The sequence below is a fragment of the Kitasatospora sp. NPDC015120 genome, from assembly GCF_043080305.1.
GTDB lineage: Bacteria > Actinomycetota > Actinomycetes > Streptomycetales > Streptomycetaceae > Kitasatospora.
In genome coordinates this window covers 29,810-85,868 of the sequence record NZ_JBIBVJ010000025.1, presented here as the reverse complement: position 1 = coordinate 85,868, position 56,059 = coordinate 29,810, and the positions used below count along the sequence as shown (strand labels likewise).

48 protein-coding genes and 1 riboswitch (1 of these 49 only partly in view) are annotated in these 56,059 nt (G+C 75.5%); of the genes, 18 read left to right on the top strand and 30 right to left on the bottom strand.

From position 1 onward, the window contains the following. Positions 1-659, bottom strand: partial view of an MFS transporter gene (locus ACF1AK_RS32700; RefSeq protein ID WP_391502449.1) — the 5' portion only. 631 nt of this gene lie to the left of the window's left edge; 659 of the gene's 1,290 nt are visible here — the first part of the coding sequence; it begins with the start codon at positions 657-659; the stop codon falls past the left edge of the window. 98 nt (positions 660-757) lie between these two features. On the opposite strand from ACF1AK_RS32700, the gene ACF1AK_RS32695 reads away from it, so the two are divergent. Then, the gene (locus ACF1AK_RS32695) at positions 758-1,411 is read left to right on the top strand and encodes a TetR/AcrR family transcriptional regulator (protein ID WP_391502448.1); all 654 of its coding nucleotides are present in this window, start codon (positions 758-760) and stop codon (positions 1,409-1,411) included. Positions 1,412-1,596: 185 nt separating this feature from the next. Here ACF1AK_RS32695 and ACF1AK_RS32690 read toward each other — a convergent pair whose 3' ends face one another. The 8 genes from ACF1AK_RS32690 to ACF1AK_RS32655 all read right to left on the bottom strand — a co-directional run bounded on the left by ACF1AK_RS32690 (position 1,597) and on the right by ACF1AK_RS32655 (position 11,937). Beyond that, the gene (locus ACF1AK_RS32690; RefSeq protein WP_391502447.1) at positions 1,597-2,013 is read right to left on the bottom strand and encodes a hypothetical protein; all 417 of its coding nucleotides are present in this window, start codon (positions 2,011-2,013) and stop codon (positions 1,597-1,599) included. A gap of 35 nt (positions 2,014-2,048) precedes the next feature. Beyond that, positions 2,049-4,070, bottom strand: a complete 2,022-nt coding sequence (locus tag ACF1AK_RS32685; protein WP_391502446.1) for a PQQ-binding-like beta-propeller repeat protein — start codon at positions 4,068-4,070, stop codon at positions 2,049-2,051. Continuing rightward, the gene (locus ACF1AK_RS32680) at positions 4,067-5,920 is read right to left on the bottom strand and encodes a dipeptide ABC transporter ATP-binding protein (RefSeq protein ID WP_391502445.1); all 1,854 of its coding nucleotides are present in this window, start codon (positions 5,918-5,920) and stop codon (positions 4,067-4,069) included. The genes ACF1AK_RS32685 and ACF1AK_RS32680 overlap by 4 nt, the downstream gene beginning before the upstream one ends. 2 nt (positions 5,921-5,922) lie before the next feature. Then, positions 5,923-6,765, bottom strand: coding sequence for an ABC transporter permease (locus ACF1AK_RS32675; protein ID WP_380287773.1), 843 nt, complete (start codon positions 6,763-6,765; stop codon positions 5,923-5,925). Beyond that, on the bottom strand, positions 6,762-7,721 hold the full coding sequence (locus ACF1AK_RS32670) for an ABC transporter permease (RefSeq protein WP_391502444.1): 960 nt from the start codon (positions 7,719-7,721) through the stop codon (positions 6,762-6,764). The genes ACF1AK_RS32675 and ACF1AK_RS32670 overlap by 4 nt, the downstream gene beginning before the upstream one ends. 115 nt (positions 7,722-7,836) lie before the next feature. After that, positions 7,837-9,402 (bottom strand): ABC transporter substrate-binding protein, encoded by a 1,566-nt coding sequence (locus ACF1AK_RS32665; protein WP_391502443.1) that lies wholly within the window; start codon positions 9,400-9,402, stop codon positions 7,837-7,839. Positions 9,403-9,441: 39 nt separating this feature from the next. Continuing rightward, positions 9,442-10,263, bottom strand: a complete 822-nt coding sequence (locus ACF1AK_RS32660) for a polysaccharide lyase (protein ID WP_391502442.1) — start codon at positions 10,261-10,263, stop codon at positions 9,442-9,444. A gap of 84 nt (positions 10,264-10,347) precedes the next feature. Further along, positions 10,348-11,937, bottom strand: a complete 1,590-nt coding sequence (locus tag ACF1AK_RS32655) for a DUF3604 domain-containing protein (protein WP_391502441.1) — start codon at positions 11,935-11,937, stop codon at positions 10,348-10,350. A 272-nt stretch (positions 11,938-12,209) separates the two neighbouring features. Between ACF1AK_RS32655 and ACF1AK_RS32650 the strand changes: the two genes are divergently transcribed. Continuing rightward, complete coding sequence (locus tag ACF1AK_RS32650) at positions 12,210-13,217, top strand: hypothetical protein (protein WP_391502440.1); 1,008 nt, start codon at positions 12,210-12,212, stop codon at positions 13,215-13,217. Between the two features lie 73 nt (positions 13,218-13,290). Here ACF1AK_RS32650 and ACF1AK_RS32645 read toward each other — a convergent pair whose 3' ends face one another. Further along, a complete protein-coding gene (locus tag ACF1AK_RS32645) occupies positions 13,291-13,725 on the bottom strand; it encodes a MarR family winged helix-turn-helix transcriptional regulator (protein WP_391502439.1) in 435 nt (144 codons plus the stop codon). 117 nt (positions 13,726-13,842) lie between these two features. On the opposite strand from ACF1AK_RS32645, the gene ACF1AK_RS32640 reads away from it, so the two are divergent. Both ACF1AK_RS32640 and ACF1AK_RS32635 read left to right on the top strand, forming a co-directional pair. After that, complete coding sequence (locus tag ACF1AK_RS32640; protein WP_391502438.1) at positions 13,843-14,763, top strand: alpha/beta fold hydrolase; 921 nt, start codon at positions 13,843-13,845, stop codon at positions 14,761-14,763. Positions 14,764-14,866: 103 nt separating this feature from the next. After that, a complete protein-coding gene (locus ACF1AK_RS32635; protein ID WP_391502437.1) occupies positions 14,867-15,532 on the top strand; it encodes a class I SAM-dependent methyltransferase in 666 nt (221 codons plus the stop codon). Between the two features lie 245 nt (positions 15,533-15,777). Here the strand turns inward: ACF1AK_RS32635 and ACF1AK_RS32630 are convergent, their stop codons facing one another. Further along, positions 15,778-16,596, bottom strand: a complete 819-nt coding sequence (locus ACF1AK_RS32630; protein WP_391502436.1) for a TetR/AcrR family transcriptional regulator — start codon at positions 16,594-16,596, stop codon at positions 15,778-15,780. Between the two features lie 146 nt (positions 16,597-16,742). On the opposite strand from ACF1AK_RS32630, the gene ACF1AK_RS32625 reads away from it, so the two are divergent. Beyond that, entirely contained in the window at positions 16,743-18,236 is a 1,494-nt protein-coding gene (locus ACF1AK_RS32625; protein WP_391502435.1) for an MFS transporter, read from the top strand. On the opposite strand, the gene ACF1AK_RS32620 is transcribed toward ACF1AK_RS32625, so the two are convergent. After that, positions 18,230-18,493: a dsRBD fold-containing protein gene (locus ACF1AK_RS32620; protein ID WP_350547934.1), complete on the bottom strand. Its 264-nt coding sequence runs from the start codon at positions 18,491-18,493 to the stop codon at positions 18,230-18,232. The two genes, ACF1AK_RS32625 and ACF1AK_RS32620, sit on opposite strands and share 7 nt — an antisense overlap. Before the next feature lie 319 nt (positions 18,494-18,812). Between ACF1AK_RS32620 and ACF1AK_RS32615 the strand changes: the two genes are divergently transcribed. Next, positions 18,813-19,790 (top strand): DMT family transporter, encoded by a 978-nt coding sequence (locus ACF1AK_RS32615; protein ID WP_391502434.1) that lies wholly within the window; start codon positions 18,813-18,815, stop codon positions 19,788-19,790. An 18-nt stretch (positions 19,791-19,808) separates the two neighbouring features. Then, positions 19,809-20,522, top strand: coding sequence for a DUF6629 family protein (locus ACF1AK_RS32610; protein WP_391502433.1), 714 nt, complete (start codon positions 19,809-19,811; stop codon positions 20,520-20,522). Here ACF1AK_RS32610 and ACF1AK_RS32605 read toward each other — a convergent pair. Next, on the bottom strand, positions 20,492-21,091 hold the full coding sequence (locus ACF1AK_RS32605) for a TetR/AcrR family transcriptional regulator (RefSeq protein ID WP_391502432.1): 600 nt from the start codon (positions 21,089-21,091) through the stop codon (positions 20,492-20,494). The two genes, ACF1AK_RS32610 and ACF1AK_RS32605, sit on opposite strands and share 31 nt — an antisense overlap. Before the next feature lie 104 nt (positions 21,092-21,195). Between ACF1AK_RS32605 and ACF1AK_RS32600 the strand changes: the two genes are divergently transcribed. Continuing rightward, entirely contained in the window at positions 21,196-22,695 is a 1,500-nt protein-coding gene (locus ACF1AK_RS32600) for a carboxylesterase/lipase family protein (protein WP_391502431.1), read from the top strand. Positions 22,696-22,723: 28 nt separating this feature from the next. Here the strand turns inward: ACF1AK_RS32600 and ACF1AK_RS32595 are convergent, their stop codons facing one another. Together ACF1AK_RS32595 and ACF1AK_RS32590 are read right to left on the bottom strand one after the other, a co-directional pair. After that, positions 22,724-24,118 carry an MFS transporter gene (locus ACF1AK_RS32595; RefSeq protein ID WP_391502430.1) on the bottom strand — a complete coding sequence of 465 codons (1,395 nt, stop codon included), beginning with the start codon at positions 24,116-24,118 and terminating at the stop codon, positions 22,724-22,726. Next, positions 24,115-24,747 carry an ArsR/SmtB family transcription factor gene (locus ACF1AK_RS32590; protein ID WP_391502429.1) on the bottom strand — a complete coding sequence of 211 codons (633 nt, stop codon included), beginning with the start codon at positions 24,745-24,747 and terminating at the stop codon, positions 24,115-24,117. The genes ACF1AK_RS32595 and ACF1AK_RS32590 overlap by 4 nt, the downstream gene beginning before the upstream one ends. Positions 24,748-25,122: 375 nt before the next feature. Here ACF1AK_RS32590 and ACF1AK_RS32585 point away from each other — a divergent pair, with 375 nt between their 5' ends. Then, positions 25,123-25,884, top strand: coding sequence for an ATP-binding protein (locus ACF1AK_RS32585; RefSeq protein WP_391502428.1), 762 nt, complete (start codon positions 25,123-25,125; stop codon positions 25,882-25,884). Between the two features lie 166 nt (positions 25,885-26,050). Next, a complete protein-coding gene (gene polX / locus ACF1AK_RS32580) occupies positions 26,051-27,781 on the top strand; it encodes a DNA polymerase/3'-5' exonuclease PolX (protein WP_391502427.1) in 1,731 nt (576 codons plus the stop codon). 313 nt (positions 27,782-28,094) lie between these two features. Here the strand turns inward: polX and ACF1AK_RS32575 are convergent, their stop codons facing one another. The 3 genes from ACF1AK_RS32575 to ACF1AK_RS32565 all read right to left on the bottom strand — a co-directional run bounded on the left by ACF1AK_RS32575 (position 28,095) and on the right by ACF1AK_RS32565 (position 30,765). Beyond that, positions 28,095-28,778: a response regulator gene (locus tag ACF1AK_RS32575; RefSeq protein ID WP_391502426.1), complete on the bottom strand. Its 684-nt coding sequence runs from the start codon at positions 28,776-28,778 to the stop codon at positions 28,095-28,097. A 38-nt stretch (positions 28,779-28,816) separates the two neighbouring features. Further along, complete coding sequence (locus ACF1AK_RS32570) at positions 28,817-29,344, bottom strand: hypothetical protein (protein ID WP_391502425.1); 528 nt, start codon at positions 29,342-29,344, stop codon at positions 28,817-28,819. A 92-nt stretch (positions 29,345-29,436) separates the two neighbouring features. Continuing rightward, entirely contained in the window at positions 29,437-30,765 is a 1,329-nt protein-coding gene (locus tag ACF1AK_RS32565) for a sensor histidine kinase (protein WP_391502424.1), read from the bottom strand. A gap of 189 nt (positions 30,766-30,954) precedes the next feature. Here ACF1AK_RS32565 and ACF1AK_RS32560 point away from each other — a divergent pair, with 189 nt between their 5' ends. Beyond that, on the top strand, positions 30,955-31,704 hold the full coding sequence (locus tag ACF1AK_RS32560) for a (2Fe-2S)-binding protein (protein ID WP_391502423.1): 750 nt from the start codon (positions 30,955-30,957) through the stop codon (positions 31,702-31,704). A gap of 281 nt (positions 31,705-31,985) precedes the next feature. Here ACF1AK_RS32560 and ACF1AK_RS32555 read toward each other — a convergent pair whose 3' ends face one another. The 6 genes from ACF1AK_RS32555 to ACF1AK_RS32530 form a co-directional block, all read right to left on the bottom strand. Further along, positions 31,986-32,984: a hypothetical protein gene (locus ACF1AK_RS32555; protein WP_391502422.1), complete on the bottom strand. Its 999-nt coding sequence runs from the start codon at positions 32,982-32,984 to the stop codon at positions 31,986-31,988. 318 nt (positions 32,985-33,302) lie between these two features. Then, positions 33,303-34,370: a hypothetical protein gene (locus ACF1AK_RS32550; RefSeq protein ID WP_391502421.1), complete on the bottom strand. Its 1,068-nt coding sequence runs from the start codon at positions 34,368-34,370 to the stop codon at positions 33,303-33,305. A gap of 202 nt (positions 34,371-34,572) precedes the next feature. Then, complete coding sequence (locus ACF1AK_RS32545) at positions 34,573-36,204, bottom strand: alpha-amylase family glycosyl hydrolase (protein ID WP_391502420.1); 1,632 nt, start codon at positions 36,202-36,204, stop codon at positions 34,573-34,575. 252 nt (positions 36,205-36,456) lie between these two features. Then, entirely contained in the window at positions 36,457-37,110 is a 654-nt protein-coding gene (locus tag ACF1AK_RS32540) for a bifunctional 4-hydroxy-2-oxoglutarate aldolase/2-dehydro-3-deoxy-phosphogluconate aldolase (RefSeq protein WP_391502419.1), read from the bottom strand. Between the two features lie 145 nt (positions 37,111-37,255). After that, positions 37,256-38,953, bottom strand: coding sequence for an amidohydrolase family protein (locus ACF1AK_RS32535; protein ID WP_391502418.1), 1,698 nt, complete (start codon positions 38,951-38,953; stop codon positions 37,256-37,258). Beyond that, positions 38,953-40,275, bottom strand: coding sequence for an amino acid deaminase (locus ACF1AK_RS32530; RefSeq protein ID WP_391502417.1), 1,323 nt, complete (start codon positions 40,273-40,275; stop codon positions 38,953-38,955). The genes ACF1AK_RS32535 and ACF1AK_RS32530 overlap by 1 nt, the downstream gene beginning before the upstream one ends. A 179-nt stretch (positions 40,276-40,454) precedes the next feature. Here ACF1AK_RS32530 and ACF1AK_RS32525 point away from each other — a divergent pair, with 179 nt between their 5' ends. The 4 genes from ACF1AK_RS32525 (at position 40,455) to ACF1AK_RS32510 (ending at position 43,777) form a co-directional block, all read left to right on the top strand. Further along, on the top strand, positions 40,455-41,663 hold the full coding sequence (locus ACF1AK_RS32525; RefSeq protein WP_391502416.1) for a sugar kinase: 1,209 nt from the start codon (positions 40,455-40,457) through the stop codon (positions 41,661-41,663). Further along, a complete protein-coding gene (locus tag ACF1AK_RS32520; protein ID WP_391502415.1) occupies positions 41,660-42,412 on the top strand; it encodes an IclR family transcriptional regulator in 753 nt (250 codons plus the stop codon). The genes ACF1AK_RS32525 and ACF1AK_RS32520 overlap by 4 nt, the downstream gene beginning before the upstream one ends. Before the next feature lie 49 nt (positions 42,413-42,461). Beyond that, positions 42,462-42,869 (top strand): RidA family protein, encoded by a 408-nt coding sequence (locus ACF1AK_RS32515; RefSeq protein ID WP_380287737.1) that lies wholly within the window; start codon positions 42,462-42,464, stop codon positions 42,867-42,869. A 179-nt stretch (positions 42,870-43,048) separates the two neighbouring features. After that, positions 43,049-43,777, top strand: a complete 729-nt coding sequence (locus ACF1AK_RS32510; RefSeq protein WP_391502414.1) for a DUF2470 domain-containing protein — start codon at positions 43,049-43,051, stop codon at positions 43,775-43,777. 34 nt (positions 43,778-43,811) lie between these two features. Here the strand turns inward: ACF1AK_RS32510 and ACF1AK_RS32505 are convergent, their stop codons facing one another. Together ACF1AK_RS32505 and ACF1AK_RS32500 are read right to left on the bottom strand one after the other, a co-directional pair. Beyond that, positions 43,812-45,392: an APC family permease gene (locus ACF1AK_RS32505; protein WP_391502413.1), complete on the bottom strand. Its 1,581-nt coding sequence runs from the start codon at positions 45,390-45,392 to the stop codon at positions 43,812-43,814. Between the two features lie 354 nt (positions 45,393-45,746). Further along, the gene (locus tag ACF1AK_RS32500) at positions 45,747-46,745 is read right to left on the bottom strand and encodes a peptidoglycan DD-metalloendopeptidase family protein (protein ID WP_391502412.1); all 999 of its coding nucleotides are present in this window, start codon (positions 46,743-46,745) and stop codon (positions 45,747-45,749) included. Positions 46,746-46,748: 3 nt separating this feature from the next. Further along, positions 46,749-46,908, bottom strand: a riboswitch (cyclic di-AMP (ydaO/yuaA leader). A 313-nt stretch (positions 46,909-47,221) separates the two neighbouring features. Here ACF1AK_RS32500 and ACF1AK_RS32495 point away from each other — a divergent pair. Beyond that, positions 47,222-48,748 (top strand): MFS transporter, encoded by a 1,527-nt coding sequence (locus tag ACF1AK_RS32495; protein WP_391502411.1) that lies wholly within the window; start codon positions 47,222-47,224, stop codon positions 48,746-48,748. A gap of 57 nt (positions 48,749-48,805) precedes the next feature. On the opposite strand, the gene purB is transcribed toward ACF1AK_RS32495, so the two are convergent. Next, entirely contained in the window at positions 48,806-50,236 is a 1,431-nt protein-coding gene (gene purB / locus ACF1AK_RS32490) for an adenylosuccinate lyase (protein WP_391502409.1), read from the bottom strand. 118 nt (positions 50,237-50,354) lie between these two features. Here purB and ACF1AK_RS32485 point away from each other — a divergent pair, with 118 nt between their 5' ends. Continuing rightward, positions 50,355-52,613 carry a HelD family protein gene (locus ACF1AK_RS32485; RefSeq protein WP_391502408.1) on the top strand — a complete coding sequence of 753 codons (2,259 nt, stop codon included), beginning with the start codon at positions 50,355-50,357 and terminating at the stop codon, positions 52,611-52,613. Here the strand turns inward: ACF1AK_RS32485 and ACF1AK_RS32480 are convergent. From ACF1AK_RS32480 to ACF1AK_RS32470, 3 genes are all read right to left on the bottom strand, one after another. After that, positions 52,597-53,040: a MarR family winged helix-turn-helix transcriptional regulator gene (locus ACF1AK_RS32480; protein WP_391502407.1), complete on the bottom strand. Its 444-nt coding sequence runs from the start codon at positions 53,038-53,040 to the stop codon at positions 52,597-52,599. The two genes, ACF1AK_RS32485 and ACF1AK_RS32480, sit on opposite strands and share 17 nt — an antisense overlap. 94 nt (positions 53,041-53,134) lie before the next feature. Beyond that, the gene (locus ACF1AK_RS32475) at positions 53,135-53,590 is read right to left on the bottom strand and encodes a DUF3037 domain-containing protein (protein WP_391502461.1); all 456 of its coding nucleotides are present in this window, start codon (positions 53,588-53,590) and stop codon (positions 53,135-53,137) included. 56 nt (positions 53,591-53,646) lie between these two features. Then, positions 53,647-54,402: a HipA family kinase gene (locus tag ACF1AK_RS32470; protein WP_391502406.1), complete on the bottom strand. Its 756-nt coding sequence runs from the start codon at positions 54,400-54,402 to the stop codon at positions 53,647-53,649. A gap of 205 nt (positions 54,403-54,607) precedes the next feature. Between ACF1AK_RS32470 and ACF1AK_RS32465 the strand changes: the two genes are divergently transcribed. Next, complete coding sequence (locus ACF1AK_RS32465; protein ID WP_391502405.1) at positions 54,608-55,966, top strand: NAD(P)/FAD-dependent oxidoreductase; 1,359 nt, start codon at positions 54,608-54,610, stop codon at positions 55,964-55,966. Positions 55,967-56,059 lie beyond the last annotated feature (93 nt).

Here is a 56,059-nt window from a genome sequence, read left to right as displayed (position 1 = left end):
AGCAGGAGGCTGCGCACGTTCAGCGGCTCGTCCGGCGGAGCCGTGCGGACCCGGTCGGGCAGCCGGGCGGCGAACCAGAAGCCGAGGACGACGGCGATGGCGGCCGGCACGGCGAAGCGCAGGACGTCGTCGGGCAGCACGGAGAGCAGGACCGAGCCGACCATGATGCCGATCGGGGTGACCGCGCCGACGATGCCGGACACGCTGCCGCGCCTGGCCTCGGGCACGTGGTCGGCCACGGTCGCGCCGGCGGCGGCGAAGGCGACGTTGGCGGCGCCCTGGGCGGCACACCAGGCGATCAGCAGGACCGGGACGCTGGGGGCCAGGGCGCAGGCCAGCAGGGCCGCCGCCATCACCGTGACGCCGCCGACCAGGAACGGCCGGCGCATCCCGTAGCGGGAGGTGCAGCGGTCGGAGAGGCGGCCGGCGAGGGGCTGGCCGACCAGGGCGAACAGCGCGCCGGTCCCCGCCACCAACCCGAGCTGGGCGGGGGCGTCGTCCAGGCCGACCAGGCCCTGGATCTTGACCGACAGCCCGCCCATCACGGGGGCGAGGACGGCCAGGTACATGCCGAACTGACCGAGGGCCAGTCTTCGGACGAAGCCGGGGGGCGCCTGCGGAGCGGGGGCCTCCGCGGGCAGCGAGGGGGAGTCGAGCATGGGGGAGCTCCTAGGGGAACCGGCCACGACGGCGTGGTGTGGGCCCAATTGCTACACACGTGTAGCTTTCTGTCAAGCAACCCTGCTACCGTTCCCCCATGACCACCTCAGGAGCCGGGGCGGCGGCGGTGACCGGCGGTTACGCCAAGGGCCGCGCCCGCCGGGCCGCGATCATCCAGACCGCCGCCGAGCACTTCGCCCAGCGCGGGTTCAGAGCCGTCACGATCCTCGACCTCGCCGCCGCGTGCGACATCTCCCGGGCCGGTCTGCTGCGCTACTTCCCCGACAAGGACGCGCTGCTCCAGGCCGTGCTGGAGGACCGCGACCGCCTCGACCGGGAACGCTTCCGGCCGTACACCCGGCTCGGCGGCGGCCTCGGCGTGCTGCGCGGGATGGTGGACCTCGCCGGGCACAACGAGCTGGTTCCCGGGCTCATCGAACTGTTCGTCCGGCTCTCCGGCGAGGCCTCCGACCCGGAGCACCCCGCCCACGCCTACTTCGCCGACCGCTACGAGCGCATCCGGCGCGGCACCGCCCAGGCCCTGCGCGCGGCCCGCGAGGCCGGCCACCTGCGCGGCGACGTGGACCCGGAGGAGGCCGCCGTGCGGCTCACCGCACTCATGGACGGGCTCCAGGCGCAGTGGCTCTTCGACCGGTCCGTGGACATGGCCCGCCATGTGCGGACGGCGGTGCTCGCGCTGCTCGACGAGCCGGGCGCGGCCGCCTTCGACGCGCTCACGCCGGCCGGCTGACGGCGGCCCGGGCTCTCGGGCGCTCTGGCTCTCGGGCTCTCTGGCGCCCGGGCTCTCGGACGCTAGGACGATCGGGTGATCGGGTGATCAGGTGGTCGGGCGCCCGGTCAGAGGCGTCGGAGCGCGGCCCGGGCAGGTGCCCGGTCCACCGCGCCCGCAGCCGGGCCGCCCGGCACCCGGTTCCGTCAGACGTCCTCGCCCGGCACGGGGGCTGGCCCCGCACCGGGGACGGCAGCGGGTGCCGGGGCGGGCGCACCGGCCCCCTCCTCCCGGCGGGCGCGGGCGAGGTCGGCCCGGCTGCGGGTCAGCTCGGCGACGGCACTGATGATCTTGGACGCGCTGACGCCGACCGAGGTCACCAGGCCGGCGACCGCGCTGATCGTCGCCGCCGAGCCGACGTCGAACCCGGCCGACGGCTCCGCGGTCTGCGTCCCCCCGTCCGGGGGCGCACCGCTCGTGCTCGGATCGCTCCGGCCTTCCGGTTCGTGGTGGGCGGCCCACAGAAGGAGCATCACGCAGATGAACGTCGCGACGAACACGCCGATCGCACGACGGACCCAGCGCAGCCGCTTCGCGGCCGACCCACCCCTCGGCTCCCCCATGGGGCCAGCCTAGTGCGTCGCGGTACGCGCCCGCCTCAGCGGTCCCGCACCGCGATCAGCTCGCGGCCGCGCAGGGTGTACAGCACGCCGTCCTCGTCGGCCGCGACCCGGGCGCCGCTGTACCACTCGGCGTCCACCTGGACGAGCACGGTGGCGGCCAGCGTCACCGGATCCAGCCGGAACAGCGTCTTCTCGCTGATCCCGTAGAGCCGGCCGCGGGCCACCAGCAGCCTGGGGTTGGCCGCGGTGACCGCCCGCAGGTCGGCCCTGGCGTCGATGACCGGGGCGCGGCCCGGCCGGGCGGTGCGCAGGTCGGCGGCGAAGGCCTGCCCGTTCACCGTGATCCCGAACAGCCGGCGCCCGTGCACCACCAGGCTGCTGATGCCCGAGCCGAAGTCGGTGGCCGTGCGCCACAGTTCGCGCCCGGCCACCGGGTCCCAGGCCGCCAGGTCGCCGCGCGGGCCGGTGGTCCTGGCGTTGTCGCCGCCGAGGAAGGCCTGACCGTGTCCGGCCGCCACCGCGCGCACCAGCTGCTCCGGTCCGAGCGGGTCCACGTGCACGGTGGGCCGTCCGCTGCCGGGCCGGTAGGTGACGAACGAGCCGCCGCCGGTGGTGTCGGCCTGCACGCCGAGCAGCAGCAGCCGGTGCTCGTCGTCCCAGCGCACCGTCTGCGGCCGGTTCTGCTCCTGCGGCAGCGCCGCCTCCTGGACCGGCGCCTCGTCGGCCCACGGCCGGTACCGCCAGATCCCCTGCGAGGAGTAGACGCCCAGGTAGAGGGTGCCGTCGTCGAGGATCACGGTGTCCTTCGCCTCGCCGGGCACCGGGAGCTTGCGCACCGTCCCGGCGTTGAGGTCGTGCAGCGCGACCGAACCGTTGCCGCCGACGTACACCCGGCCGTACCGGGCCGCCAGCGACATGCCGAGCTGCGCCTCGGCGGGCGCGCCGGCGGCCACCAGGTCGGTGGTGGTCACGGCGGCGGTGGCGGTGGAGAGGGTCCAGGCGGTGCCGCCCTCGGTGACGCCGGCCAGGGTGTCGCCGATCCGGCCCAGGCCCCAGGAGTTGCCGTCCGGGACGGGCACCGCGAAGGCCTCCGGGCCGTCCGTGCCGAGCCGGTGGCGCCAGACCGTGCCGTGCTCGGTGGAGGTGAACCAGACGGTGTCGCCGAGGCGTTGGAAGTTGGTGACGCTCTTGGTGCCGGGCACCGCGAAGGAGCGCAGCACGGTGTGGGTGGCCGGGTCCAGCAGCGCGACGTGCGCGGGCTTGCCCTCGGTGGAGACGGCGAGCAGGTCGTCGCCGAGAACGGTGATCTGCCGCACGATGGTGTCGGCGGCGAGCTCCGGCGGGGTGATGTCGGTGACCCGCCCGGTGGCCCGCTCGACCGCGAACAGCGAGGCGAGCGTGGCCCCGCCGCCGCCCGCGAGGTTGCTGCCGACGCCCAGGTAGGCGTGGGTGGCGGTGGCCTCGACGGCCCGCCCCTGGGTCGCGCCGGGGGCCGGTGAGGCGACCTCGGTGAGCACGCCGCTCGCCGGGTCGTAGGCGTACAGGCCGGGGCCGGCCGCCCGGCCCTTCTGCCGGCCGGTGGCGAAGACCACGCCGTCGGGCGCGACCGCGACGTCCCGGACGTCGGCGCCGGGCACGGCGGCGAGGCCGCGCACGCTGCCGTCGGCCGGGTCGAAGCGGTAGAGGTTGACGGCCTTCGGCGCGTCCGTCACCCCGAGGTACAGCAGGCCGCCGTGGGCGGCCGAGCCCTGCACGAAGTTGCCGGTCGGCAGGGTCGCGGTGCCGGTGACCCGTCCGGTCGGCACGTGGTAGCCGACCACCCTGGCCGGGGCCAGGTTGCGCGAACCGATCCACAGCGTCTCGCCGATCAGGGTCGCGCTCATCAGCGGGAAGTCGGCGTTGCCGGGGCCGAGTCCGGTCACCCCGGGGGTGCCGGAGGGGCGGGGCGGGGCGGCCGCCGCGGGCGTCGCGCCGACCGTGCCGAGCGCGGTCAGGGCGGTCACGGAGCCCGCGCCGAGCAGGAGTTGGCGGCGGGACGGGCGGGCGTTCGGCGTCATGGCGCTCCTCGGAGGGTCTTCGGGGTTCCGTGCTGTCCTGCGGCGGCCAGCAGCTCACGGGTGTACGGGTGCTCGGGTGCGGTGAACAGCCGCTCGGCGGGGCCCTGTTCGACCACCCGGCCGTGGCGCATCACCAGCACCTCGTCACAGAGGTGACGGACCAGCGCGAGGTCGTGCGAGATGAACACCAGGCCGATGCCGGTGCGGTGGCGCAGGTCGAGCAGCAGGTTGAGGATCTGCGCCTGCACCGAGACGTCCAGCGCGGAGGTGGGCTCGTCGGCCACCAGCACCTGCGGGCCGACGGCGAGCGCCCTGGCGATCGCCACCCGCTGGCGCTGCCCGCCCGACAGCCGGTGCGGCAGGGCGTCCAGCAACGCCGCCGGCAGGCCGACGAGTTCGACCAGCTCATCGATCCGGCCGAGCGGCAGCCCGTGGGCGAGCAGCGGTTCGGCGAGGGCGTCGCGGACGGTCATCCGCGGGCTGAGCGAGGCGTACGGGTCCTGGAAGACGAACTGCACCCGGCGGCGCAGTGCGCGCTCCTCGGCCGGGGTGGCCGCGTCCCAGGAACGGCCGCCGACCCGGACGGTGCCGGACTGCGGACGCAGCAGCCCGAGCAGGGCGCGGGCCAGCGTCGACTTCCCGGAGCCGGACTCGCCGATCACGCCGACGGCCCGGCCGGGCGCGGCGGCGAGGCCGACGCCGTCGAGCGCGGGCACGCCCCGGCGTCCGTAGCGGACGGTGAGGTTCTCGGCGACCAGGACCGGCTCGGCGACGTCCGACGGCACGGTGGCCCCCGCCGGCTCGGCGGGTTCCTCGACGGCCGCCCCCGGCCCCGGCTCCTCCCCCGGCCCCGGCCCCTCTCCCGGCGCCACCGGCCGGTGGCAGGCGAAACCGTGCTCCCCCGCCGTCACCCAGCCGGGCGCCTCCTGCCCGCACCGCTCCACCGCGGCGGCGCAGCGCGGCGCGAACGCGCAGCCCGGAAGCTGTTCGCCGGCGGCGGGCGGGCGGCCGCCGATCACGGCGAGCGGCACGCCGCGCGGACCGTCCAATCGGGGCACGGAGGCCAGCAGCCCGGCGGTGTACCGGTGCCTGGGGGCGGCCGACAGCCGTTCGACCGGAGCGCGTTCGGCGATCCGTCCGGCGTACATGACCTGGACGGTGTCGCAGCTGCGGGCGACCACGCCGAGGTCGTGGGTGATCAGCAGGACGGCGGTGCCGGTCTCGTCGCGGAGCCGGACGAGCAGGTCGAGGATGCCCGCCTGGGTGGTGGGGTCGAGGGCGGTGGTGGGTTCGTCGGCGATCAGCAGGTCGGGCCGGTTGGCCATCGCCATGGCGATCAGCACCCGCTGGCGCATGCCGCCGGAGAACTCGTGCGGGCGGTCGCGGTAGCGGCGGCCGGGCTCCGGGATGCCGACCAGGTCGAGGAGTTCGAGCGCGCGGGCCCGGGCGTCGGCCCGGCTCGCACCGTGCACCAGGGCGGCCTCGGCGAGTTGGCGGCCGATCGGCATCCGGGGGTTGAGGTAGGCGAGCGGGTCCTGGAAGACCATGCCGATCCGCCGGCCCCGCACGGCGCGCACGGCATCCTCGGGGAGGGTGAGCAGATCGGTGCCGTCCAGGCGGACGGTGCCGGCGGTGGTGCGGCAGCCGGGCGGGAGCATCCGGTTGGCGGCGAGCGCGGTGAGCGTCTTGCCGGAGCCGGACTCGCCGACCAGGCCGAGGATCTCGCCGGGGCGCAGGGTGAAGTCCACGCCGTGGACCACCTCGTGGGGCCCGGCGGTGACCTTCAGCCCGGTGATCTCCAGCAGCGGCGACACCGTCGCCGGGGCCTCCGGGGTGTTCGTCGTCGTCACGGTCACCGCAGCTTCTCCCGGTTGAACGAGTCGGCGAGCAGGGTCAGACCGAACACCAGCAGACCCAGCAGCAGCACCGGCGCCAGGGCGTAACCCGGGTGCAGGAAGAGGTACTTGCTGCCGGTGTTGATCATCGTGCCGAGCGAGGGGGTGGGCGGCTGGATGCCGAAGCCGAGCACGCTCAGGCCGCCCTCGATCTTGGCGGCGTGCGCCATCGCCACGGCCAGCAGCGCGGTGGCGGCGTCGGTGACGTTGGGCAGCACGTAGCGGCGCAGGGTGCGGGCGCGCGGCACGCCGAGCACCCGGGCGGCCACCACGTGGTCGCGGGCGAGCTGGGCGAGCAGCGCGGCGCGGGCCTGGCGGCCGAAGGCGGGCAGCGCGCTGAGCACGACGGTGACCACGACGCTGCCGAGCCCGGGGCGGACGATCAGTGCGATGGCGAGGCCCAGCAGCAGCCCGTGGAAGCCGAGCAGCAGGTCGAAGAGCCGTTGGACGGCCTCGCCGAGCAACCGGTTCAGCCCGCCGAGCAGCCCGAGCAGGGTGCCGAGCACGGCGGCCGCGGGCACCGCCAGCAGGCAGACCAGCAGTTCGATCCGGACCCCGTACAGCGCGCGGGCCAGCAGGTCGCGGCCGACCTCGTCGGTGCCGAGCGGGTGGGACCAGGACGGTCCGGCGAGCGCCTCGCGGCCCTGCTGGTAGGGGTCGGCGGGGAGCAGCAGCGGGCCGAGCAGCCCGAGCAGCACCACCAGGGCGACCAGCACCGCCCCGGTGCGGCCGCGCCGGCCGCGCAGCACGGCGGGCAGGGCGGGCCACCGGCTCCCGTCGACGGCGGTCGTGGTGCTCATCGGCCCTCCCCGGCGCCGGCGCGGGCGATCCGCGGATCCAGCCGGCCGACCAGCAGCTCGGAGCCGAGCTGCACGGTGACGGCCACCGCGACCGCGAGCATGATCAGGGTCTGGGCGACGGGGTAGTCCCGCTGGTTGATCGCGTCCAGCAGCAGCTGTCCGAGGCCGTGCCGGGCGAACAGCTGCTCGGCGACGACGGCGCCGCCGAGCAGCTCGCCCAGGTTGAGCCCGAACTCGACGCAGAACGGCGCCAGGCTGTTGGGCAGCACGTGCCGCAGCAGGATCCGCCGCGGCGGGGCGCCCTTGGCGATCGCGGTGAGCACGAACTCCTCCTGCCGGGTGCGCCGGAGCTCGGTGGCGAGCAGCCGGGCCAGCACCACCGAGCCGGGCAGGGCGAGCGCCACGGCGGGCAGCGCCAGGTACTGCACCGCCAGGTCGGGCGCGGTGAGGAGGTCGCGTTCGCCGCCGGCCGGCAGCACGCGCAGCAGCACGGCGAAGACGAAGACGAACAGCACCGCCGTGACGTACACCGGCAGGGCGAGCACGGCCGTGGTGAGCGGGTCCAGCGCCCGGGCCAGCCGGCCGCGCCGCTCGGCGGCCAGCGCGGCGCCCAGCAGCAGGCCGAGCACCAGCATCAGCAGGCCCGCGGCGAGGGCGAGTTGGACGGTGGAGCCGAGGCTCTGGCCGATCATCCGGGTGACCGGTTCGCGGTAGTGGAAGGAGAGCCCGGGGTCGCCGCCCAGCAGCCCGCCCAGCCAGGTGAGGTACTGGGCGGGCAGCGGGCGGTCCACGCCGAGCTGGCGGCCGAGGTGGTCGCGCTGCTCCTGGTCGGCCTCGGCGCCGAGCGCGGCGGAGACCGGGTCGCCCGGGGCCAGGCGGAGCAGCAGGAAGACGGCCACCGAGGCGAGCCAGAGGGTGGCCAGGGCTCCGGCGGCCTTTCTGGTCCAGTACGGCACGGGGGGTTCTCCGGGGGTGGGCGGGACGGCTGACGGCGCGGGCGGGCCGCGCGGTTCGGCCGGGGCGGGTGGCCGGCCGGGGTGGGTGGCCGGCCGGGGTGGGCGGGGCGGCGGCTCAGGCGTCCCGGCGGGTGTCGGTCAGCTTCAGGTAGCCCAGCGCGCTGGTGGACACCTCCCGCACCGAGGAGGCGAACGCGTAGGTCTCCCAGGCGTGCGCCAGGGTGATGTGGAAGGACTGTGCGAGCAGGTACTCGGACAGCTCGTGGTTGACGTCGGCCCGGGCCTGCTCGTCGGCGGCCCCGAAGGCGCGCGCCTGGAGTTCGGCGTAGGCCGGGTCGGTGACGTGCGAGGTGTTCCGGCCCACCTGGAGCGGCCCGGAGACGGTGATCCCGCTGAGCGGCGAGACGCTGACCATGCCGTGGTTGGCCACGAACAGGCCTTCCAGCGTGCCCTGCTGGATCTTCGGCTGGAGGGCCGCGTTGTCCAGCAGCTGCACGTCGACGCCGAAGCCGGCCTGCTCCAGGTCGTACTTCACCAGCTCGACGAGCGAGCTGAAGACCGGCGAGTTGGCGGCGGTGAGCGGCACCCGGGCGCCCTCCGCGCCGGCCTCGCGCAGCAGCCCGCGCGCCTTCTCGGGGTCGTGCCGGTAGCGGGTGACCTGGTCCGGGGTGACGCCCGGGGTGTTGGACGGCCAGGGCAGGCTGCTGGCCTCGGCGTGGCCGCCGTAGACCTGGTCGACGATCCGCTCGCGGTCCACCGCGTACTGCAGCGCCTGGCGGACCCGGAGGTCGTCGAAGGGCTTGGACGCGACGTTCACGCCGAGGAACGCCTGCTGGTAGGAGGCCTTGGCGGACTGCACGGTGAAGCCGGGGTTGCCCGTCAGCACCTTGAGGTCGCGCCCGGGAACGGCGCCGATCAGGTGCCCCTGCCCGGACTGCAGGGCGGACAGCGCGGCCTGGCTGCTGGTCACCGAGCGGACGGTGATCCGCTCGAAGCGCGGGCGTCCGCTCTGCCAGTACCGCTCGTAACGGGCGAGGTCGAGCTGGTTGCCGCCCTTGAAGGACTGCCAGCGGAACGGGCCGGTGCCGTTGACGGTGTCGCTCGCCCGTCCCTCGACGTACGTCCGCGCGTCCACGACCGGGTTGAAGGCGAGGGCGTCGAACAGGTTGCTGGTGGGCTTGGCGAGGGTGAGGGTGACCTCGTTCCGCCCGCTGGCCTTGACGTCGGCGAGGCGTTCCAGCAGCGGCTTGACCTGGGAGGTCTTGGTGGCGCCGACCAGCGAGAAGACGACGTCGTCGGCCTCCAGGGCGCGCCCGTCGTGGAAGGTGACGTCCTCGCGCAGCTTGAGCACCAGCTTCAGCCGGTCCGCGCTCCACTCCCAGGAGGTGGCCAGCCAGGGCACCGGCTGGAGGGTCACCGGGTCGAGGTCGACCAGCCGGTCGAGGACGAGGTTGACGAAGGCCGGGGTGTCCGGGCCGCGGTGGAGCAGTTGGGTGGGGTCCGGCGCGCTGCCGTAGACGATCTGCAGATCGGGCGCGGACGCCGCGGCGGCGGCGCCGGGGGCGGCGCCCGCGTCCGGGTCGGTGGCCGAGCGGCAGCCCGCCGCCAGCAGGGCCGCTCCGGCGCTCAGGCCGAGGAAGCCTCGTCGGGGCAGGCCGGGGTGACGGGCCGCTTCGCTCATGGTGCTGCTACCTCTTGGTGGTTGGGGGTTTCGGCCGGGTCAGAGCTGGGTGACGGTGACGCTGTCGCTGTAGAGCACCACGTCGGGGCCGCCGGTCGGGTACGGGATGCCCTTGGCCGGGTTCCAGTTGGCGCGGTAGATCCCGGTCTTGAAGTAGGGGGCCTGGTTCTGGTGGTAGTTGTTGAGCCCGCTGTGCGCGCCGACCTGCACGCCGTCGCGGTACACCGTGATCGAGCCGGGCGTGGTGGCGGTGGACCAGGTGATGTCGAACGCCCACTGGTTCCAGTGCCCGAACTCCACGGTGCCGAGCGGGATCACCGCCTCGGCGACGGTCGTCGGACCGGTCAGCCAGTGCACCTTGAGGCGCCAGCTGCCGTCCTTGACGGTGAGCGCGATCGGCGGCTTGGTGTCGCTGCCGTCGGAGAGCGGGTAGCCGTGCCACTGGGCGACGATGGTCTCGGTGGAGGTCTGCACCCAGTCGGCGGGCAGGTAGTCGGCGAGGGCGAAGCGGTAGGCACCCCAGCCGAGGGCGTTCACGGCCACCTCGGAGCGGTAGGACACGCCGTCGTTGGGGACGCTGAAGCGGGCGGCGAGGCCGGAACCGCCGGCGGGGGCGCCGGTGACGGTGATGCTCCCGTTGCCGTCGATGCGCTGGCGGGTCCAGTGGGAGACGGTGCCGGACTCGAAGTCGTCGGCGAACACGGTGGTGCCGGTGGTGCCGGTGGTGACCGTGGTGGCGGCGGCAGCAGCGGAGGCGGTGGTGCCGCTCGCGACGGCCGCCGGGGCGGCGAGGGTGCCGGTCAGCAGGGCGGCGGCCAGTGCGGTGCCGGCGGCGCGGCGCGCGGAGGTGGTGACGGACATGGTGGTGCTCCTCGGTACGGGTTCGCGTGAACGGTGGGCGGTGGGCGGTGACCGGAGCGGCCGGCCGACGACGGTTGCCAGGCGTCAGCCGGCCCGTCGACAGGAGGCCGCCGGTCCGCCGGCGGCACCGCCGCCACCCACCCAGACCGGGCTCGACCAGGCCCACTGGTCGTTCAGCTGCCTCACCCGTACGTGGTAGAAGTCGCCGTCCCCGCCCGGCCGTTCGTCGACCAGGTCGAGGTCGGCGGAGAGCTCGCGCCCGGGCACCGCCCGGTCGAAGCGGTAGGCGCCGGAGACGAAGCCGCCGAGGAAGCCGGTCCGCGGCCCCTCCCGCAACTCGCCGATCCGATAGGAGGTCTCGATGCCGTTGACGACCGCCGTCAGCCTGGTCCGGTCGTCGCCGGCGACGGCCAGCGAGAAGCCCTGGGTGGCATCGGTCGCGGTGTTCGGGTTGCCCTCGGTCACGGTCCGCAGCCGCAGCTCTCCCGGACCGGTGCGCCACCAGTCGGACGGCCGGTACGTGGCGGGCTCGGCCTCGGCCGGCGCCACCGTCTCGGAGCCTCGCAACCGGGGCTGCACGTCGAGCAGTTCGCCGCCCTCCACCCGCAGGGTGACGTCCCAGTGCACCGCCGTCTCGCGCCGGCCCCAGCCGACGGCGAAGCCGAGCGTGCCGTCGAATCCCCTCTCCTCACCGGCGGCGGCGAGGAGTTCGGGCCGCGACAGGCGGTGGATCGGCACACCGTTGCGGACCACCTCGACGTGGTCCAGGGCGTCCCGGCCGCGCACCGTGACCCGGATCCGGCGGCGGTCGGCGGACGGCGCCTCGCCGCCCATCGGCACGCCGTTGACCGAGGTCGCGAGCAGGATGCGGTCCCCGGTGATCGCGTAGGTGCGGCGCGCCTGGACCGCGTCCCAGATCGCGGGCCTGGTCAGCTCGGGCGCCCAGACGGCGAGCCGGCCGTGGCCGTGGCTGCCGGGGAAGGCGCTGTGGTGGTCGGTGGAGCCGATCAGCCCGAAGCGGTGGCCGAGCCGCAGCCCGTGCACGGCGGTGCCGGCGGTGTCGCGCGGCCCCATGGTGTGCAGGTAGGTGCGCGGCGCCTCGTCGGACTCGGCGCAGCCGTGCATCGACATCACCTCCACCACCGGCGCGAACTCCTCGGTGTACGCGGACCAGTCGATGCCGCGCCGCCCGGTGCCGTACCCGATGTGGTGCGGGAGCGCCCAGGTGCGCACGCCCTCGGCGGCCAGGGCGCGCAGCCGCACGCGCAGGCCCTCCAGGTCGGCGGCGCGGATGATCTCGCCGCGCGGGCCGTCGAAGTACACGCAGTGGTCGCCGTACGCGAGGCTGTGCCACTCGAAGGACTGGAAGGTGACGAAGCGGCCGTCCTCGTGGGCGGCGGCGGTGACCTCCTGGACGTGCTCCCAGCGGTCGGCGAGCCGGGCGAAGCCCTCGGTGTGGTAGTCGACCAGCCCGGCCAGCTCGGGCGTGCGCTCGGGGAGGTCGTGCCACCAGCCGTGGCCGGTGACGCTGGCGAAGTCGAGCTGGAGGCGGGCGTTGGCGTAGGCGTCCTCGATCGGGCCGTGGCCGTAGCTGATGCCGCAGTGGTTGTGGAGGTCGCCGACGTAGAGGCCGAGACCGCCGTAGCCGGGTGCGTCGGTGGTGGGGGCTGTCATCGGTTCGGGCTTCCTCTGTTTGATCGACTCTGAGAAGAAGTCTTTCCCGATCTTGGAGAGAGGGTCAAGCCCCGTCCGGTCGGCGTTGCTCGATCGCCATCGGGCGAAACATGCGATTCACAGAATCACTCCATGTGACAAGCCGCCTCCGACCCGATCGCCCCTTCCAGGCTCACGGGTCACACCGGCCGCCACTTTCTCTTGATCTGATAGAAAGTGACGGAGAATCCGCAGGTCCCTACCCGCCCACTCATGAGGACGACCCGCCGCCGATGACCGCCAAGGCCCACCCCACCGCCCTTCCCGCAGCCCCCGACCTCTCCGGCTCGGCCCTGGTCCGCGCGCCCGAACGCCCCGAGCCCGGCTACTGGGCGGGCTGCCCGAGCGTCCGCTACGAGCCCGACCACGACCGCTTCCTGCTCACCTACCGCGAACGCCGCCCGCGCGCCGCCGGCCCCGCGGCCGACGGCCGGGACCGGGGCTGGCGCTGCGCGGTGGCCGAGAGCCACGACGGCGTGGAGTTCCGCGACCTCTGGTCGGTGGAACGCGCCGACCTCGGCTCGCCGTCCATGGAGCGCTTCGCCCTGCTCCGGCGCGACGGCGGCTACCTGCTCCACCTCAGCTACGTCGACCCCGTCGACCGGCGCTGGCGGATCGACGCCCTGCGCGCCGGGACGCCCGAGGCCTTCGACCTGGCCACCCGCACCCCGGTCCTCACCGCCGCCGACACCGGCACCGAGGGCGTCAAGGACCCCTACCTGCTCGAACACGACGGCGGCGTACGGTTGTTCGCCACCGTCTCGCGCGCCCGCGCCTTCAGCCCGGAGGAGCAGGCCCGGGCCCACGCCGCCGCCGACATCCACACCACCGGCCTGACCGTCCAGCCCACCGCGCTCGCCGGCTCCACCGACGGCCTGCGGTTCACCGCCCCGCCCGGCCGCGCCGCCGAGGTCCTCGACGTCGGCCCGGCCGGCGCCTGGGACGCCTACGAGTCACGGATCACCGCCGTCCTGCCCGACGGCTCCGGCGGCTGGCTCGCCCTCTACGACGGCTCGGCCGACGCGTCCGGCAACTACGAGGAGCGCTGCGGGCTCGCCGCCTCCGCCGACCTGCGCGAGTGGCACCGCCTGACGCCCGACGGCCCGTGGCTGGACGTGCGCTACGCCGACGTGGTCGGCGCCCGGGGCCGCTGGTACCTGTACTACGAGCAGACCCGTCCCGACGGCGCGCACGAGCTGCGGGTCGCCGTCCTCGACGAGTTCGCCGGCCTGCGCCCGTAGGGTCCGGCCGCCCGCCCGGGGCCCGGCGTCACCGCTCGCCGGGCCCCGCGCCGCCCCTCCCGCGCGTGCGCCCTCACTCCGCCCGGGCTGCGGACACCACCTCGGTCATCGTCACCAGGAACCGCTGCGCCACCGCGAGTTCCTCCTCCCCGAACGCCCCCATCGCGGCCACCAGATCGGCGATCAGACCGCCGAAGAAGCCCTGGCCCAGTTCGATCGCCCGGTCCTCCACCACCAACCGCACCTTGCGGCGGTCCCCCGGATCGCGCTCGCGCCGGATCAGCCCGAGCCGCTCCAGCCGGTCGACCAGTCCGGTCGTCCCGGCCGAGTTCAGCCCCAGCGCCTCGCCGAGCCGCCCCGGCGTGACCACCACCCCCGCCCGCGCGGCGTCCAGCAGATGGATCAGCGCCCGCAGATCGGTCGGGTGCAGGCCATGGCGTGCCGCGAACTCGGCGCCGAACAGGTCGAGTTCGACCGTCAGCCCGCGCAGCAGGTGAACCAGCCGCATCGGCGTCCGCTCCGACTCCACCGCATGTCCTTCCCTCGGAAGATCTCCGGACGTATTCTCTCGCTCAGCGAGATACATGCTCACCGAGCAAGTACGTCACACCTCTGGGGGAAGACTATGTCCGCACATCCCGCCGCCGGCCCCGCCCCCGCGCCCGATCCCGCCGCCGCTCCCGCCCTCGACGCCTTCCTCGCCGCCTACGACGAGGCCCTCGCCCGCTGGCCGCTCCCGGTCGAGGCGCTCACCCTCCCCACCCCGTACGGCGCGGCCCGGGTCAACGCCTGCGGTCCGCGCGACGGCCGACCGCTCGTCCTGCTGCCCGGCGGCGGCGCCACCGCCACCTGCTGGGCCGCCAACGCCGCCGCGCTCGCCGCGGCCGGTCACCGGGTGCTCGCCGTCGACCTCCCCGGCGACCCCGGCCGCAGCACCCTCGACCGCCCCCGCCTTGACGGCCTGCCCGGCCTGCTCGGCTGGCTCGACGCCGTCCTCGACGCGCTGGACCTGCCCGCCACCGACCTCGCCGGCCACTCCTACGGCGGCTGGATCGCCCTGCGCTACGCCCTGCACGCGCCCGCCCGGGTGCGCCGGCTCGCCCTGCTCGACCCGACCCAGTGCTTCGCCGGCTACCGGCCCCGCTACCTGCTGCGCGTGCTGCCGCTCCTCCTGCCGCCCCGCACCGCCGCCAAGGCCCTCGCCTACCTCGACTGGGAGAGCGGCGGCAGCGGCCTCGACCCCGCCTGGCGCGAGCTCTACGCCCTCGGCTTCGCGGGCTTCCCCGCCGCCCGGCCGGTCACCGGCCCCCGCCCGAGCACGGCGGAGCTGCACACCCTCGCCGCCCCCACCCTCGTCCTGCTCGCCGACCGCAGCCGCACCCACGACTCCCGCGCCCTCGCCGCCCGCGCCCGCCGCGCCCTGCCCGGCGCCACGGTCGGAGTCCTGCCCGACACCTCCCACCACACTCTGCTGACCGCGCACCCCGAGACGCTGAACCGCCGCCTCACCGAGTTCCTGGCCCCGGCCGCCCCGGAGACGGGCTGACGCGTGCCGACCCGGCAGCAGCCCGGGCAGCAGCGCCGAAGGGTCGAATCTCCGGACACTCCTTCCGCAGGCGCGGCCCCGGCTCGCGCCCCATAGTGAGGCCATGGACTCCGGACCGGCTCAGGACCAGCTCCTCTCCGAGCAGCGCGCCTACTACCGCGCCCTCGCCGCGGACTACCCGGACCACCTCCGCGGTCTTCCCGGCGGCGCCGAGCTGACCGGGGCGCTCGACGCCTTCCGGCCGGCGGGCAGCGTCCTGGAACTGGCCTGCGGTCCCGGCACCTGGACCCCCCGGCTGCTCCGTTACGCCGACGAGGTCACGGCCGTCGACGCCTCCCCGGAGATGCTCGCGATCGCCGCGCGGCGCGTCCCGCAGGGCGCCCCGGTGCGCTTCGTCGAGGCCGACCTGTTCACCTGGGAACCCGATCGCCGTCACGACGTCGTCTTCATGGGGTGCTGGCTCTCGCACGTGCCGGCCGGCCGGTTCCGGTCCTTCTGGTCGCTGGTGGACGCCGCCCTCGCACCGGGCGGCCGGGTGTTCCTCGTCGACGACCGCTACCGGAATCCGGCGGAGCTGGTCGAGGGCCCGGGCTCCTCCACCATCCAGCGCCGCACGCCCGACGGAACGGCCTACCGGATCGTGAAGATCTCCTACGACCCCGCGGAGCTGGAGAGCCGGCTGCGCGAGCTCGGCTGGGACATCACGGTGACGCCGACGGCCGGCCCGCTCTTCTGGGGCGCCGGCACCCGGGCCGGGGAGCGTGGCTGAGGCCTGTCGCGAAGGTGGCGGACGCACCACGGGAGCTGGTGGAGCCGTGAGCCGCCCCGGGCAGGACGGTCGACCGGAACGGGGGTGGGATCGCCTTCAGGATCGTGTTCAGGATCGCGTTCAGGATCGCGGCCGTGAGCGGACGGGCGAGGTCCCGGCGGCGCTCGACGAGGCCGCGAGCCGGCTCGGCACGCCGGGCCCACGGGCCGCGCGCCGGACCGCCACGCCCCGCGGAGCGTGACCGTTCACGGCCGGGATCCGCTTCCGCCCCGGCCCCAGCGGCCCACCAAGCCCGTGATCAGCGCCGCCAGCGACACCTCCAGGTCACCGCAGCGCTCGCCCACCCCCACGAAACCCACCTCGTCCAGCACCCGGCCCAGCGCGGGGTGCCGCTCGCGGTCCGCGGACTCGATGACGGCCCGCCGCTGGCTCGGCTCGCGCGGCGGGCTGACGGGGTGTTCGGAGAGCAGCTCGCCGAGGACCAGCTGCCAGCAGGCACGGAACGCGGTCAGCGCCGGCTCGGGCCGCAGGCCGACGGCCATCAGGTCGGCGAGACAGGCGTCGTTGAACGCCAGCGCGTTCCGGGCGACCAGTTCGCCCCGAATCAGGATGTGCAGCACCCAGGTGTGGCCGGCCATGTAGTCGTGGGCGCCGAGCAGCCGGCGCAGCAGCCGCTCCTGCGGCGTCGCACCCGGCACGTCGACCGGCATGCCCTCGGCGATCTGCTCCAGGACGGCGATCAGCAGCGCCTCGCGGTCGGTGACGTGCCGGTACAGCGACGCGGGCGCGGTGCCGAGTTCGGTGGCGACGGCCCGCATGGTGAGGGCGTCGATGCCGTCCCGCTCGATCACCCGGCGCCCGGCGGCGACCACCCCGGCCGTGGTCAGCCCGGGGCGCGGGCGCTTGCGCCCGTACCGGCCGGGCCCGGCCCCGGCTCCCCCGGCGGCGGCCCTCTCGGCCGCCGTCGAGCCGCCCGGCCCGCCCGGCCCGTCAGGCCCGTCAGGCCCGCCCGCACGGTCCGCCTGGTGTTCGCCGACGCCCGGTCGGCTGCTCCGCTCTGACACCCCGCCATCCTGCCATGCCTGCGCCAAGCCCCTTCCGGCCTGGGCGTTTGCCCTACCACTCAGGTTAGGCTTACCTTACGCGAACAAAGTTCGCATCGGAGGTCGCCATGCCCGGACCCGCTTCGTCCCGCACCACCGCCCCACCCGTGCCCAGGACGTCCCGCCCCGTCACCGCCCGCCCCGGCCTGGTCCTGGCCACCGTCTCCGTCTGCCAGCTGATGGTCACCCTCGACGCCAGCATCGTGAACATCGCGCTCCCCGCGATGGGCCACGCCCTCGGCTTCGCCGACAGCGCCCTGCCGTGGGTGGTCAACGCCTATGCGCTCGCCTTCGGCGGACTGCTGCTGCTCGGCGGCCGGATCGCCGACCTCGCCGGGCACCGCCGCGCGGTGCTCTGGGGACTGGTGCTGTTCGGCCTCGCCTCGGTGCTCGGTGGATTCGCCCGGACCCCGGCGGAGCTGATCGCCGCCCGTGCCGGCCAGGGCGTCGCGGCCGCCGTCCTGGCACCGATCGGGCTCACCCTGATCATGGTGACCTTCGCCGACGGGGCGGCCCGGGCGCGGGCCCTCGGCATCTGGTCGATGGTGACGGCGGGCGGCAGCGCACTGGGCGTCCTGCTCGGCGGCGTGCTGACGGACCTGCTCGACTGGCGCTGGGTGTTCTTCGTCAACGCGCCGATCGTGCTGGTCGGCCTCGCCCTGGCGCTCCGCTCGGTGCCCGCCGTCCGCCCGCCGCTCACCGGCCGCCCCGACGTGCTCGGCGCCGTACTCGGCACCGGCGCGATGACCGTCCTGGTCTACGGCCTCATGGCGACCGACCGCCACCCGTGGGGCTCGGCACGGACGCTCGCCACGCTCGGCGCCGCCGTGCTGCTCGGGCTGGCCTTCCTGCTCTGGGAGGCACGCTTCGCGCGGGCGCCGATCGTCCGGCTGGGCGTGCTGCGGGCCCGGACGGCCTGGATGTCGAGCCTGCTGGTGACGCTGCTCGGCGCGGCCATGCTGGCCGGCTTCTACTTCTGCTCGCTGTTCCTGCAGAACGTCCTGGACTACGGCCCGCTGGCGGCCGGCGCCGCGTTCCTGCCGTTCTGCGCCGGGACGGCGGCGGGCAGCATGGTCGCGGGCCGCCTCACCGCCCGCTTCGGCGGCCGGGCCACGCTCACCGGCGCGCTGCTGCTCGCCGCGCTGGGAATGCTCTGGTTCGGCGGGCTCGGCCCGCACTCCGGCTATCTGACCGGCTTCGCCGGACCGTCGATCGTGACCAGCGTGGGCGTCGGCGTCTGCATGGTCGCCAACACCGCGATGGGCACCTCGGGCGTCGACCCGCGCGAGGCCGGGCTGGTCAGCGGGCTGCTCAACGCCGGCCGCCAGTGCGGCGGCAGCATCGGGCTCGCCGTGCTGTCGACCGTCGCGGTGGCCGCCACCCGGCGGTCCGCCACCGAGGGGAACGCCGACGCCGCGCGGGCCGCCCTCGCGGCCGGTTACGACCGGGCGTTCGTGGCCACGGCCGCCGTGCTCGGGGTGGCCACCCTGCTCGCGCTGCTCCTCGTCCCGCGCCGCCGCTCCACCGGGCGGGCGGCGACCGCGAGCCTTGCGGACGGCGACCGCGACGGCGCCGTCCCGAAGGTGGCGTCCCCTCAGTAGATCAGGTAGCCCGGCCGGTGGCCCTCGTCCTCGATCTCCCCGTCGGCCTGGGCCTTCAGCTTGCGGGACAGCGCCTCCAGCGCGCGTGAGGCCGCGACCTCCTCGCCGATCCTGGCGAGCGGGCGGTCGTCGACGCTCCTGGTCGACTCCCCGTGCGCGGTCAGACCCGGGGCCCGGGCTCCGGTCAGCCTCGCCTGGCATCCGGTGTGGACGCCGTCCTCCTCGAAGCTCAGCTCCACATCCCACTGGTTGTGCATGCCACACCTCCTGGCGCCGACCCCCCGTCGCGCCTGATCGGGCCGGTGCGGGCGGTGCTCCCGCGGCGGCCGCTCCCCCCAGCGTGCGCCCCCCGGCACGGCGGCGGCAACCGCGCGCCGGGCCGGGGCGGTGCGACCCGCCGGGCGGCGCGACTCCACGGGTCGGCGCCCCACCCCGGCGGTAGGCTGGCCCCAACGCGCCGAGGCCGCGGGACACCCCGCTCCGGATCGCCGGGCCACGCGGGCGGACCCGCCCGAGGAGCCGCCCCGGAGCCGGGCGGCGGTGCGGTGCGGTCAACAACCCTCGGGTGGTCCCTCCGTGGCGGTTTTCGTCCTGGCCCTGAGCGCCGCCTGCTTCCTGGGCCTCGGATTCGTCCTCCAGCAGCACGCGGCGCAGCGGGCCCCGCGCGCCGATCTGCTGCACTGGCGGCTGCTGCTGGACCTGCTGCGGATGCCCGAGTGGCTGCTCGGCACCGGCTTCATGATCACCGGGCTGATCCTCTCCGCGCTGGCCCTCAACCAGGGCGAGGTCTCGCTGGTCGAACCCCTGCTCGCCACCAACCTCATCTTCGCGATGGCGCTCGCCCGGGTGCTGACCCGCCAGACGCTCGGGCGCTCCGGCTGGGCCGGGGTGCTGCTGCTCGCGCTCGGGGTGACGGCGTTCATCGTGGCGGGCAGACCCACCGGCGGCGGCGCGCCGGCGAGCGAGCTGCGGCACTGGCTGGTGGTCGGCACGGTCGTCGGGCTCACCCTGCTGCTGATCTCCACGGCCCGCCGGCTGCCGCTGTTCGAGGAGGCGACGGTGCTCGCCCTGGCCGCCGGCCTGCTCTACGGGCTCCAGGACGCGCTGACCCGCACCACCACCCAGCGGCTCGACCACCAGGGGCTGGAGGCGGTGCTGCGCAGCTGGCAGCCGTACGCGGTGGTGGCGGCCGGGGTGGTCGGGCTGCTGCTGGTGCAGAGCGCCTTCGAGGCGGCGCCGCTGCGGATGTCCCTGCCCGCGCTGACGGCCGCCCAGCCGATCACCGGGATCGCCTGCGCGGTGGGGTTCCTCGGCGACCGGCTGCGCGTCACCCCCGGCGCCCTGGCCTGGCAGGTCGCCGGCCTGGTGGCGATCGTCATCGGGGTGGTGGTGATCGGCCGCCACCCCGCCCTGCCCGGCACCACCGGCGACGTCCTGGAGTCCATCGGCGAGGTCCCGGGCGACTCGGCGGACGACTCGGATGAGTCGGACGAGTCGGACGAGTCGGACGAGGGCTCCGAGGACGACCCGCCCACCGGCCCGTCCCCCGGCTGAGCGGCCCCGGGAGGCCCCATGTGCTGGAGTGCCCGGGCGGACCTCGTCGTCGGCGGCGCGGTGACGGCCGTCGGTGTGCTCTGCCTGGTCCGCACCCGCCGGTCCGGGCGGCCCGAACGCCTCCCACTCGCCACGCTGCCCCTCGTCCTCGGCGTACACCAGCTGATCGAGGCGGTGGTCTGGCTCGGCACCGACGGCGATCCGCCTGCCGCCCCGGCCGCCTGGGCCCGCACGGCGTGGGCGGTGATCGCCCTGCCCCTGCTCCCCGTGCTGGTCCCGGTCGGCGTGCGCCGCGCCGCCGTCGACGCCGGCCGGTCCCGACGGCGGCTGCTCACCGCGCTGGTCCTGTTCGGTCTCCTGGTGGCCGTGCCGTCGGCGCACGCCGTCGCCACCCACCCGGTCGGCGTCACCGCCCACGCCCACACCCTCGACTACCGCATCGGCGTCCCGCACCCCGCCCTCCTGCTGGCCGGCTATCTCCTCGCCACCGTCGGCGCCCTGCTGGCCAGCGGCGACCGGCTGCTGCGCCGGCTCGGCCTGATCACCGGCACCGGCGCCCTGGCCTGCGCGCTCCTGTGGCGGCTGGCCTTCGTCTCCACCTGGTGCGCCCTCGCCGCCGTCGCCTCCGTTCTCCTCCTCCACTGGGCGTCCGCCCCCGCGCCTGCCGCCCCCGGAACCCACACGGCCCGACCCCGCCCGGGTCACCCGCCGCCGAACAACCGGTCGAGGTGACTGTCGACGGCGGCGACCACCTCCTCCGCCGTGACCGCGCCCAGTTCGAGCAGGGTGGTGAAGCCGGTGAGGGCGAGCAGCAGGCCGGTCTCGACGGCCGGGTCGCGATCGGCGGCGAGGTGGCCGTCCGCGACGGCCTGCCGGAGCAGGTGCTCCACGAGGGCGCGCCCTTCGAGGAGTCCGCCCCGCGCGCGGGTGCGAACGTCCTCGTCGTGCAGGGCCTCCAGGACGTAGGCGGCGCTCATCCGGCTGGTCGCACGGGCGTCGGGGTGCAGCGGGAGGGTCTCCAGGAGCATCACGCGGAGCACCTCGCGCGGGTGCGGGTGTTCGCCGAGCCCCCGCAGGCCCTGGCCGACGCGTTCGGCGGTCTGCTCCGCCGCGAGGTCCATCGCGAAGGTGAGCATCGCCTTCCGGGAGGCGAAGTAGTGCTGCAGCTGGCCGAGCGAGATGCCCGCCTCCTGGGCGACCTCGCGCAGGGTCAGCTGCTGGACGCCGCGCTGGTCGACCACCCGCCACAGCGCCCGGGCGATCGTCTCGCGGCGTTCGCGGTGGTCCACCTGCTTCGGCATCGCCGGTCCTTCCCCGATCTTTCCAATACAGTTGACATAATACAGCTGACCTATAAACCTGTCCCCGTGAGGCACCGATCCGAGTCCGAGAGGGAGGAATCGGCATGTCCGAGCAGCCGAGGCCGCAGGCCCGCACCACGTCCGGCCTGGTGGAGGGCGTGTGGCAGCGCACGCACGCGGTGTTCCGCGGCATCCCCTACGCACAGCCGCCCGTCGGCGCACTGCGGTTCGCCGCGCCCGCCCCGGCCCTGCCGTGGGAGGGCGTCAGGCCCGCCGTCGCGTTCGGCCCCGTGGCGCCGCAGTCCGGTCCGGCCCCGGCCGGGGCGGACGGCGGCCCGGACTGGCTGACGCTCAACGTCTGCACCCCCGATCCCGGTGTGGCCGCCGGCCTGCCGGTGCTGGTGTGGATCCACGGCGGCGCCTACCTCTCCGGGGCGTCGAGCGACCCCCTGTACGACCCGGCCCTGCTCGCCGACGCCGGCCTCGTCGTGGTGACCCTCAACTACCGGGTCGGCGCCGAGGGCTTCGCCCTCTTCCCGGACGCCCCGCCCAACCGGGGGTTCCTCGACCAGATCGCCGCCCTGCGCTGGGTGCGGGCCAACATCACCTCCTTCGGCGGGGACCCCGGCCGGGTCACGGTCGCCGGGGAGTCCGCGGGCGCCGGCTCGATCGCCGCCCTGCTGGCGATGCCGACGGCCCGCGGCCTGTTCCGGCGCGCCGTCGCGCACTCGGTACCGGGCATGCACTGCACTCCGGCCCTGGGGCAGGAGCTCACGGCCGTGCTCGCCGACCGGCTGGGCACCGCACCCAGCGCGGCCGGGTTCCGCGCCGTCGCCCCCGGGCGCCTGGCCGAGGCGGTCACCGCCCTCGGCGCCGAGCTCCCCGAGCACGCGGACCGCTGGGGCCGGTTCGCCCGGACCGGCATCGCCATCTGCCCGGTGGTCGACGGCGACGTCCTGACCGAGACGCCCTGGGCGGCACTGACCGGCGGACGCGCGGAGGGGATCGAGCTGCTCGTCGGCCACACCCGTGACGAGTTCCGCCTCTTCACGGTCCTCGCCGGACGCCTCGGCACCTTCACCGAGGAGGACGCCCGCGACGCCCTCGCCCTGTTCGCCCCCGCACCGGACGGCCCCGACGCCTATCGCGCCGCCCATCCCGGAGCCGGACCGGAGTACCTCGTGGAGACGGTGTACTCCGACGCGCTGTTCCGCATGCCCTCGCTGCTCCTCGCCCGGGCCAACCTCGCGGCCGGCGGCACCTCCTTCCTGTTCGAGCTGGCCCTGCAGTCCCGGGCCTTCGGCGGAACCGTCGGGGCCTGCCACAGCCTCGACGTCCCGCTCGCCTTCGGCACCCTGGACAGCCCGACCGGCCGGGGGCTCCTCGGCGACCCGCCCGGCCCCGGGGCCGAGGCCGCCTCGGCGGAACTCCTGCGGGCGTGGACCGGCTTCGTCGCCACCGGCGACCCCGGCTGGCCCGCCTACGAGCCCGAGGGGCAGCTCACCCGGGTCGTGGACGCCGAGTCGGTGACCGTCCCCTATCCCGAGCAGGCCTCCGCCCGGATCTGGGCGGACCGCGCCCCGGCCCCCTTCGACCTCAGCTGACCGCCACCCTCCCCCCTGCTCGCCTCCGTCACTCGGTCGGGACCCCGGCCGCCGCGTGGGCCGAGGCGGGCAGGACGGGCGGAGCGGGCACCGTCCCCTCCGGTTCGCCGCTCGCGGCGGCGGCCGCCTCCGGGGCGCGGCCGCGCTTGCGGTCCATCTCCCGCCACTCCGGCCGCAGACCCGGCAGGGTGGTGGCGACGAAGTACAGACCGCCGCACACGAGCAGCACCGGTATCAGCCCCGACATCGCCACCGCCGCGCCGGCGAGCAGGCCACCCAGCGGGATCCCGGCCCAGGCGAGCGAGTCCCCCAGCGCATTGACCCGGCCCAGCAGCTGACGCGGCACCCGCTCGAACAGCACGGCACCGAGGATCGGGTTGAGGAACCCGGCCCCGAAGCCGCTCAGCACGAACACGGCGAGCACCACGCCCATCGGCACGTCCAGTGCCAGCACGACGAACCGCGGGGCGCCCGCCAGCAGGAAGCCGGCGAAGAACACCGCGCGCCGGGGAAGCCGGTGGGCGACGGCCGCCGCGATCAGGCTGCCGGCCACCGCCGCACTGCCCCAGACCGTTCCGGTCAGGCCGATCGCGGCCGGTCCCCCGCCCGACTCCCGGGCCCAGACCGGGACCAGCACGGTCAGGAACGCGGCGTCCAGGAGATTGGTCACCGCGATCATCACGATGATCGTCAGCAGCAGCGGCTCGCGCCGCAGGAAGGCGAAGCCCTCCCGGAACAGCTGCCAGTAGCCGCCGGACGGCTCCTCCTCGGCGCCGGGCGCCGACGGGGCGGCGGCGCGGCCGGTCCCGCGCGGCAGCGCGACGGCGATCACCAGCGAGCCGAGCGCGAAGGCGACCGCGTTGACCGTCAGACCGGCCATCGGGCCGAGCAGGGCGACCAGTCCGCCGCCCACCGCCGGGCCGATCGTGCTGGCCAGCCGCTCGGTCACACCGGCCAGTCCGGTGGCCCGCTCCAGCGGGAACCGGGCCCGGTCGGCCGCCTCGGGGACCATGACCTCCTTGGCGAGGTCCCCCGGGCCGCGGGCACCGCCGATCACCGCGACCATGACCAGCAGCAGCCAGAACGGCAGCAGCCCCAGCCCGTGCAGCAGCGGCACGAGACCGGCTGCCACGGCGCTCACCGCGTCCGTGGTCCAGGAGACCACCCGCGGCCCGAGCCGGTCGATCACCGGACCGACGAACGCCTTGACCAGCACGTAGGGCGCGAGCTCGACGAACGCGACCACGCCGGTCATCGTGGCGCTGCCGGTGGTGGCGAGCACGAACCACGGCAGGGCGACGGCCGACACCCTGGTGCCGGTCAGCGAGATCGCCATCGCCGCCAGCACACCGGCCATCGGCCCCAGGCTGCGCGGCGCGGCCCGGCCCTCGGTCGGGGCGGAGGCCGTGGCCCGTGCGGTCATGACCGCCCCTCCGGTTCGTCACCGGCCGGGCCGCCCTGCGGCTCGGGCAGCACCTGGACGACCACGGCCACCCGGTCCGTGCCCTCCGGCACGGGCGCCCCCGGTTCGATCCGGCGGTAGCGCGCGACCACGTCGGCCAGCTCCCCGGCGAGTGTGCGGGCCTCCTCCGGCGTGAGCTGGAGCACCATGTCGCTGAGGTCCAGCGCGTGCCGCCACTCGACCGGCATCGTCTCCAGGGCGTTGAGCGCCGTCTGCGCGGTCAGGGTGTGCGCCGCCACGATCGAGCGCAGGTAGCCGAGCGCGGCCTCCGGCTCCTGCTCCGCGAGGTCGGGATCGGTCCACCACGTCACCTGGTGGACCGACTTCCACCAGCGGTCGCGGGCGTTGCCCCGCTCGGTGTCCTCGGCGACGAAGCCCGCGGCCGCCAGTTGGCGGAGGTGGTAGCTGGTCGCGCCCGAGTTCAGCCCCAGCTGCTCGGCCAGTCTGGTGGCGGTGGACGGGCCGTTCTTGCGGAGCAGCCCGATCAGTTGCACCCGCACCGGGTGGGCCAGGGCCCGCAGGCCCTTGGCATCGATCACGACATCGGTCTGCGGATCCGGACTGTGCGGCCACCTGCGGTCATCGGTCATGGCAGCACCATAGGACCGCAAAGGACTCTTCGCAAAGGTTTTTTGCGAAGAACTCTTTGCGGATTCGAACAGAGCGGGTGGCCCGGGAGCCTCGGGTCGTCCGGCCGCCGGCACCGGTGGGCCCGGCCCCGCCGAGGCCCGGGCGCCGAGGGGTCGGGGGCGCACGGTGGCGGGTGCGCGCCGGTGCGGTGCTCCCGTCGGTCGGCGGGTGGTGGCCCCGCTGGTCGGAGGGGTGGCAGTGCCTTCTGGGGCCCCGGGGCCGGATTGTCACCCGGACGGCGGGGGCGCACGCTTGGCGCAGGGCCGGGGAATCGGTCCGCACCGGGCCGTCGTGGAGGCGGCGGGCCCGGTCCGTGCGGGACGAGGGGCAGGACGATGACAGGCGGGAAGCTCTGGGGCTACGTCGCGTCGGGCGCCCGGGCGCTGGGCGGGCTCGGTCCGCTCGGGCGGTCCGGGGCGCTGGTGGGCGTGCGGCTGCTCAAGGGCGTCGGCGGGGGCGGGCGCCCGGAGCCGGACGGGCGTGCGGTGGTGTTCGGCGGCGCGGCCGGAACGGCGGGCACCGGCGGGGCGGGCCGCCCCGGGTCCGGCGGCATGGCCGGGCCGCAGCCGCTGTCGCGGCCGGAGCTGGAGCGGTTGCGCTGGACCGACCGGGCCGGCGGCTGCGTGCCGGACGCGCGGCACGTCCAGCCGGCCGAGCTGGTCGGGCGGGTGCTGCGGGGCGGCGGCCGGGCGGCGGCCGTGACCGTGCGGGTGCCGGTGGGGCTGCCGGTGGTGGTCGCGGACTCCGTGCGGCTGGAGGCGGCGCTGGCCGGGCTGGTGGACCACGCGATCCGCCGCAATCCGCCGGGCGCCCGGGTGCTGGTCCGGGCCGATCCGTTCTCGGGACCGTGGGCGGCGGAACCGGCCCGGGTGGAGCTGCGGGTGGTGGACCGGGGCGCGTCGGCGCCGCCGGAGGCGCGGCAGTGGCTGCTCGGCGCGGTCCACGGGCGGGCGGCGGGCCGGACGGCGGGCGGGCCCGAGCGGGTCGGGCCGTCGATCCCGGGCCTGGTCCAGGCGGCCGGGGGCCGACTGGTGGTGGAGCAGACGCCCGGCGGCGGGCTCACCGTGGTCGTGGTGCTGGCCGTCGCGCGGGAGTGAGGGGCGGCCGGTCCGAGCCGCGTCCACGGCGGCGGGTGACGGGCGAGGACGCGGCGGCCGCCACCGCCGCACCCGCCGCCCCCGCCACCACGCGGCGCGACCGGTCGGTGCCCGGCCGGCGCGCGTGCGCAGCGCCGCGCGGACCCGGGAAACCTAGACTGTCCCCATGGCCCGGCTCAACGACAAGGTCAGGGAGCTGCTCCAGGAGTACGCCGACCTGATCTCGATCACCGGTGGCGATGCCTTCCGCGCCCGCGCCTACGAGAAGGCCGCCCGGGCGGTCGGCGGCCATCCCGGCGACATCGGCGGCCTGGACGTCAAGGGCCTCCAGCAGATCCCGGGCGTCGGGAAGTCCACCGCCGAGAAGATCGCCGAGTACCTCGCCGACGGGCGGATCGAGGCGCTGGAGTCGCTCCGGGCCACGATCCCGGCCGGGGTCCGCGCGATGATGGCGGTGCCCGGCGTCGGGCCGAAACGCGCCCTCGCCCTCTACCGCGACCTCGGCATCGCCTCCGTCGACGAGCTCGCCGAGGCGATCCGCGCCGACCGGCTGAGCGAGGTCCCCGGACTCGGCGAGCGCAGCGGCGAGAAGATCCTGCACGGCATCGAGCTGATGCGGCAGTCCGGCGGCCGGACCCTGCTGGACGCCGCCACCGCGCTGGCCGACCAGCTGGTCGCGGCGCTGAGCGCCGTCCCGGGGTGCACCCGCTGCGCGTACGCGGGGTCGCTGCGCCGGATGCGCGAGACGGTCGGCGACATCGACGTGCTGGCCACCGCCGAGGACTCGGCGCCGCTGATGGCCGCGCTCACCGCGCTCCCCTCCGTGGCCGAGGTGATCGGCACCGGGCCGACCAAGACCTCGGTGCGCACCACGGACGGGATCCAGGTGGACCTGCGGGTGGTCCCCGAGGAGGACTGGGGCGCGGCGCTGGTGTACTTCACCGGCTCGAAGGCGCACAACATCACGTTGCGGACGATGGCGGTCCGGGCCGGGCTGAAGCTCTCCGAGTACGGACTGTTCGAGGCCGAGAGCGGCGAGAAGATCGTCTCGGCGAGCGAGGACGAGGTGTACGCGGCGCTCGGCCTGCCGTGGATCGCGCCGACGCTGCGCGAGGACCGCGGCGAGATCGAGGCGGCCCTGCGCGGCGAGCTGCCGGAGCTGGTGACCGAGGCGGACCTCCGTGGCGACCTGCACACCCACACCGATCTCACCGACGGGCTGGCCACCCTGGAGGAGATGATCGACACCGCGGCCGCCCGCGGCTACGCGTACTTCGCGGTCACCGATCACGCCCCCGACCTGGTGATGCAGCGGATGACCGACGAGAAGATGCTCGCCCAGCGGGAACGGCTGCGCGAACTGGCCGGGCGCCACCGTCGGATGCGGCTGCTGCACGGCACCGAGCTGAACATCGGACCGGACGGCGGCGTGGACTGGCCGGCCGAGTTCCTCGCCGGGTTCGACGTCTGCGTGGCGTCCGTCCATTCGCACTTCGGCGCCGACCGGGACGCGCAGACCCGTCGGCTGATCCGGGCCTGCGAGAACCCGCACGTCCACGTCATCGGCCACCTCACCACCCGGCGGATCGGCCGGCGGGGGCCGATCGACGTCGACCTGGACGCCGTCTTCGCGGCCGCCGCCCGGACCGGCACCGCGATCGAGATCAACAGCTCGCCGCAGCGCCTCGACCTGCGGGACGAGGACGTGCTGCGGGCCAAGCGCCACGGGGTGAAGTTCGCGATCGACAGCGACGCCCACGCCACCCCGCACCTCGCCTATCCCCGGTACGGGATCGGCACCGCGCAGCGCGCCTGGCTGACCGCCGAGGACGTGATCAACACCTGGACGTGGCAGCGTCTGAAGCACTTCCTGCGCAAGGACGCACTACGGGGCTGAGCCGCCGGGGCCGAGCCACCCGGAACCCACCGGCGGCGTCCGAATTCCCCCGATATGGTGGATTTTTTCCGAAACCCCCTGGTGCATCCGCCGCGCCGGGCGCATCATGGGTGGTGGACCTGCGGGGCCAGAGGAAGTTCGACCGCAGGAGGCAGTGGCGACAGATCGAGACGGATCAGGGTCTGCCGCTGGTACCTCGGTCGACGATCGAACCGTTCGGCCGGAGGACGTCATGTCCGGAGGCCACCTCCACCCCGCAGGTTCCGCACGTCCGCCGCGACTCCCCCGGCTCCCGCACGCCGCGCGGCCCGCGTCACGGTGCGGACGGCACCGCGTACCCCATCTCCCAGGCGTGCACGGCGATGCCGACGCGGTTCTGCACCCCGAGCTTGCGCTGGATGCTCGCCACATGGGTCTTCACCGTGCCCGGCGAGATGAACAGCTCGGCGGCGATGTCCGCGTTGGTCCGCCCGGCCGCGACGTGTCCGGCGATCTCCACCTCCCGTTCGGTCAGCGCCGCCGCCGGGGCCGACCGGCGGTCCACCCGCCGGGGCGCGTTCACGTGCTGCAGCAGCCGCACGGTGACCGACGGGCTGATCAGGCTCTCCCCGCCCGCCGCCGCCCGGACGGCCTCGGCCAGCAGCGCCGGGCCGGAGCGCTTCAGCAGGAACCCGGAGGCCCCGTGCCGCAGCGCCGGGTAGACGTACTCGTCGAGGTCGAAGGTGGTCAGCACCACCACCCGCACCGGCGTCACCGCCCCCGGCGCGGCCAGCCGCCTGGTCAGCTCCAGACCGTCCATCCGGGGCATCCGGATGTCCACCAGCGCGACGTCCGGGCGCAGTTCCGCCGCGAGGTCGAGCGCGGCGACCCCGTCCGCCGCCTCGCCGACCACCGTGATGTCCGGCTGGGCCTCCAGGATCCGCCGCACGCTCCGGCGTACGGCCTCCTGGTCGTCGGCGATCAGGGTGCGGATGGGCTCCGGGTGCGGACTCGTCACGCACGGCAGTCTCGCACGGCGTCGGCGGCGGGCCGCACTCAGGCGGGCCCGGCCCCCTTGAGCTCGGTCGCCCGGCCGTCGCGCAGCACGGCTATGTGCGGCGGCACCTCGACGCGGAACCGCGCGTCACAGTCGGCGAAGCCCGAGCAACTCGCCTCCAGGGTCAGCGTGTCGCCCTCCAGCTCCCAGCCGGTCCGCTCCTCGGCGATGCCGTCGGCCTTGAACCAGCGCGTCACCTTGATGTCCTGACGGTCCGTCGCGACGAGATCGGTCGGCACGTGGTACCGGGACACCACGTTCAACGTGCTGCCGCTGTAGCCGAACACCGTCGACTCGGGCGTGGCATCGGCGGCCCTGGCGCAGCCGGCCACGGCGGCCGGCAGGACCGCGAGGGCCAGGGCCGCGACGACGGTGGGCAGCCGGCCCCGGGGGCGCCGCGGAAGAGCGGATGCGGCAGGTGCGGCGAGGCCGGCAGGTACGACAGGTACGACAGCTACGGGGAGTTCGGCGGGTACGGCGGGTACGACGGCCATGGCGGCTCCTCCTTCGACGGGCGCGTCGGTCATGGCTATGAGCATCGCCCTCCGCCGCCGCGCTGCCATCTGCCGATCGGCAGATGTTCGGCGCTCGATTCCGCCCGCCACCCCTGCCGATCGGCCTACCGCACGGGCAGTTCGCAGCCGAGCCGCCACCCCGCCGGGCGCAGCGGCCCCGCCTCCAGCACGCCGCCGTGCGCGGCGAGCCGCTCGGCGAGCGCCACCAGCCCGGTGCCGCCGCTGCCCGGACGGCGCCGGAGCAGCCCCCTGACGCGGGCCCCGCCCCCGCCGTCGTCGCTCACCGACACGGCCACCACGGCCGCCGCGCCCACGGTGCCCGCTGCGCCCGCCACGCCCGACCGCACCTCCACCCGCACCACCACCTCGGCGGCACCCGGAGCGTGCCGCCGCACATTGGTGAGCGCCTCCAGCACGGCCGCGTACGCGGTGGCCCCGGCCTCCCCGCCGAGCAGCCCGACGGCCTCCGGCGCCGCCTCCAGGCGGGCACGGGTCGGCCCGGTCCGGCTGAACCGGCCCACCAGCTCCGGCAGATCCGCCAGCCCGTACACCCGCGTGGCACCGACGGCCCCGGCGGCACCGCCAGCACCCCCGGCACCGGCGGGACCGGCAGCATCCCCCGGAGAACCCGCGCCGTCCCCGTCCTCGCGCGGCTCCCGCAGCGCGCCCACCATGGCGTCCATGGAGTCCAGCGCACGCAGCCCGGCCTCCTCCAGCCGGCGCAGCAGCGCGGCCGTCTCCTCCGGTTCCTGGCCCGGCAGTTGCCCGGCCTGCGCCTCCAGCACGATGCCGGTGATCTCGTGCGCGACGAAGTCGTGCAGCCCGCGCGCCACCTCCAGCCGCTGCTCGCGCCTGGCCCGGGCGACCGCGCGCTCGCGCCGGGCTTCCAGCACCCGCAGATGGAGTCCGGCGCCGACGACCACCGCCAGCGGCGCCAGCGAGAGCAGCACGACGATGGCCGAGCCCGCCCAACTCCCCTGCGGTGTCCGGAGGGCGAACCGCAGCGGCACGGCCGGAACCGCCACGACGGTCAGCACGCCGACCAGGCCCGCCCAGCGACCCCGGGCGCGCCGGGCCACCCGCCCCGCCAGCACCAGCAAGGCCGCCCACTCGAACGGCAGCCAGAACGCGGCCAGCCGGTACGGGCCGGAGTAGCCGAGGTCGAGCACCAGCGAGAGCGCGGCCACTCCCCCGGCGGCCTGCGCGAGCGTCATCCGCCGCCAGGGCCACGGCACCACGGCCACCAGGACCGTCACGGCGGCCGCCGCCGCCAGGAGCAGCGCGGCCAGGTGCTGCCCCGTGTGCGCCAGCACGACGGGCAGGAGGACGACCAGGGCCGCCGCCACCCCCACCGGCCGGCGGAACCGCGCGCCGACTCCGCAGGACGCGCCGGACGGGGAAGGCACCGGACCGGGGCCGGACTCGACAGGCATGCCCCGAGCCTACGGTCCGGCCGCCCCCGGCCCTTCTGGGGTCCCGGCCTGCGGCTCGCGTGACGCCCCGACGCCCCGACGCCCCGACGCCCCGACGCCCCGACGCCGCCGCACGGTACCTTTCGTCCGACCGGCACCGACACCCCGCCACACCGCCGCAGCACGGACACGACAGAACCGGAGGACCCGATGAGCGACGCGCCGCCGCCCGACTACCGCCGGCTCGCCGCCCTCGGCCCGTACTTCGCCCTGGACGCCGCCACCGCTCCCGGAGAGGTCGCGCCGCCGGGCTTCCGGCCGCTGCGGGAGTTCTACGCCCCGGCGCCGGACGGCCCGTTGGCGCGACGGGTGCGCGAGGTGGCCCGGCGGCTGGGCACCGCCGAGCCCCGGGTCGCGGCCTCCGTCCTCCACCTCGGCCTGGCCGCCCGGTTCTGCTCGGTCGGCCTCGGCGCGGCCGTCCTGCTCGGCTCGGTGCCCGACCTGCACCCGGACCGGGCCCGGATCCGGGTCCCCGAGCAGGGGCCGGTCGGCCTGTGGCTGCCGCACCCGGACCCGGACGAGCCCGCGCGGGCCGAGCGGGCCCCGCTCCCGGACCGCTTCCGGCGGACCGTCGTCGAGGGGCAGTTGGCGGATCTGGCGGCGGCGGTCCGGTCCGTGGTCCCGCTCGCGGACGGACTGCTGCGCGGCAACGCCGCCTCCGCCTTGGCGGGCGCGCTGCGCGTACTGGACGCGCGAACCGCGCACGCCCCGCACGGCACGGCCCGCGCAGTCGTCGCCGAGGTACTCGCCCACCCACCGCTGGCCGGGACCGGGACGCTCACCGCGACGCCGGCCGGCACCGCCTTCCGCCGCACCAGCTGCTGCCTGTACTACCGGCTCGGCCCGCAGGCGGGTGTCTGCGGCGACTGCTGCTTCACCCGCGCCCCGGACCACCGCTGAACCGGCCGACGTCCCGAACTCCACTCACATGGCAGCCGGCCGAACACGCCCCCGGACCGGCCGCCCGCCGTCCACCGCGCCAGCGCTCGCGGCCCGGCACGGGCAGGTCCACGAGCCGGCCGAAGGGGGCGAGCGCCGCGATCAAGCCGCCCCCGGAACCGACGGACGCGAAGCCGTCGAGCCCCTCCGCCCTCACAGGCGGACCCGCAACGCGCCGCCCGCCGCATACCGCCTACCGCCTACCGCCTACCGCCTACCGCCTACCGCCTACCGCCTACCGCCTACCGCGCCAGCGTCGCGGCCAGCAGGTTCGGGTCGGTCAAGGTGAAGAAGGCGGCACTCGGCACGTACACGGTGTCGCCGCCGATCCCGACGGAGGTGGGATTGGAAAGCCCGTCCGCCGCGTCGAGGACGGTGTGCCGGGTGCCGTCCGGACGGAGGTGCACGACCTGGCTGGAGGGGTTGAGCGCCGCGAACAGGTCGTCCCCGGCCCTGACGAAGGCGAAGTCGTCGAGCCCCTCCAGGCCCTCGGCACGGACCTCCGCCGGGCCCGCGGAACCGTCCGGGCGGACCGGGATGCGCAGCAGGGACGCCGTGTCGGTGTTGCCGACCCACACCGCGCCCCGGTGCACCTTGAGGCCGTTGGCGCCGAAGGCGCCGACCGGCTTGAGCCGGGCGTCGTCCGACCAGACCGCCGGGGCACCGCCGTGCAGCGGGACGACCCGGACCAGGCCGAGCGCCGAGTCGGCGGAGTAGAGCACGCCCGCGTGCTCGTCCAGTGCGAGGCCGTTGGGCAGGCTGTCGGCTGGGAACGCGGCGATCCGCTCGGGCGCGCCGCCGGGGCAGAGCCGCCAGATGCCGGTGAGGTCCTCGGTGCCGGTGGCGTAGGCGAAGTACAGGGTGCCGTCGTGGGCGCGGGCCAGGCCGGAGACGACGGCCCGGCCGATCAGGGGGGTCGCCGGGTGCGCGGGCGCGGGCATGGTGGCCAGGACGATGAGCCGGCCGTCGGTGGCGACCCGGCCGACCTGGCGGGCATTGGAGAAGGTGAGGTCCACCGCCCCGTCGGGCTCCAGGGCGATGTTCTCGGGCTGGAGGCCCGGGGAGACGTCGAAGTGGGCGACGATCCGGGGGTCGGAGAGCGGTGGCGCCACGGCCACGGCGGGTGTGCCGGCGAGCAGCGCCAGCGCGAGCACGGCGACGGCCGGGGCCCCGGAGCGCAGGGCGGCGCAGGCTGGACGACGGACTGGGCAACCGGCGGGTCGGCGGAACGGTCGGGGCACGGCGGCACTCCTCGGAGGACGGGGGCGGCGGGCGGCGGGTGGCGGCCACCGTCAGCAGAGCACGCCGTGCGTCACCGGCCCCGGCGGTGCGGCTCGGCGCCGCCGCGAGGATCCCCGGTCGGCCGCGCCGGGCGCCGCGCGCGCCGCACGCACCTCCGCGCCGCTCCTTGGCGCACACCGCCGCACACCGCCGCACACCGCCGGACGCCGGCTGCGCGGCCCGCGACCGGCTTGTCCAGGGCCGGGCGCGGGCCGCCGGTCCCCACCGGACGCCGATGCCCCTGGCACCCGGTGAAGCACTCCCCCGTCGGCGGACCGTCAGACCGCGACCACCGACTCCTCCATCTCCTCCTCGGCCCCGGCGTCCGCCCCGGAGCCGGCCCCGTCCGTCACCCGGCCGCGCTTCTCGTACAGCGCCGCGGCGGCGACCAGCACGCCCGCGGCCACCAGCCAGAGCACCAGTACCAGCAGGTTTCCGCCGAACCCCGCGCCGCCGTCGAAGTACAGCAGGCTGCGCGCGCCCTCCAGGAAACCGGCCCCGGTCCAGAAGGAGTGCAGACCGCCGAAGAAGCCGTTCTGCAGGTCCGGCCGGTAGACCCCGCCCGAGCTGGTGAAGTTCAGCATCACGAACAGCACCATCATGGCCAGCGTGGTCCACCGCTTGAGGAAGCTGTGCAGGCCGATGCCGATGCCGATCACCCCCGCCGAGTACAGCCAGCCGAGCGCCCAGACCGCGGCCAGGTCGTGGTCGACGACGTGGAAGACCGGCCCTGCGGTGACGATCCCGATCAGGCTCACCGCGAGCGACACGGCGAGGCCGGTCAGCACCCGGATCCGCATGCTCATCGCCGCACCCGCCGCACCGATCACCGCGACGCTGCCGTAGGAGCCGATGCTGAGCGCGACCAGCAGGAAGAACAGGCCCTGCCCCGTCGGGTCGCCCTTGCCCGGGGTGGTGAGGTCGGTGACGGCCAGCGGCACGCCCTGCTCCGTGGCGACGCGCTGGAACACCTTCTCGGCCGCCATCGCCGAGGTGTCCGAGTTTGCCTTCGCGACCAGCAGCTCCGGACGGCCGGCGTCCGGTACGAACGCGCCGACCAGCTCGCGGTCGAGCAGCCGCTGCTCGGCGGCCGCGCGGTCGGGCAGCGTCGCGACGTCCAGCGCGTCACCCGCCGCGCCCTGCACGGCTGCGGCCAGCTCCCGCGCCTGCGGGGCGGTGCCGACGACGGCGACCTTCAGGTGGTGCGGTTCGGGCTGGTGGAAGGCGCCCTGGTAGGCGAGTGCCATGCCCAGGCACATCAGCAGCGGGGTGAGCAGGTGGAGCGCGAGGTGCTTGAGCGGGTGCCCCGACGGGGGCGCTGCGGCGGTGGTCCGGGGTGTGCTCATGGGGGGTTCGGTCCGTCCTCCGACGAGGCCGCCCAGGATCGATCAGGTCAATCAGGTCGATCAGGTCGATCAGTTCGATCACCGGGCGGCAATCGGGTGGTAAATGCAACTATCTGGATGCAGTCTACAACCACTCCGGGGGCGGACCGAAGTCCGCCCCCGGAGATCGAGGCCTCACGCCTTCCGCACGCCCCCTACGGCGCTACCCCAGCTCGAACACGCCGTACGAGAACCCGTCCGCCCGCAGCTCACCCTCCGCGCCGATGCGCACGCCCTGGACGTCCAGCGGCCGCGCACGCCCCGACGCGCCGGACCCCCCGGGCCCACCTGCCCCGCCGGACCCGAACGCCACGTCCGCCGGGACGACCGCCGGCTCCCGCCGCGGATTGACCACGACCAGGTAGCGCCCGGCCCGGGTGTACACCAGCGGGTACCCGGCGTGCCGCACCTCCACCGAGCCCCGCGCGCCCAGGCCGCGGTGGGCCCGGCGCAGTGCGATCAGCCGCCGCACGGTGTGCAGCAGCGAGGTCGGGTCGGCCCGCTGGGTCGCGACGTCCGGGCGGTGCGGGTCCGGGTCGACCGGCAGGTAGAGCCGGTCGGCGGGCGCCGCGGAGAAGCCCGCGTTCGGGCCGGGCGCCCACTGCATGGGGGTGCGCGAGCCGGCCCGGTTGTACGTCGGCCCGACCACGCTGCCCTCGGTGTCCGGCAGGTCCGGCACATAGCGCATGCCGATCTCGTCGCCGTAGTAGACCGCCGGCAGCGTCGGCCAGGTGAACAGCAGCGCGAAGGCCGGGGCGAGCTGGTCGGCGGTGCGCGGGCCGGTGGCCAGCCGGGAGAAGTCGTGGTTGGCGGTGGGCAGGGCGATGTGCCCGGCGCCCTCGGTCAGTTCGGCCGCCGTGCGCCAGGCGTCCAGGAACAGCTGCGGCGTGCCGCGACCCTCGGCCTCGAAGTAACAGGGGCCCTGCTTCCAGAACTGCTGCACCGTGCCGGCGTTGTTGTTCCACAGCGAGCGCAGCGGCAGGCCGTCGTCCGGGCCGCCGAACTGGAGGAAGAAGTCGGCGTGGAAACCGGCCGTGACGGCGGCGGCCGGGTCGCCCCACTCGGCGAACAGGGCGGCCTGCGGATGGTCGCGGTCGAGCCAGTCGCGCAGTTCGGTCCAGAGCTTGCCGGTCTCGACGAAGCCCGGGTCGTCCTTGACCAGCGAGGACGCCATGTCGACCCGGAAGCCCGCCACGCCGAGGCCGAGCCAGTGGGCCATGACGGCCTTCAGCGCGGCACGGTTGGCGCGGGGGCCCTCGGCATCCACCGGCTGGCGCCAGGGCTCGTCCGGGTTCTCGCGCGCGTAGCCGAAGTTGAGGGCCGGCTGGCAGTCGAAGAAGTTCGGCCGGTACCAGCCGGCCCGGCTGCCCGGGGAGGCGACGAAGCCCTCCACCGGCCGTTCCGACCAGATGTAGCGGTGGTCGGAGGGGTCCTGCGCCGACGCCCGGAACCAGGGGTGCTGGTCGGAGGTGTGGCCGGCGACCAGGTCCAGCAGGATCCGGATGCCCCGCCGGCGCGCCGCGTCGACGAGGGCGGCGAGGTCACCGGCGGTGCCGTAGCGCGGGGCGGGGGTGAAGTAGTCGGCGACGTCGTACCCCGCGTCGCGGAACGGCGAGGCGAAGCACGGATTCAGCCAGACCGTGTCCACGCCCAGCCAGGCGAGGTGGTCGAGGTGCTCGGTGATGCCCGCGAAGTCGCCGATGCCGTCGCCGTCGGAGTCGGCGAAGGTCTGGGGGTATATCTGGTAGAGCACGGCGTCGGTCAGCCACTCGGGGCCGGGGCGGGTCGAGGTCATGGGCGGGAGCCTCCTGCCGGGTGCCGGGGGCTACCGATTCTCGTCGAATCCCGGCCGCCCCAACAGCCCGGCCCGGCCACTCCCGGTGCCTCGCGGCGCGGTTCCCGGAAGCAGCCCCGGGCCGTGCCGCGCGCCCTCCCGAGCCCCTTCCGCTCCCCCGCGCCCCTGGCGCCCGCCCTCTCCCCGGCGGCCGGCTCCGGCCGGGACCGGACCGGGACCGGACCGAGCCCGGAGCGGTCCCCGGAAACGTCGCTAGCGGGCGGCGCAGGCCTCGGTGAACGCCCGCGCCCGCCGGGTGATCTCGGCCCAGTCACCCGCCGCGACCACCTCGGGCGCCACCACGTCCGTCCCGGCGCAGACCGCGAGCGCGCCGTGCGCCAGGAACTCCGCCGCGTTGCCCGCGTTGACACCGCCGGAGGCGACCAGCGGGACGTCCGGGTACGGTCCGCGCAGGTCCTTGAAGTAGCCGGGGCCGAAGGCCCGGGCGGGGAAGATCTTCACCGCCGCGGCGCCGAGGTCGACGGCCTGGGCCACCTCGGTCGCGGTGAGCGCGCCGAGCACCACCGGGACCCGGGCCGCGTGCGCGGCGTCCGCCACCTCGGGCCGCAGACCGGGCGTGACCAGGAACGACGCGCCGACGGCGAGCCCGCTCTCGGCCTGCTCGGCGGTGAGCACGGTGCCGACCCCGACGCGATGACCGGCCTGCGCCGCCCTGCGCAGATGGGTCGTCACATCGGGCGTGGTGAAGGTGAACTCGGTCCAGGTGATGCCGCCCTCCGCCAGTGCCGCGCAGAGCGCGGCGGCGTCCGGTATCCGCGGGGCGCGGACGACCGCGATCACCGGCTCGGCGGCGAGCGCGGCCCGCGCCGACGCCGCCACGGTCTCGGCGGACGCCTTCCGGTTCACGGGTCGGGCGTTCGCAAGGTTGGGGTTCACAGGGCTTTCATCCATTCACTCGGAACCACGGGAGCAGGAGCAGCAGGCACAGGCACAGGCACAGGGAACGGAACAGCACCGGCCCCGGAAACGGCCGCAGGAACGGCCCCACGCCTCATGCGGCCTCCACCCCCCGCCCGGTCCGGCGCAGCGCCCGGCCGGGCCGCGCGCCGGTGACCCGGCCCTGCTCGACGACGGCGGTGCCGTTCACCACGACGCACTCGATGCCCGCGGCCGGCTGCCTGGGCTGCTCGAAGGTGGCGGTGTCCTGGACGCGTTCGGGGTCGAAGAGGACGAGGTCGGCGTGGTACCCGGCGGCGATCCGCCCGCGCCGGTGCAGCCGCAGCCGGGCAGCGGGCCGGCCGGTCATCCGGGCGATCGCCTCCTCCAGCGTCAGCACGCCCAATTCCCGGACGTAGCGCGCCAGGTAACGCGGGAAGGTGCCCCAGGCGCGCGGGTGCGGCCGGGCGCCGACGAGCAGCCCGTCACTGCCGACGGTGTGCGCGCGGTGGCGCATGATCGCCCGGACGTTCTCCTCGTGGCCGACGTGCTGGAGGATGGTGGTGGCCAACTCGTCCCGGAGCAGCAGGTCGAGGAAGACCTCGGTGCCGCTGCGACCCTGCGCGACGGCGAGTTCGGCGACGGTCCGGCCGACCGCGTCGGCGAGCTCGGGCGAGCCGACACCGGAGAGCTGGATGGTGGCCCAGTCGGTGACCACGCCGTGGCAGCCGTCGCTGCCCTTCTCCTCCACCTCGTAGCGGATCCGCTCGCGTGCCGCCGGGTCGCCGAGCCGGGCCAGGGTGGCCTGCGGTCCGCCCTCGGTGGCCCAACTGGGCAGCAGGGCGGCCAGGGTGGTGGAGCCGGGCAGGTAGGGGTAGCTGTCCAGGGTGAGGTCGACGCCGTCGTCGAGCGCCCGGTCGACCAGGTCCAGCAGCTCGCCGGCCCGGCCCTGGTTGACGCCGAAGTTCATGGTGGCGTGGGTGAGGTGCAGCGGGCAGCCGGACCGCCGGGCGATCTCGACCATCTCCGCGTACCCCTCCAACGCGCCCGCGCCGTAGGAACGCTGGTGCGGCGCGTGGAAGCCGCCGTACCCGGCGACGACCCGGCAGAGCTCGACCAGTTCCTCCGTCCCGGCGTACATCCCGGGGGTGTACGTCAGACCGCTGGACATGCCGACCGCGCCCTCGGCCAGGCCCTGCGCCAGCAGCTCGCGCATCCGGTCGAGTTCGCCCTCGCTCGGGGCCCGGTTGTCCCAGCCCATGGCGAGCATCCGCAGCGAGCCGTGCGGCACCAGGTAGCAGGCGTTGACGGCGGGTCCGGTGCGGTCCAGCCGGTCCAGGTAGCCGCCGACGGTCCGCCAGTCCCAGTCGAAGCCGTCCGGGTCGCCGTTCCAGCCGGCGATCTGGCGGCGCAGCGCGGGCAGCGTGGCGTCGTCGACGGGTGCGTAGGACAGGCCGTCCTGGCCGAGGACCTCGCAGGTCACGCCCTGGGTGACCTTGGCCGGGTGCTCGGGTTCGCGCAGCAGGGCGAGGTCGGAGTGGGCGTGCATGTCGATGAAGCCGGGGGCGAGCACCAGCCCGTCGGCGTCGACCGTCCGGGCCGCGCCGCCCGCCGTGCTCCCCGGGCCGGCGACCTCGACGATCACCCCGTCGGCGACCCGGACGTCCGCCCGGTACCGTCCGGCGCCGGTGCCGTCCACGACGGTCGCGCCACGGAAGACCGTGCCCCGCGCCGCCGTGCCCCGGCCCGCCGTGGCCGGACTCGCCGTGGCCGGACTCGCCGCGCCCGTCTCATCGGTCCGCGCACCGCTCATCAGAAGAACGTCCTGACCAGCCCGGTGACCCTCGGCTCGGCGGCCGAGGCGTCGTCCAGCACCGGGATCAGCGCCCACTTGTCGAAGGCGGTGCAGGGGTGCGAGATGCCGAGCCGCAGCACGGCGCCCACCGGGGCGAGGTCGCCGGCGTCGCGCAGGAAGGCGTGCTGGTCGTTGAGCGCCGTGATCCGCGCCGCCGTCCCGACCGGCCCCGCGCCGGCCGGCCCCGCACCGCCCCGCACGAGCTGCGGCTCCGGCAACCCCTCGTCGAACGGCAGATCGCGCTTGCCCGCGTCCAGCAGGGCCAGCTGCGGCTCCGGCCGGGACACCACCCGGGCCCAGCCGTGCAGCGCCGCCCGCAGGGCGCCCCCCTCGCGCCCGCCCCCGCGGCCGAGCGGCGAGATGCCCCGGTAGAAGCCGTCGTCGTGCGCGAGGTACGCGCCCGAGCGCAGCACCACGAACGCCTCCGGCAGCGCGCCCAGCTCCTCGGCCACCAGGTCGAAGTAGGCGCTGCCGCCGGCCGTCACCACCGGCGCCGCCCCGTCCGCGTACCGGCCGGCGAGCCGCCCGTGCAGGTCGGCCAGCGAGCGCAGGTAGCCGCGGACGGCACCGAGGCCGCCCTCGCTCGCGTCGTGCGCCAGCGCGCCCTCGTAGCCGCCGATGCCGGCCAGCCGGAGGGTCGGCGCCCTGCGGACGGCGTCGGCGATCTCCACCGCCGCGTCGACGGTGCGCGCCCCGGTGCGCCCGCCCGGGCCGCCGAGTTCGACCAGCACCTCGACCGGGCGTTCGGCGCCGGCCGCGCGCAGGGCGCTGTCCATCAGCCGGACGCTCTCGACGGAGTCCACCCAGGAGGCGAAGGCGAAGTCCGGGTCGGCGGCCAGCTCGCCCGCCAGCCAGCGCAGGCCGGCCGGGTCGAGCAGCGCGTTGGCGAGCAGCAGCCGCCGCACGCCGAAGGCCCGGGCGACCCGCAGCTGCGGCAGGTTGGCCAGGGTGATGCCGTGGCTGCCGGCCTCCAGCTGCGCCTGCCAGAGCGCGGGCGCCATGGTGGTCTTGCCGTGCGGCGCGAGCGCCACGCCCGCGTCGGCGCACCAGCGGGCCATGGTGCGCAGGTTGTGGTCCAGCGCGCCCGCGTCGAGGGTGAGCAGCGGGGTGCCGAGGTCGGCGAGGGCGGGCCCGGTGGCCAGGTACTGGCTGACGGTCAGGCCCGCGGCGGCCGCCGGCAGCGCTTTGAACCGCCAGTCGAGCACCTCCTCGGCCAGGGCCGCCACCGCCCGGGTGTCGAGGCCCGGGCCGGAACCACTGCTTGCGAAGGTCTGGTCCACCGTCTTCCTCCATCTGCCATGTTGCAACATGTGCAATGAGGGTTGCACATGCTGGCAACACGGTTCTAGCATCGGCGCCGGACGAAGGTCAACGACAGCCGCCCGCCGCACGGCGGGTCAGGCAGGCTCGCCACAGCACCCCCACCCGGCCGGCCGCAGCACTCCGAGGAGCCCAGCAGATGCCACGCCAGGACGCCGCCGTGAGCCCGGGCACCCCACCGCCCGGCCGTCCGGCGGCCGCCCCGCCCGCCCCCGGCCCGACGCCCGTCACCCCGGTCGCCGTCTGCGTGGGCGAGTCGATGGCCGTCCTCCTGCCGGACCGGCCCGGGCCGCTGGAGTCGGTGGAGAGCTTCCGGCTCTCGGTCGGCGGCGCCGAGTCCAACGTGGCCGGCGCGCTCGCCGCCCTGGGGGTGCCGAGCGCCTGGCTCAGCCGGGTCGGCGACGACGGCTTCGGCCGCCGCCTGCTCGGCGAGCTGGCCGCCCGCGGGGTGGACGTCTCCGCGGTCGCCGTCGACCCGCACCGCCCGACCGGCCTCTACCTCAAGGAGGTCGGCGGCACCACCGGCGACCGCCACGACCTCGGTCCGGGCCGCAGCCGGCTGCACTACCACCGGCGCGGCTCGGCCGCCGCCGCCCTCTCCCCGGCCCTGCTGGCGGACCCGGCCGCCGCCCGGCTGCTGGCCGGGGCCCGGCTGCTGCACCTGTCCGGCATCACCGCCGCCCTGTCCGACGACTGCCTCGCGCTGCTGCGCGCCCTGCTCGCCGACCGCCGCCCCGGCCGGCTGGTCAGCTTCGACCTCAACTGGCGCCCCGCGCTCTGGCGCGAGCGCGACCCCTCGGTGCTGCCGCCGCTGCTGGACGCCGCCGATCTGCTGCTGCTCGGCGCCGACGAGGCGGAGACCGCCTTCGGCACCGGCGACCCGCAGGAGCTGCGCCGGCGCTTCCCCTCCCCCGCCACCCTGGTGGTCAAGGACGCCGCCCGGCTGGTCACCGCGGTCGGGCGCGACGGCAGCACGGTCGGCGAACCGGCGCTGGCCGTCGAGGTGGTCGAGGCGACCGGCGCGGGGGACGCCTTCGCCGCCGGCTACCTGGCCGGCACCGTCCGCGGCCTCGACCAGCGCCGCCGCCTGCGGCTGGGCCACCTCAGCGCGGCCTGCGCGCTGACCGCCCACGGCGACCAGGCCGAACTGCCGCCGGCCGCGGTGGTCACGGCCCTGCTCGACGCCTCGCCCGAGGACTGGGCGGCCACCCGGGTCTCGGCGGATGGCATCGTGTCTCCTGTCCTGTCCGCACCGACCGCCCCCGCGCTCACCGCGGAGACCGCCGCCCCCGGGGGCGGTGCCGCCGACCCTCGACCGGCCGCCGCCAAGGCCCTTGGAGCACCATGAGCCAGACCGTCACCCGCGCCCTGCGCATCCTCGCCGAGCTCGGCGAGGGCGAGCGTTCCCTGGACCAGCTGGCCGAGGTGCTCGGCGTGCACAAGACGACCGTGCTGCGGCTGCTCCAGTCCCTCGAAGAGGAACGATTCGTCTACCGGGACGCCGGCTACCGCTACCACCTGGGCGCCGGTCTGTTCGCGCTCTCCGGGCTGGCCCTGGAGCAGCGCGGGGTGCGCCGGATCGCCGCCCCGCACCTCGCCGAGCTCAACTCCGCCACCGGCCAGACCGTGCACCTGGCCGCGTACGAGGGCGGCGAGGTGGTCTACATCGACAAGTACGACTCCCGGCACCCGGTGCGGATGTACTCGCGGATCGGCCTGCGGGCCGCCCTGCACAGCGCCGCCGTCTCCAAGGTGCTGCTCGCCGACCTGCCCGCGCCGGAGCGGCGCCGGGTGGTGGCCGGGATCGACTTCGTCCCGCACACCCCCCGCACGCTGGCCACGCCCGAGGCGCTGCTCGCGGAGCTGGAGAAGGTCGCCGCCCAGGGCTGGGCGCAGGACCACGCCGAGCACGAGGCGTTCATCAACTGCGTGGCCGCGCCGATCCGAGACGCCAGCGGCCGGGTGGTCGCCGCCGCCTCGATCTCCGTCCCGGACGTCGTCCTGCCGTACGAGCAGGTGCTGGAACTGCTGCCGCAGCTCCTCGCCACCACCCGGGCGGTCTCCGCCGACTGCGGCCAGGTCCCGCACCACTCCTGAAGCCATCCCCCCGACCCCCGACCGCACCCCACCGAGGAAGCGAAACCGCATGAGCGACAAGACCGAGATCCGCACCGACGGCGCCCCCGCCCCGGCCTGGATGTTCTCCCAGGGCGTCCGCAAGGGCCCGATCCTCCAGGTCTCCGGCCAGGGCCCGCAGGATCCGGCCACCGGCGAGTACCTGTACCACGGCGACGTGAAGGCGCAGACCCGGCGCACCCTGGAGAACGTGAAGGCGATCGTCGAGGCGGGCGGCGCCACCATCGAGGACGTGGTGATGTTCCGCGTGTACCTCACCAAGCGCGCCGACTTCCCGCTGATGAACGAGGTCTACGCCGCGTTCATCGAGGAGAACATCAAGCCGGGCGGCGTGAAGCCGTGCCGCACGACGATCTTCGTCGAGCTGCCGCAGGAGCCGATGCTGGTGGAGATCGACGCCCAGGCCGTCGTCGCCTGACCTCCCCCGGCACGACCCGAAGGGCCCGGACCGCGCGTCCGGGCCCTTGCGCGTCCGGGCCCTTGCGCGTCCGGGCCCTTGCGCGTCCGTCCCGAAGGCGCCTTGCCCTCCCCCTCCCGACTCATTAGGTTAGGCTCACCTAACAATCAGGCAGGCAGCCCGCCGGAGGTCCCGCACCCATGAGCCCGCACCCCCACGACGCCGAGACCGCCGCGCCCTCGGAGCCGAGCGCCGCCGAGCGGATCGCCGGCCTGCTCGCCGCCGCCTCCTCGGTGGTCGTCCGCGCCCTCGGCGAACCGCACGAACTGACCACCCCCGTCTCGGTGCACGGCTCCCGGCTGCGGCTGCGCGCCCCGCTCGACGCCCCGCTGACCGTCGCCGCCGCCCACGAGCAGGACGGCCTCGCGGTCGTGCTCGACCTCACCGACATCGCCCCGGTGGCCGTCCGCGACCGGGTCCGCGGCCGCCTCACCCTGGCGGGCCGGCTCGACCTCGCCCACCTCGCCGACGACGGCCTCAGCGTCCACCTCCGCCTGGACGTCGCCCACGCGGTGCTCTCCACCCCGTACGGCACCACCGCGATCACCGGCGCCGACCTCGCGGCCGTCACGCCCGACCCGCTGGCCCGCTACGAGGCCGGCCTGCTCACCCACCTCGCCGACGACCACCGGGAGGCGCTCGCCGTGCTCACCCGGCTGCTCGACCCCGCGCTGCTCGCCGCCCACCCCGCCGTCCGCCCGCTCGCCCTGGACCGGTACGGCCTGGTGCTCCGCCTGGACCACCCGCACGGCCACCGCGACGTCCGTCTGGTCTTCCCCGAACCGGCCCGCGACGCCGACGAGTTCGGGCACCGGGTGCACCAGCTGCTGACCGCCGCCGAACAGGAGCTGCCCGCCCGGCGCCCCTGAACCGCCCGCCGCCCCTGAACCACCTGGCGCGCCGTCAGGCACCCACCGGCTCGGCCTCCCCGGAGCGCTCCGCAGCGTCCTCCAGGACGATCCGCCCCATCCGGACGTACCGCTCCGGCCGGCGGGCGCGCATCCACAGCGCCAGCCCGAGCCCGCCCAGGAAGGTCCCGGTCACCAGGTACGGGATCAGCCGGAAGAGCAGCGTGCCGGCGGCCGCACCGGCCGCCGCGTCCCGGTGGAGCACCAACAGGGCCACCACCCCCGCCATCCCCACCCCGCCGGCCAGCGGCGCCACCAGCGTCCGGAACCAGTGCCGGGTCCGCGGATGGCGGCCCTGCACGTGGAACCAGCCGACCACGGCGAACGAGCAGAGCGTCTGCACGATCAGGATCGCCATCGTGCCGAGCAGCGCCAGCAGCGTGTACAGATGCGCGTAGGGGTCCATCCCGGCCAGCAGGAACCCGGCCACCAGCGCCGCCGCGATCACCGACTGGGCCACCGAGGCGATGTGCGGCGAGCCGTGCCGCGGATGGGTGCGCCCCAGCGCCGGGTGGACGAACCCCTCGCGCCCGATCGCGTACAGGTACCGGGCCGCGCACTGGTGGAAGGCCATCGCGCAGGCGAAGGAGCCGCTCACCACCAGCCACTGGAAGACCGTGACCGCCCAGCCGCCGAGGTGCGCGCCCAGCGGGTCGAAGAACAGGCTGTTGCCGTCCTTGCCGGGGACGGCGCCGCGAGCCACCTCCACCGCGTGCCGCACGCCGTTGCCGGAGACGATCATCCAGGAGACGAAGACGTAGAACAGCCCGACCCCGACCACCGAGATCAGCGTCGCCCTCGGCACCACCCGCTTCGGGTCGCGGGACTCCTCGCCGTACATCGCGGTGGACTCGAAGCCGACCCAGGAGCAGAACGCGAAGAACAGCCCCAGCCCCGCGCCCGCCCCTGCGCCGTCCCCGCCGACGCCGCGGAAGGCGTTCAGCGGATCGAGCGCCTCCCCGGCCACCAGTCCGTCCGGCCCGCCCCCGGTGACCAGCACGGCCAGCGACACGGCGCCCAGCACCGCGACCTCCAGCACCAGCGCCACCCCGAGCACCCGCGCGGTCAGGTGCAGGTCGAACCAGGCCATCACCGCGATCACCAGCAGCCCGAGCCCCGCGTACCAGCCCCACGGCAGCACCACCCCCAGCTGCGCCGCGGCCAGCGCGCGCAGCGCGTACGCGAAGAAGCCGAGGACGGCCGCCTCGAAGACGATGTACGCGAGCACCGCCAGCAGTCCCGAGGCCATCCCGACCACCCGGCCCAGCCCGTGCGAGATGTAGCCGTAAAAGGCTCCGGCCGCGGTGATGTGACGGGCCATCGCCACGTAGCCGACCGAGAAGACGGTGAGCACCAGGGTCGCGAAGACGTAGGCGGCGGGCGCTCCGGCGCCGTTGCCCTGGCCGATGACGATCGGGAGGTTGCCGGTCATCGCGGTGATCGGCGCCGCCGTGGCGACCGCCATGAACACCACGCCCGGCAGGCCGACCGAGTCCGCCTTCAGCCGCTCCACCCCGTCCCGCCGCCCCGCGCCCCCGGTCACGTCCCCGGTCGCGTCCCCGCGCTGGATGGCCATCCGGCCCCCTTCACCTGCCGTGGCTGCGCCGCCCGCCGGAGCGGACGGGCGTTGACAACCCGACAGCATCGGCGGGCGGCGTCCGGCCCGCAAAGCGGGGTGACCCGGTGTCGGCCCCGCCCGGTTGACGCGCTGTTCGACCGCGGCCCGGCCCGTTCGACCGGGAACGACGACGGCCGGCCCGGCTCGCGAGGGAGGTCTCGCGAACCGGGCCGGCCGGACGGGCGTGTCCCGCGCCCGTCGTTCCGCTGGAGGTGCGGTGCTCACCCGGTCGAGCGGTCACCCGACATGACCATCCCGGGGGAGCGGTCTCGCCCCGCACCCAGCGGTGGCGGAGGTGATCCGACCGGAGGGTCAGATCGCGACGCCGTGCGCCCGCAGGTAGGCGATCGGGTCGATGTCCGAGCCGTACTCCGAGCCGGTGCGGATCTCGAAGTGGAGGTGCGGGCCGGTCACGTTGCCGGTCGCGCCGGAGAGGCCGATCTGCTGGCCGACGGTGACGGTCTGGCCGATCTTCACGCCGATCGAGGACAGGTGCGCGTACTGGGCGTACTTGCCGTCGGCGAGCTTGATCTCGACCTCGTTGCCGTAGGCGCCGCCGTTGCCGGCCTTCACCACGGTGCCGTTCGCGACGGCGCGCAGCGGGGTGCCGGTGGAGGCGACGAAGTCGGCGCCGGTGTGGTGGCCGGAGGACCACATCGAGCCGGCCACGCCGTAGGCGGTGCCGAGCTTCGGGTTGGCCAGCGGGGCGACGTAGCCGGAGGTGGCGGCGACGACCGGGGTCGCGGTCACCGGGGCGACGGTGGTCTGCACGGCGGGCTTGACGGCCGGGGCGGCCGGCTTGGTCGCCGGGGCAGCCGGCTTGGCGGCCGGAGCGGCGGGCTTCGCGGCGGGCGCGGCCGGCTTCGCGGCCGGGGCAGCGGGCTTCGCGGCGGGCGCGGCCTGCTTGGCCGCCGGGGCGGCGGGCTTGGCGGCCGGGGCGGCCTTGGCGCCGAGCGCGAGCTTCTGGCCCGGGAAGATCAGGTTCGGGTTGGCGCCGACGACCGAGCGGTTGTGCTCGTACAGCGCCTGCCAGCCACCGGTGACGTTCTTGGCGGCGGCGATCTTCGACAGGGTGTCCCCGCCGACGACCTTGTAGCTCTCCTCGGCCGGGGCGGCGGCGGGAGCGGCGGCCGGGGCGGCCTGCGCGGCCTGGGCGGCGGCCGGAGCGGCGGGCTTGGCGGCCGGGACCTCGTGCGCCTGGGCGGAGACGGTGGTCACCAGCGGGAGGGCGAAGGCGGCACCGGTGACAGCGGTGGCGATGCCGATGCGGGCGGCGCGGGGCAGGGCGGTACGACGAGCCTGTGCGGGCATGGAAAATGTCCTCTCCGACGCCTGCGAGGTGAGCTGTCGGGTTCGGGCTGGAGTTGCCCGGCCGCAAAGGCGGCTTCACCCCTAGCCGGACCGCGAATTCGGGTCCGGCGACTTACCTGTGGGTCCCCCGCTCCTGCCGTACAGAGTTCGGTGCGTACCACCGGGCAGCGGCAGGACTAGGCGTTCCACCCGGTGGCCACCCGGGCTGACGCCGGGCGGTCGCTGAACTAAAACTCATCCGTTCGGGTGAAGCAATGTCGATCTCTACGGCCCGGGACCAAAGTCCGTCCCACCGTGACGCTGCGCAGAAAAGGCATGCACAGTACGCACACAATCCATTTACCGCGCGCACGTGATCCACCACCCTGCGCCCACGCCGGAACCAGTGCGTACACGATCACTCACGGAAAGGGGATCCCCCCGACACACCCCCGGTGACCCTTGTCACGTGGGCCCCACCGGACCGACCATGGGCCGTGGCCACCTCCGAGGCCGGCACCCTGCGGTTGGGCACCGCGCAGGGTCGCTGGGTACTACTGGCGACGGTGCTCGGCTCCAGCATGGCGATGCTCGACGGGACCGTCGTGAACGTCGCGCTGCCCAGGATCGGCGCCGACCTCGGCGCTCAACTCGACGCCCTGCAATGGACGCTCAACGCCTATCTGCTGACCCTCGCGGGCCTGATCCTGCTCGGCGGCGCCCTCGGCGACCGCTACGGCCGGCGCCGGGTCTTCCTGCTCGGCGTGGTCTGGTTCGCCGCCGCCTCCGCGGCCTGCGCCGCCGCGCCCACCGTCGAGGTGCTGATCGTCGCGCGCGCCGTCCAGGGCGTCGGCGGCGCACTGCTCACCCCGGGCTCGCTGGCGATGCTCCAGGCCGTCTTCCACCCGGAGGACCGCTCGGCGGCGGTCGGCCTCTGGTCCGGCCTCGGCGGGGTCTCGGCGGCGGTCGGCCCGCTGCTCGGCGGCTGGCTGGTGGACGGCCCGGGCTGGCGCTGGATCTTCCTGCTGAACCTGCCGCTGGCGGCCGTGGTGGTGGCGGTGTCCGCCCGGCACGTGCCGGAGAGCCGCGACGAGTCCGCGACCGGCCGCTTCGACGTGCTCGGCGCGGTGCTGGCCGCCCTGGCGCTGGGCGCCGTCACCTATGCGCTGACCGCCGCCGGGAAGGGCCTGTCCCCCGCGGTCTGGGTCACCGGGGCGGCGGGCCTGCTGCTCGGCGCGGCCTTCGTGGCGGTCGAGCGCCGCACCCCGGAGCCGATGCTGCCGCTGGGGCTGTTCTCGTCCCGGCTGTTCACCGCCGTCAACCTGGTCACCCTCGCCGTCTACGCGGCGTTCAGCGGCGTCTTCTTCCTCCTGGTGGTGCAGTTGCAGATCGTCTCCGGGTTCTCCCCGCTGGTCTCCGGACTGGCCCTGGTGCCGATCACCGTGATCATGCTGGTGCTGTCCGCCCGGGCGGGCCGGCTCGGCAAGCGGATCGGCCCGCGGCTGCCGCTGACCGTCGGCCCGCTGCTCTGCGCGGCGGGCGTCCTGCTGATGCTGCGGATCGGCCCCGGCGCCTCGTACTGGGCGGACGTGCTGCCCGCCGTCGCCGTGATGGGCAGCGGGATGGTGCTGCTGGTCGCGCCGCTGACCGCGACCGTGCTGGCGGCGGTGGACGTGCGCCACGCGGGCATCGCCAGCGGCGTCAACAACGCCGCCGCCCGGGCCGCCGGGCTGTTGGCGGTCGCGGCACTGCCCGCGCTGTCGGGGCTGAGCGGCGACGCCTACCAGGTGCCGGACGCGGTCGACTCCGCCTTCCGCACCTCGATGCTCATCTGCGCCGGGCTGCTGGTGGCCGGCGGGCTGACCGCGCTGGTGGCCGTCCGCGGCAATGTGCTGGCCCCCGCGGACGCGCGCCCGGTGGCGGAACCGGACTGCCGCTACGCCTGCGCGACCAACGCCCCGCCGCTGGACCCCGGCCACCCGGCCCCGGTCCCCGCCGAACGCCGCGAGGGCCCCGCCGCCTGACCGGCGACGGGGCTGCGGCTCGCCCGCCCGCCCCTGCGGCGGGCGGGTGACGTCACGTCAGAGGATGTCGCCCGGCGCGTACTTGGCGGCCTCCGGGTACGCGGCCGCGACGGCCTCGACCTGGCGGACGACCTCGGCGACCTGCGCCCCGGCCGCGCCGGTGAAGGACAGCTTGTCGGCCAGCAGCGCGTCCAGCGCGGCCCGGTCCAGCGGGATCCGCTCGTCGTTCGCCAGCCGGTCCAGCAGCTCGTTCTCCCGGGCGCCCGCCCGCATCGCGAGCGCGGAGGCGACGGCGTGCTCCTTGATGACCTCGTGGCCGGTCTCCCGGCCGACGCCCGCCCGCACCGCGCCCATCAGCACCTTGGTGGTGGCCAGGAACGGCAGGTAGCGGTCCAGCTCGGCCTCGATCACGGCCGGGAAGGCGCCGAACTCGTCGAGGACGGTCAGGAAGGTCTCCAGCAGGCCGTCGAAGGCGAAGAAGGCGTCCGGCAGCGCGACCCGGCGGACCACCGAGCAGGAGACGTCGCCCTCGTTCCACTGGTCGCCGGCCAGCTCGCCGGTCATCGAGGCGTAGCCGCGCAGGATGACGGCCAGGCCGTTGACGCGCTCGCACGAGCGGGTGTTCATCTTGTGCGGCATCGCCGAGGAGCCGACCTGGCCCTCCTTGAAGCCCTCGGTCACCAGCTCGTGGCCGGCCATCAGGCGGATGGTCTTGGCCAGGCTGGACGGCGCGGCGGCCAGCTGGACGAGCGCGGTCAGCACCTCGAAGTCCAGCGAGCGCGGGTAGACCTGGCCGACGCTGGTGAGCACGTTCTCGAAACCGAGGTGCGCGGCGACCCGGCGCTCCAGCTCGGCCAGCTTGTCGGTGTCGCCGCCGAGCAGGTCGAGCATGTCCTGCGCGGTGCCGACCGGGCCCTTGATCCCGCGCAGCGGGTAGCGGGCGATCAGCTCCTCCAGGCGGCGGAAGGCGACCAGCAGCTCGTCGGTGATCGACGCGAAGCGCTTGCCCAGGGTGGTGGCCTGCGCGGCCACGTTGTGCGAGCGGCCGGCCATGACCAGCTCGGCGTGCTCGGCGGAGAGGCGGCCCAGGCGGACCAGTACGGCGACGGTGCGGTCGCGCACGTGCTCCAGCGACTGGCGGATCTGCAGCTGCTCGACGTTCTCGGTCAGATCCCGGGAGGTCATGCCCTTGTGGATCTGCTCGTGGCCGGCGAGGTCGCTGAACTCCTCGATGCGGGCCTTGACGTCGTGCCGGGTGACCCGCTCGCGGGCGGCGATGGAGGCGAGGTCGACCTGGTCGATCACCCGCTCGTAGTCGGCGACGGCGGTGGCGGGCACCTCGACACCGAGGTCCTGCTGGGCCTTCAGGACGGCGAGCCAGAGGTGGCGCTCAAGCACCACCTTGTGCTCGGGGGACCACAGCTGGGCCAGGGTCGCCGAGGCGTACCGGGAGGCCAGGACATTGGGGATCTGGGGCTTCGCGCTCACGCTTCGCAAGCCTAACAGCCGAGGTCAGCCGGAACGGCCCGGGTTCGGGTAGGCTGGGACACTTGAGCAGTCATTCCACAGGCCTGTACAAACTCCTCACCGCAAGGATACCACACCCGTGAACGGATCTCCAGCGGTTCCCCCTCCAGGGGCCGGACCGGACGCCCCCCTCGCCGAGGCGCTGCGCACCGAACAGGCCCACCTGACCGGCCTCTACGCCCAGCTGGACGCCGCCCGCGAGCGCACCCGCCGGACCCTCGCGGCGGCCGGCCGCGAAGCCGGCCCGGGCGGCACCCACCAGGCCCGCCTGGAGCGCGAGCTGCATGCCGCCGAGGCCGCCCGCCGCGCGGCCCGGCTGGAGGCCGTCGAGCGCGGACTCTGCTTCGGCCGCCTCGACCACCGCGACGGCACGGTCCGCCACATCGGCCGGACCGGCCTCACCGACGAGCTGTCCGGGACGTACGAGCCGGTGCTGATCGACTGGCGCGCGCCGGCCGCCCGCCCGTTCTACACCGCCACCCCGGCCGACCCGGGCGACCTGGTGCGCCGCCGCCACCTGCGCACCAGCGGCCGCACCCTGACCGGGCTGGACGACGAGGCGCTCGACCTCGCCGGCCTGGACGAGGGCGGCCGGCGCGGCCTGGTCGGCGAGGCGGCGCTGCTGGCCGCCCTCGACCGCGAGCGGACCGGCCGGATGGCCACCGTGGTCGCCACCATCCAGACCGAGCAGGACCGGGTGATCCGCGCCCCGCTGCCCGGTGCGCTGGTCGTCCAGGGCGGCCCCGGCACCGGCAAGACGGTCACCGCCCTGCACCGCGCCGCCTACCTGCTGTACACCCACCGCGCGGTGCTGGAGCGGCGCGGCGTCCTGGTGGTCGGCCCCAACCCGGCGTTCCTGCGCTACATCGACCAGGTGCTGCCCGCACTCGGCGAGAGCGAGGTGGTGCTGTGCACCGTCGGCGAGCTGTTCCCCGGCGTCCGGACCGCCGTCGAGGACGGTCCGGACGCCGCGGTGGTCAAGGGCGGGCCGTGGATGGCAGACGTGGTGCGGCGCGCCGTCGAGGCCCACCAGCTGCTGCCCGCCGGCGACCTGCGGCTCGGCGACCACCTGTGGCTGCCGCACCGGGTCTGCGCCGAGGCCAGGCAGGCCGCGCGCGGCCTGCGCCTGCCGCACAACCGGGCCCGCGGGTTCTTCCTGCGCACCCTGCTGGACGCCCTCTCGGTGGCGCAGGCGCTCTCCATCGGCCGTCCGTACGACGAGGAGGAGGCCCGCTACGCCCCGCGCGAGCTCTGGGCGCAGCCCGGGGTCCGCGCCGCACTGGACGCGCTGTGGCCGGTCCTGACACCGGGCCGGTTGATCGACCGGCTGCTCTCCGACCCCGCCCTGCTGGCGACCGCGGCCCCCGAACTCTCCCCCGCCGAACGCTCCGCCGTGCTGCGCCCGGCCGGTACGCCGTGGACCACCGGGGACGTCCCGCTGCTCGACGAGGCCGCCGAACTCCTCGGCGAGGACGGCGCCGCGGTCCGGGCCCGCGCCCGCGCCGCCGCACGGGTGCTGGACGAGGAACTGGCCTACGCCGAGGGCGTGCTCACCGTCACGGGGCAGCGGGAGGACGCCACCCTGGACGCCGGGCTGCTCGCCGGGCGCTTCCGCGACACCGGCCCGGAGCGCACCACCGCCGAGCGCGCCGCCGCCGACCGCGCGTGGGCGTACGGGCACGTGGTGGTCGACGAGGCGCAGGAGCTGTCCGCGATGGCCTGGCGCACCGTGCTGCGCCGGGTGCCGGCCCGCTCGCTGACCATCGTCGGCGACCTCGCCCAGACCGGTTCGCCGGCCGGGGCCCGGGCGTCCTGGGCGGAGGTGCTGGACCGCGAACTGGCGGGCCGCTGGCGCGAGGAGCGGCTCACCGTCAACTACCGGACGCCGGCCGCGATCATGGCGCCGGCGGCGGCGGTGGTGCGGGCCCACCTCCCCGGCCGGCAACCGCCGCGGGCCGTCCGGGACACCCCGGGACGCCCGCACGCGGTGCCCGTTGCGGACGGCGACTACGCCGCGGCCCTGGCCGCCCTGCCCGCCGGCCCCGGCACCCTCGGGGTGATCGCCCCGGACGCTCTCGCCGCCGCGCTGGGAGCGCTGACCGTCCGGGAGGCCAAGGGCCTGGAGTACGACGAGGTCGTCCTGCTCGACCCGGCCGCCCTGCTCGCCCAGGGCCCGGCGGACCTCTACGTCGCCCTCACCCGCGCGACCCGGCGCCTCACCCTGCTCCACCACACCCCGCTGCCGCCCGCCCTCGCGGCGGCCCTGGCGGTCCGGGGCGGGTCCGGGCCCGCGGGCCCGCCGGGCGATCCGGCGGGCGGGCCTACGGACGCCCGCTGAGCACCGGCAGCACGTGCAGGCAGATCGAGTGCAGGGCGGCGCGCTGCTCGCCGCTGAGGCTCTCGAAGGCCTGATGGGTGCGGCCCATCTCGCCGCGGATCAGCGCCAGGATCTCCCGGCCCTGCTCGCTGATGACGACGATCTTGACCCGCCGGTCGCCCGCCGAGGCCTCCCGGCGGGCCAGGCCCAGCGCCTCCAGCCGGTCGACGATGCCGGTCACGTTGGAGGCGTCACAGCCGAGCCGCCCGGCCAGCGCGCGCATCGGTACCGGCTCCTGGACGGCGCCGAGCGCCTTGGCCTGCGAGGAGGAGAGACCGTGCCGGGCGGCGGCGGCCGCGAAGTCCTGGAAGTACGCACCGCCGACGGCGGCCAGCGCCTCCATCAGCTCGGCGTTGGTCGGTACGGTCGTGGTCGTCGTCGAACCCATGAGGTCAGCCTACGACCGAGTGCTTCAGTTGCTCAAGATTTGAGGACGGCAAAGGTCCGGCGGCCAAACCGCCGGCCCCGCGAAGCCCTCGCGCTCAGAGCACCAGCTGGTCGAACAGCCGCCGCAGCTCCGCCTCCGGATCGGCGGTCAGCCCGGTGTGCACCGGTCCCGGCTGCACCACCGCGCTGCGCGGGGCGGTCAGCCAGCGGAACCGCTGCCCGGGGGCGTCCGCCCCGGCCGGACCGGCCTGCGGTCCGCCCGCGCAGACCAGCTCGATCCCCTGCAGCGCCCGGCGCACCGCCGACACGTCGGCGACCGGGTCCAGCGCCAGCAGCCGGGCCTGGTCCAGATGGGTCCGCGCGGCCAGGTGGGAGCCCTGCCGGCAGTACAGCAGCACGCCCACGTTGACGCACTCGCCGCGCTCCACCCGGGGCACCGCCCGGATCACCGCGTACTCGTACTCGTGCAGTTCGGCCCGCAGCGGCGTCGCCGAGCGCGCCGGCTCGCCCGCCCGGAGCCCGGCCGGCCCGGTGTCCGCCGCCCAGGACATCCGGGACCCGGACAGGCGGGACTCCGACAGCCCGAACTCCTCGAAACCGGACTCGGTCATGCGGACACCTCCGGCAGCCAGTCGCGCGGACCGGCCAGTCGCGCGGTCAGCTGGGCGCGGTACGCCTCGCGCACCGCCTCGGGCGAGTCGAACCCGGGCTCGTCCGCCAGCCAGACGTCGGGGATCTGCGCCACCGCCTCCGCGAGCGCCGCCTCGGCGAGCGGTGCGAGCGCCTTGTCGGCCGCCGCCAGGTCCGGCCCGGCGCCCAGCAGCGCGTGGTCGGAGGCGTCGTACGGACGGCGGGTCCAGCCGGCCGCGCCCGCCCAGTTGTGGTGGAAGATCAGGCTCGCGCCGTGGTCGATCAGCCGCAGGCCGCCCGTGGCGACCAGCAGGTTGGGGTTGCGCCAGGAGCGGTCGACGTTGCCGATCAGCGCGTCGAACCAGAGCACCTGCCCGGCGAGCCCGGCGTCCACCTCGAAGCAGACCGGGTCGAAGTTGAGCGCGCCGCTGACGAAGGCCATGCCCAGGTTGAGCCCGCCGCTGGCCCGCATCTGGTCCTGGATCTGCGGCTCCGGCTCGCTGCGGGCCAGCACCGGGTCCAGGCCGACGGTCACCAGCGCGGGCACCGGCAGGCCGAGCCGCCGGCCGAGCTCGCCGGCCAGCACCTCGGCCACCAGCGCCTTGCGGCCCTGGGCCGCGCCGACCCACTTCAGGGCGTACAGACGCCGGTCGTCGGCCTCGACCAGGCCCGGCATCGAGCCGCCTTCTCGCAGTGGCGTCACATAACGGACCGCCGTCACCTCGGGGAGCACGGCGGACAGCCTATCGGGCATATGCACGGGGCGGGTGTCGCTCGGCACGCTCGCCCGCCCGGGTCGCCTCCGGTGGCAGCCCGGTCTGCTCCGTGCGAGTGTGGCGGACAGTGATCGGGGCACCCGACGACCACGACCCGCGGCACGCCGGCCGCGCCGTGGGGCACCCACCCGCACCGGTACCGACTGCACTGTGAGGGACGCGATGGAACGAGCCCGGATCCTGATCGTCGGCGGCGGCTTCGCCGGACTGGAGTGCGCGCGCCGCCTGGAGCGCAAGCTCTCCCCCGCGGAGGCGGAGATCTCCCTGGTCACCCCGTTCAGCTACCAGCTCTACCTGCCGCTGCTGCCGCACGTGGCGGCCGGCGTGCTCACCCCCCAGTCGGTGGCCGTCTCGCTGCGCCGCTCACTGCGGCGCACCCACATCGTCCCCGGCGGCGCCATCGGTGTGGACCCGGCCTCCAAGGTCTGCGTGGTCCGCAAGATCACCGACGAGGTGGTGGCGCAGAAGTACGACTACCTGGTGCTGGCCCCCGGCAGTGTCACCCGCACCTTCGACATCCCCGGCCTGACCGACTACGCGCGCGGCATGAAGACGCTCGCCGAGGCGGCCTACGTCCGCGACCACGTGATCGCCCAGCTCGACCTCGCTTCGGCCAGCCCGGACCAGAAGGAGCGCGAGTCCCGGCTGCAGTTCGTGGTGGTCGGCGGCGGCTACGCGGGCACCGAGACCGCCGCCTGCCTGCAGCGGCTCACCACCGCGGCCGCCCACCGCTACCCGCGGCTGGACGCCCGGCAGATCAAGTGGCACCTCATCGACATCGCGCCGAAGCTGATGCCCGAGCTGGGCGACGCCCTCGGCACCGCCGCCCTGGAGGTGCTGCGCGAGCGCGGCATCGAGGTGTCGCTGGGCGTCTCGGTGGCCGAGGTCGGCGCGGAGTCGGTCAAGTTCACCGACGGCCGGGTGCTGCCCTGCCGGACGCTGATCTGGACGGCCGGCGTCGCGGCGAGCCCGCTGATCGCCACCCTGGACGCCGAGACGGTGCGCGGACGGATCGCGGTGACGGCGGAGATGCGGGTGCCGCAGTACGAGGGCGTCTTCGCGCTCGGCGACGCCGCCGCCGTGCCGGACCTCGCCAAGGGCGACGGCGCGGTCTGCCCGCCGACCGCCCAGCACTCGGCCCGCCAGGGCCGGGCGGTGGCCGGCAACGTGATCGCGGCGCTGCGCCACCAGCCGCTGGAGCCGTACTACCACAAGGACCTGGGCCTGGTCGTGGACCTCGGCGGCAAGGACGCCGTCTCCAAGCCGGTCGGGGTGGAGCTGCGCGGGGTGCCGGCCCAGCTGGTGGCACGCGGCTACCACCTGATGGCGATGCGCACCAATGCCGCGAAGTTCCGGGTCGGCGCCAACTGGCTGCTCAACGCCACCGCCGGCGACGACTTCGTGCGCACCGGCTTCCTCGCCCGCCAGCCCGCCCGGCTGCGCGACTTCGAGTACACCGACGCCTATCTGACCAAGGACCAGGTCAGGGAGCACGCCCAGGCGCTGCTCGCCAAGGGCTGACCGGCCGCGGCCGCCGCCCCGCCCCGGGCCGCCGGGGGGCGGGGGGGGCGGCGGGGGCGGGCCCGGGGGGCGGCCGCGGGGGCCCCGCGGGCC

Coding starts and splice junctions, on each gene's coding strand:
- ACF1AK_RS32595 (WP_391502430.1), bottom strand. CDS start 24,118: ATGACCGCACGGGCCACGGCCTCCGCCCCGACCGAGGGCCGGGCCGCG.
- ACF1AK_RS32610 (WP_391502433.1), top strand. CDS start 19,809: ATGTGCTGGAGTGCCCGGGCGGACCTCGTCGTCGGCGGCGCGGTGACG.
- ACF1AK_RS32500 (WP_391502412.1), bottom strand. CDS start 46,745: ATGCCCGCACAGGCTCGTCGTACCGCCCTGCCCCGCGCCGCCCGCATC.
- ACF1AK_RS32600 (WP_391502431.1), top strand. CDS start 21,196: ATGTCCGAGCAGCCGAGGCCGCAGGCCCGCACCACGTCCGGCCTGGTG.
- ACF1AK_RS32475 (WP_391502461.1), bottom strand. CDS start 53,590: ATGTCCTGGGCGGCGGACACCGGGCCGGCCGGGCTCCGGGCGGGCGAG.
- ACF1AK_RS32510 (WP_391502414.1), top strand. CDS start 43,049: ATGAGCCCGCACCCCCACGACGCCGAGACCGCCGCGCCCTCGGAGCCG.
- ACF1AK_RS32695 (WP_391502448.1), top strand. CDS start 758: ATGACCACCTCAGGAGCCGGGGCGGCGGCGGTGACCGGCGGTTACGCC.
- ACF1AK_RS32690 (WP_391502447.1), bottom strand. CDS start 2,013: ATGGGGGAGCCGAGGGGTGGGTCGGCCGCGAAGCGGCTGCGCTGGGTC.
- ACF1AK_RS32620 (WP_350547934.1), bottom strand. CDS start 18,493: ATGCACAACCAGTGGGATGTGGAGCTGAGCTTCGAGGAGGACGGCGTC.
- ACF1AK_RS32585 (WP_391502428.1), top strand. CDS start 25,123: ATGACAGGCGGGAAGCTCTGGGGCTACGTCGCGTCGGGCGCCCGGGCG.
- ACF1AK_RS32665 (WP_391502443.1), bottom strand. CDS start 9,402: ATGAGCGAAGCGGCCCGTCACCCCGGCCTGCCCCGACGAGGCTTCCTC.
- ACF1AK_RS32560 (WP_391502423.1), top strand. CDS start 30,955: ATGAGCGACGCGCCGCCGCCCGACTACCGCCGGCTCGCCGCCCTCGGC.
- ACF1AK_RS32650 (WP_391502440.1), top strand. CDS start 12,210: ATGACCGCCAAGGCCCACCCCACCGCCCTTCCCGCAGCCCCCGACCTC.
- ACF1AK_RS32645 (WP_391502439.1), bottom strand. CDS start 13,725: ATGCGGCTGGTTCACCTGCTGCGCGGGCTGACGGTCGAACTCGACCTG.
- ACF1AK_RS32635 (WP_391502437.1), top strand. CDS start 14,867: ATGGACTCCGGACCGGCTCAGGACCAGCTCCTCTCCGAGCAGCGCGCC.
- ACF1AK_RS32675 (WP_380287773.1), bottom strand. CDS start 6,765: ATGAGCACCACGACCGCCGTCGACGGGAGCCGGTGGCCCGCCCTGCCC.
- ACF1AK_RS32570 (WP_391502425.1), bottom strand. CDS start 29,344: ATGACCGACGCGCCCGTCGAAGGAGGAGCCGCCATGGCCGTCGTACCC.
- ACF1AK_RS32480 (WP_391502407.1), bottom strand. CDS start 53,040: ATGGGTTCGACGACGACCACGACCGTACCGACCAACGCCGAGCTGATG.
- ACF1AK_RS32565 (WP_391502424.1), bottom strand. CDS start 30,765: ATGCCTGTCGAGTCCGGCCCCGGTCCGGTGCCTTCCCCGTCCGGCGCG.
- ACF1AK_RS32545 (WP_391502420.1), bottom strand. CDS start 36,204: ATGACCTCGACCCGCCCCGGCCCCGAGTGGCTGACCGACGCCGTGCTC.
- ACF1AK_RS32515 (WP_380287737.1), top strand. CDS start 42,462: ATGAGCGACAAGACCGAGATCCGCACCGACGGCGCCCCCGCCCCGGCC.
- ACF1AK_RS32520 (WP_391502415.1), top strand. CDS start 41,660: ATGAGCCAGACCGTCACCCGCGCCCTGCGCATCCTCGCCGAGCTCGGC.
- ACF1AK_RS32640 (WP_391502438.1), top strand. CDS start 13,843: ATGTCCGCACATCCCGCCGCCGGCCCCGCCCCCGCGCCCGATCCCGCC.
- ACF1AK_RS32465 (WP_391502405.1), top strand. CDS start 54,608: ATGGAACGAGCCCGGATCCTGATCGTCGGCGGCGGCTTCGCCGGACTG.
- ACF1AK_RS32505 (WP_391502413.1), bottom strand. CDS start 45,392: ATGGCCATCCAGCGCGGGGACGCGACCGGGGACGTGACCGGGGGCGCG.
- ACF1AK_RS32685 (WP_391502446.1), bottom strand. CDS start 4,070: ATGACGCCGAACGCCCGCCCGTCCCGCCGCCAACTCCTGCTCGGCGCG.
- ACF1AK_RS32535 (WP_391502418.1), bottom strand. CDS start 38,953: ATGAGCGGTGCGCGGACCGATGAGACGGGCGCGGCGAGTCCGGCCACG.
- ACF1AK_RS32525 (WP_391502416.1), top strand. CDS start 40,455: ATGCCACGCCAGGACGCCGCCGTGAGCCCGGGCACCCCACCGCCCGGC.
- ACF1AK_RS32590 (WP_391502429.1), bottom strand. CDS start 24,747: ATGACCGATGACCGCAGGTGGCCGCACAGTCCGGATCCGCAGACCGAT.
- ACF1AK_RS32660 (WP_391502442.1), bottom strand. CDS start 10,263: ATGTCCGTCACCACCTCCGCGCGCCGCGCCGCCGGCACCGCACTGGCC.
- ACF1AK_RS32550 (WP_391502421.1), bottom strand. CDS start 34,370: ATGAGCACACCCCGGACCACCGCCGCAGCGCCCCCGTCGGGGCACCCG.
- ACF1AK_RS32655 (WP_391502441.1), bottom strand. CDS start 11,937: ATGACAGCCCCCACCACCGACGCACCCGGCTACGGCGGTCTCGGCCTC.
- ACF1AK_RS32605 (WP_391502432.1), bottom strand. CDS start 21,091: ATGCCGAAGCAGGTGGACCACCGCGAACGCCGCGAGACGATCGCCCGG.
- polX (WP_391502427.1), top strand. CDS start 26,051: ATGGCCCGGCTCAACGACAAGGTCAGGGAGCTGCTCCAGGAGTACGCC.